A 56,313-nucleotide genomic window follows, 5' to 3' on the forward strand; every position below is an offset into this window, starting at 1 on the left:
GACCCAGTGTTGGCCCGCCCTGGGTCCCCGCATGCGCGGGGATGACGAGGGGGTGATAGGGCGAATTCACTTTGCGCATTTGCGTGAACCCAATTCACTTTGTTGCCACCCGCCGCACCGGAACCGGAATGTTGCACACATCCGCCCCGCCCGCAGGCCGGATGAAGAAGGCATCGCGGCGGTTGGCGCGGGCGTCGGCGAAGCTCGCGAAGCTCTGGCTTTCGGTGGAGAGGTATTCGTAGGCTGGCAGACCTTGTACCTCGTTACCCAGCCGAATCGAGGTGATCCCGGTCCGCTCGTCGCCCTGCGCCAGATCATAGAACCCCAGCGCGCCATGCCCGCGCGGCAGGCTGGAGAGGTGTTCCATCCCCTCGATCACCCGGCCAACCAGCGCGATGTTGCGATCAAGGTGGCGCGGGGCGTGGCCGATCACGGTGTAGAGCTCGGCCCCGCTGCCGGTGTTGGGAGAAAGGTCGCGGCCGACGCCGACCATGCCGTAGCAGTGGACGGGCCAAAGACGGCCTACCTCACCCAATCCCCGCTTGGGCGGCGTGCCGGCCAAGGGCCATCCCGCCCAGAACCCGACACGGGCTGCGTAATCATCTGCCGCTATGACGGATGGATCGCCAATCGGCGAGTTATTCCATGGCATTTCAACCAGAAACGGTCGCACGGTGTGGCCATGAACGATTGGGTCATCGATCAATTCCTCCCGGACGGCGCTGGTGTAGTCACTCTCCGGCACCTCAGCCAACCCCGCCGGCAGCGCCCTCGCCTTGGTCTTGTCCTCCGCATCCGGATCGCCCCACTGGACAACGTAATTGTCCTGGACCCGGTTGATCGCCGTGCCATCCCACCAGTGCGCTGCCGCCAGCTTACGAATGTTGCCGATCCAGCCTTGCGAAAACGGCGCCGGCATCAGCTGGATCACCACGCGGCGGGGCTTGCCTTTGGCGTCGGGGGTGAGGTCCATGACCAGCAGATCGGACGCAGCAATCGCGGTCCAATCGCCCTTGGGCGCATTGGCGACAATCTCGCTGGGGGCGAGCGGTGAAGGCGTGGTGCGTCCGGCGGCCTGATTGGCAGAAGCCTGAGCCAGCACGGTTGAAGCGGAAGCGAGGAGGAGGGCGGATAGGGCGAGGATTGGTTTGCGCATGGGCAGAGTGTGGCCGGTTTACGGTGCGCTTTCAATCCTTCACTTCAGACGCAGCTTTCGCCGCAGATGTCGCACAGCGCGTGGATGATTGCGCGAATTTGCGGATCGAGCAGGGTGTAATAGCGCGTCTGCGCCTCGCCCCGGGTGGTGACAACGCCTTCGTCGCGCAGTAGTGCCAGGTGCTGGCTGACCGCCGATTGCGAAAGCCCGGTCAGCTCAACCAGCTGGGTCACTGAACATTCGCCCTCGTCCATCCGGCACAGCATCAACAACCGTTCCGGGTGGCTCAGCAGCTTGAGCCGCCCGGCCATCGCGGCGGCGTTGCTTTTCAGCTCGGTCAGATCAGTAGGCTTCATGGCTCAGTGCTTCCTAGGGGAATTCCATCATCCCGCAAGACCACATAGATCGCCGGGATAACCAGCACGGTAAGCGCGGTTGATGAAGCGAGGCCGAACAGCAACGAAATCGCCAGGCCCTGAAAGATCGGATCGGTCAGGATCACCGCAGCGCCGATCATCGCCGCCGCCGCGGTCAGCACAATCGGTTTGAAGCGGATCGTTCCGGCTTCGATCAGGGTTTCACGCAGGCTTTTGTCGGCGCTTTGGCTGTGGCGGATGAAATCGACCAACAGGATCGAATTGCGCACGATTATCCCGGCCAGCGCGATGAACCCGATCATCGATGTGGCGGTAAACGGCGCACCCAGCAGCATATGCCCGGCCACAATTCCCACCAGGGTCAGCGGGATCGGGGTCAGGATTACCAGCGGCACCTTGAAACTGCGAAACTGGCCAACCACCAGCACATAGATGCCCAGCAGCGCCACCATGAAGGCCGCGCCCATATCGCGGAACGTCACCCAGGTGATTTCCCATTCGCCGTCCCACAGCACCGATGGCTTGCTTTCATCAACCGGCTGGCCGTTCAGCAGCACTTCGGGCTTCACCAGCCCCGCCTTGGCCCAATCGAACTGATCGATCGCATCATCCACCGCCAGCAGACCATAGATCGGCGCTTCATAGCGGCCCGCCAGATCGGCCGTAACCATGGTCGCCCCGCGCCCGTCGCGGCGGAACATGGCCTGCCCGCCGGGGACCATTTCGGCCTTTACCAGTTCGCCCAGCGGCACCAGTTGCCCGCCCGGCGCGACTGCCACCGGGGTTGCGGCCAGTGCGCCCGACCAGGTGCGCTGGTTCTGCGCCAGCCCCATTTCAATCGGCAGCGGATCGCGCTCGTCGCCGCCGTTCAAACTGGCGCGCGGGACATAGCCGACGGTCTGGTTGCCAAGCAGCGCACCGATCGAATCGAACAGCTGGCGCTCGGACAAACCATATTGATCAAGTTTGGCGCGGTCTGGCACCAACCGCAGCGTGGGGCGCGGCACGCCAAAGCTGTTGTCGGTATCGACAATATAGGGGACCGAGCGGAATAGCTGTTCGATCTGCTGCGCGGTTTTGCGGCGGGTCAGTTCATCCGGGCCATAGACCTCGGCCAGCAGGGTTGCCAGAACCGGCGGGCCGGGCGGGGTTTCAACCACCTTGATCGAGGCGCCGGGCGGCAAAGCGACTGCCTTTTTCAGCCGCTCTCGCAGGTCTACCGCCAGGTCATGGCTGGCGCGGCTGCGCTCATCCTTCGGGGCCAGGGTAATCATCAGATCGCCCATTTCGGGTTTCGCACGCAGGAAATAGTGCCGCACCAGCCCGTTGAAATTGAACGGCGCGGACGTGCCGGCATAGGCCTCCATCGCGGTCACTTCGGGCAATTGGCGGGCCACCGCGGCGGCCTGTTCCAGCACCCGGCCGGTCATTTCAAGGCTGGTCCCTTCGGGCATATCGACCACCAGCTGAACCTCGCTTTTGTTGTCGAACGGCAGCAGTTTTACCGTTACCGCTTTGAAGTAGAACATCGACATCGCCAGCAAGGTTGCCGCGCCAACCGCGATCAGAAAGCGCCGCGCGCTTTGCCGTGTGGCGATAACCGGCTGGGCAAAGCGGCGATAGAACGCGCCCAATCTGCCGCCGTGCGGATCGTGGCCGTGGGCTAGCGCGTTTTTGGCAAAACGGATCATCAGCCACGGGGCAATGATCACCGCAACGAAGAAGCTGAACACCATTGCCGCGCTGGCGTTGATTGGGATCGGCGCCATATAGGGGCCCATCAGCCCGGAAACGAACAGCATTGGCAGCAACGCTGCAACCACGGTCAGGGTTGCGACGACGGTCGGGTTGCCAACTTCGGCCACCGCCTCAACCGCAGCGTCGATCTGTGACCGGTCATCGTCCATTGCCCAGTGGCGGGCAATATTCTCGATCATCACGATTGCATCATCGACCAGGATTCCGATCGAGAAGATCAGCGCGAACAGGCTGACCCGGTTGATGGTAAAGCCCATCACCTTGCTGGCGAACATGGTCAGCATGATCGTTGTCGGGATCACGATTGCGGTGACGGCGGCCTCGCGCCAGCCGATTGCAAAGCCGATCAGCACCACGATCGAAACGGTTGCCAGCGCCAGGTGAAAGATCAGCTCGTTGGCTTTTTCGTTAGCGCTTTCGCCGTAATTGCGGGTGACGGCCACCGTCACGCTCTCGGGGATCAGCGTGCCCTTCAGCACGCCGAGCCGTTCCACCACGTTTTGCGATACCGTTACCGCATTGGCTCCGGCGCGTTTGGCGATAGCCAGGCTGACCGCCGGGGTCATCACCCAGGCATCCTGTTCATCCTTTGCCCAGCGCCAGGCACGGGCCTGGTCTTCGCTGCTGGCCTGTTCGACCCTTGCCACGTCTTTCAGCAGCACCGGCGCGCCGCTGACCGAACGGACGGTAAGCTGGCCCAGCTCCTCGGCGGTTTTCAGCGTTTGCCCGGCGGTTACGCTGATCGCCTGTCCGCCTTCGCGCAAGCTTCCAACCGGGAATGTGCGGCCCGCCTGGCTAACCGCCTCGATCACATTGCCCAGTGGGACGCGGGCTGCCGCCAGCTTGCCCGGATCGGGCACCACGCGCAGTGCCATCCGCTGGCCGCCGGTGATGAAGCTCAGCCCGACATCGTCAACCTTGGCCATTTCGGTGCGCAGTTTTCCAGCCAGTTCGAACAGCGCCTGATCGTTCCACTGGCCCGGCGCGCCAGGCTTTGGGGTAAGGGTCAGCACCACGATCGGCACATCGCTGATCCCGCGCACGGTTACTTGCGGGGCCGGGATGCCCACCGGGATGCGGTCCTTGTTGGCTTCGATCTTTTCGCCAATCCGGATTGCAGCATCTTCGGGATTGGAGCCGACCAGGAACCGTGCGGTCACCATCACGCCATTGTCTTCGGCCTGGGTATAGACATGCTCAACCCCGGCGACGCTTTTGACGATCGTTTCCAGCGGTTTGGCCACCAGCTCTACCGCTTGCGAAGCGGCCAGTCCCGGGGCCATGATCCGGATATCGACCATCGGCACCGAGATCTGCGGCTCTTCCTCACGCGGGATCGTGATGGTCGCAATCAGCCCGACGATTACCGCCGCCAGCAGAAACAACGGGGTCAGCGGGGATTGGATCGAAGCGCGGGTCAGCTTGCCGGAAATGCCCAGGTTCATCGCGGGGTGGCTCCGATCAGGGTATCACCAGCGATTACGCCAGACAGGATCTCGATCCGGCCCGGCTCGGCCGAAGGGGCGATCTGGACCGGGACCTGCGCGGCACTGCCATCCTTTGCCAGTACGCTGACATAGTCGATCCCAAAGCGGTTGGTGACGAACTGGATCGGCACCAGCAGCGCCTTGCGGGTGCCAGTTTCGATCCGCGCGGCAATCCGCCGTCCGATCAGGGTGTTATCGATTCCCGGCAGTTCGACATCGACGGTCAGCTGCCCGGCGATAACCGACGGATAAATCTTGATTACCCGGCCTTCCACCCCATTCACACCTTCCACCGGCGCGCCGCCGAACCCGGTGGTGGAAACCCGCGATCCGGGGTGGATCAGCAGGGCCAGCGATTCGGGCACGGCCAGCCGCAGGATCGTGGGGCCCGATGTGATCACCGCTACCACTACGCCGGGGGCCACCGGGGCGCCGGCCGGGACATCGGCGCGCAGCACCCGGCCGCTGGCTGGGGCCACAATCGTTCCCTGCCCGGCAACTGCGCCAACGGCGGATTGCTGGGCCTGGGCGGCGCGCACCTGGGCGCGGGCGGTATCGAGGCCGGCCTGCGCCTGTTCAAGCCGGGCCTTGGCATAGACCCCCTTGTCATACAGGTATTTGACCCGCTTCCATTCGGCCTGGGCCTGGGTTACCTGGGCCTGCGCAGCGGCGGCCTGGGCCCCATAGGCACCAGCCTGAAATCCCAGCTGGTTATCCACGATCCGCCCGATAACCTGGCCGGCGCGCACCATATCGCCCTCGCGCACGGTGATCGTGGTCAGGATGCCGGGGATCCGGGCCAGGACCTGCGCCTCCTTCAGCGTGGCAACTTCGGCCGGTACGTCCTGCCATTGCACCGTGTCGCTGGGTTGCAGCACCAGCCGTTCACCAGCTGGCGCAGCCGCGCTTTTGCTGGGGGCTGGCTCAGACCCGCAGGCCCCCAGTGGCAGGGCCAGCAGCAGCGCAGAAGCGGCCAGGATTGATCCGGTCTTGCCCATGGTCAGTCCTTTCAGATTTCGACTGGCAGGCCAGCGGTGCGCCAGGCCCCAAAGCCCCCGGCCAGGTGGGTGTCGATTTCTGCGCGGGCGATGCTGCACCGCTCCAGCGCCATTGCCGAACGGCGCCCCGCAGCGCAGTTCAGCACCATGATCCGCTGGCCGGGATCGGGCAGCTGGCTGGCGCGAAAAGTGGATAGCGGAACGTTGACCGCACCGGGGATGTGTCCGGCCGCGAATTCGTCCACTTCGCGCACATCCACCACCATCGCGCGGCCCTGCTGGAGCATCGAACTGAGTTGGCGAGCCGTAAGCTCGCGGTGTTTCGCCTTGCCAAAACCAAAGGCCATATGCCGATTTCCTGTTGCTAGTGGCCCGTCCGGACCGATGCATATTTACACTTGCTAATATGCATAACTATGAATATTAGTCAATAGCGATATAAGCAATCGAGTCGAACCGGCGCCAGCCAGTCTGGTGGTTCGGCACAGCAGGAGCAGGGACAATGGCGCTGCCGAAAATAGTGATCCTGGGGGCCGGCCTTGGCGGGACGATCGCCGCCTATGAGATCCGCGATGCGGCCAAGGGCAAGGCCGAAGTCATGGTGGTGGGCGATTCCGACGATTACTGGTTTGTGCCTTCGAACCCGTGGGTTGCAGTGCGCTGGCGCGAACCTGATGCGATCAAGGTTCATCTGCCGCCGGTGATGGCGAAGAAGGGGATCGGCTTCACCTCGGTTGGGGCCAAGCGCGTCCACCCGGCCGAAAACCGGATCGAGCTGAGTGATGGATCTTCGCTTGCCTATGATTACCTGGTGATCGCAACCGGCCCCGATCTCGCCTTCGATGAAATCGAAGGTCTGGGCCCCAAGGGGTTCACATCGTCAATCTGCCGCACCGACCACGCCTGCGCTGCGGCAGACGCGTTTGAAGCGCTGGCGGCGGGGCCGGCCCCGGTGGTGATCGGCGCGGCGCAGGGGGCCTCGTGCTATGGCCCGGCCTATGAATTTGCGATGATCGTCGATACCGAGCTGCGCCGCCGCAAGGTGCGTGATCGGGTGCCGATGACCTTCGTTACCGCCGAACCTTATGTTGGCCACCTCGGCCTGGATGGGGTGGGCGATACCAATGGCCTGCTCGAAAGCGAGATGCGTTCACGCCACATCAAATGGATCACCAACGCGCGGATCACCAAGGTTGAAGAAGGGCAGATGCATGTCGAGGAATTGAATTTCGATGGCACGATCAAGCAGAGCCACGATCTGCCGTTCGGCTTCTCGATGATTCTGCCGGCGTTCCGCGGGGTTCCGGCGGTTTATGGGATCGAAGGGCTGACCAACCCGCGCGGGTTTATCCTGGCCGACAAGCACCAGCGCAACCCCACCTTCAAGAATGTCTATTCGCTGGGAGTCTGCGTGGCGATTCCGCCGATCGGGCCAACCCCGGTCCCGGTTGGTGTGCCCAAGACCGGGTTCATGATTGAAAGCATGGTCACCGCGATTGCGATGAACCTCAAGGCAGAGCTGAACGGCAAGGAGCCCGACGAGGAGCCGACCTGGAACGCGGTCTGCCTGGCCGATTTCGGCGACGGCGGCGTGGCCTTTGTGGCCCAGCCGCAGATCCCGCCGCGCAACCTCAACTGGTCGAGTGAGGGCAAATGGGTCCACCTCGCCAAGATCGGGTTCGAGAAATACTTCCTCCACAAGATCCGCCGCGGGACCAGCGAACCGTTTTACGAAAAGCTCGCGCTCCATGCTCTCGGCATCCGCAAGCTGCGTTTCAAATAGGAGACTGCCATGACCCTCGATTCCGCCGTTTTCCGTTTTGCCGGGGTGATGGTGCTGGCCAGCCTGGCGCTGGCGCACTGGGTTCACCCGGCCTGGCTGTGGCTGACCGCCTTTGCCGGGCTCAACCTGCTTCAGGCCAGCTTTACCGGGTTTTGCCCGGCCGCAAGCCTGTTCAAGCGATTGGGCATAAGGCCGGGTGCTTCGTTCAAGTAGAGCGCTTGCGGGGATGTCCCCAAAGGCGCCCCGAAGTGTTACAGGCAAGCCATGACCGATCCGATCCTTTCCTCTGCCACCGCCCAGATCAGAGCGGCCCAGGCTTCAGGCCGCGTTCCCGTTGTCCGGACCTTCTTTGACACGGCGACCTTCACCGCCACCCATGTCGTCCACGATCCCCAAACCCGGCACGCTGCGATCATCGATCCGGTGCTCGATTTCGATCAGGCCTCGGGCCGCACGTCGACCAAATCAGCCCAGGCGATCGCCGACTATGTCCGGGCCGAGGGGCTGAGCACCGATTGGCTGCTGGAAACCCATGCCCATGCCGATCACGTGTCAGCCGCGCCGTTTCTGAAGGATGCACTGGGCGGGCAAATCGTGATCGGGGCGGCAATCACCACGGTCCAGCAAGCCTTTGCCGCCGTGTTCAACGAGCCGGACAGTTTCGCCTGCGACGGATCGCAGTTTGATCAGCTGATGGAAGATGGAAGCAGGTTTGATCTGGGCGAAATAGCGGCAATCGCGCTGCATGTTCCGGGGCATACGCCGGCCTGCCTGGCCTATGTTATCGGCGATGCAGTGTTTGTTGGCGATACGCTGTTCATGCCCGATTATGGCACCGCCCGCTGCGATTTTCCCGGCGGCGATGCCGCCGCGCTTTACCGCTCGATCCGCCGCCTGCTGGCGCTGCCGGATGATGCCCGGCTATTCCTGTGCCACGATTACAAGGCGCCGGGCCGCGCTGACTACGTCTGGGAAAGCACCGTTGCGGGGCAACGCGCCAACAATGTGCATCTGCGCGGCGGGATCGATGAGGCCGCTTTCGTGGCGATGCGTGAAGCCCGCGATGCAACGCTGGCGATGCCGCGGCTGATCCTGCCGTCTGTTCAGATCAACATCCGTGCCGGCCATTTTCCCGAACCCGAAAGCAACGGCGTCAGCTACCTCAAGCTGCCGCTGAATCTGCTGTGATCGACACCGCGCAGCATCTGCTGGCGGCACTGTCGGGCATTGCAGTGGGCTTTACGCTGGGGCTGGTTGGGGGTGGCGGATCGATTCTGGCGGTGCCGCTGATGGTCTATGTGGTTGGAATCAGGGACCCGCATGTTGCAATTGGGACAAGTGCGCTGGCGGTTGCGGTCAATGCCTTGGCGGGCCTTGCCAATCATGCCCGGGCCGGCAATGTTAACTGGCGCTGCGGCGGGGCCTATGCGGTGGCCGGAGTGTTCGGCGCCGTGGCAGGTTCAAGCCTGGGCAAGGCCTTTGATGGAAACAAGTTGCTGTTCCTGTTCGCCCTGTTGATGCTGTTGGTGGCCGGATTGATGTTTCGCGGGCGCGGCGATCCGGGGCAGGAAGGGGTGGTTTGCAATCGCGACAACTTCCCCAAGGTTGCCAGCTTCGGATTTGGCACCGGGGTGCTTTCAGGCTTCTTCGGAATTGGCGGAGGATTTCTGATTGTGCCTGGGCTGATCGCCTCAACCTCGATGACGATCTACCGCGCTGTTGGCACCTCTTTGGTCGCGGTAAGCGCCTTCGGGCTTTCAACCGCGCTCAACTACGCCGCCTCGGGGTTGGTCGAATGGGGGCTGGCGGGCAGCTTCATTGCCGGCGGTGTGGCCGGCAGCGTTGCCGGAACTTCCGCATCGCGGCGCTTGGCTGCGCACAAAGGGCGGCTGAATTCGGTCTTTGCCGGCCTGATCGTGGTGGTTGCGCTCTATATGCTGGCGCGCAGCTGGGCCGCGATCTGAGCGCATTTACGATTTGGCAATCTGCCGGCCCGATAATGCCGCCATGGCCAAGACCATTGCCCTTATCGCCCAGCGCCCCTTTGCCCAGTTTGAAACGCTGCTGCGGCCGGTGCTGGTGATCGGCTGTGCGCTGGCCCTGATCCTGGCCGGCCAGCCCCTGCCGTCAGTTCTGTAGCAGCTTCAACAGCGCCGCCAGCGCGGCCAGACCCAGCACCAGGCCCGTAAAACTGCGCCAGGCGGTGTCGCTGATCTTGCCAAAGGCGAGGGTTCCCAGCCAGTTGCCCAGCAACACTGCCGGGAACAATACCGCTGCGAAGGCCGGTTCGCGCACCGTTGCCACCCCCAGCACAAAGGCAGAGATCACGCCGACCAGCGACGTGATCAGGAAAATCGTCATCATCGAAGCACGGGCCAGCTCGGGCGCAATCTCACGGCGGAGATAAAACGGCACAACCGGCGGGCCAGGCATCCCGGCAAAGCCCGTAAGCACGCCTGAAAGCAGGCCGGTAATCCCGGTTTCGGCAGGCCCCGGGGCATAGTGTGCGGGCTTTTTGGGCAGCAGCACCAGCAAGAACGATCCGAACGCGATCAGCGCAATCAGCAGCCGGGCCAGCGATGGATCTGCGGCGGCCAGCAGCCATACCCCAAGCGGCACTGCAAGCACCGCCATTCCGGCAATCTGGAACGCGGTCTTCTCGCTGGCGTGAAGGATCTTTTTCAGGCCGACCAGCCCGATCAGCAAGCCCAGCCAGTTGGCCACCACCACTGCTTCGCGCGGAGGGATTGCCAGGCCCAGCACCGGCACCAGCAGGATCGCCATGCCAAAGCCCGCAAGGCCCCGCACGAAAGCCGCCCCCAGCGCCGCGAAAATCGCAGCGGCAATCTGGATTTCGGTCAGGCCTAGCACGCGATCAGCGCAAATCCGGCGGTGTGGCTTCGGCCCGCAGCAGCGCGATCGCTTCGACCAGCGGCATCACCTTCTGATGTTCGGCCCCCAGGGTGCGCAGCGCAACTGTGCCCTCTTCGGCTTCGCGCTTGCCCACTACCAGCAGGTGCGGAACCTTTTTGAGCGAATGATCGCGGACCTTGTAGTTGATCTTCTCGTTGCGGATATCGCTTTCCACCCGGATCCCGGCCGCCACGAGCTGCGCTGTGACCTGCGCCGCATAGCCATCGGCATCCGAAACGATCGTTGCGACCACCGCCTGAACCGGCGCCAGCCAGACCGGCAGCTTGCCGGCATAATGCTCAATCATGATCCCGATAAAGCGTTCGAACGTGCCCAGGATCGCGCGGTGCAGCATCACCGGGCGGTGGCGCTCGCCATCTTCGCCGATGTAGCTGGCATCAAGCCGTTCGGGCAGCACGGTATCGGTCTGCAAGGTGCCGCACTGCCAGGTCCGCCCGATCGCGTCGGTCAGGTGAAATTCCAGCTTGGGGGCATAGAACGCACCTTCGCCGGGCAATTCCTCCCAGCCGAATTCCGCCGTGGCGCGGCCAGTGGCGGCAACCGCATCGCGCAGGCTCGCTTCGGACCAATCCCACATTTCGTCGCTGCCAAAGCGCTGTTCGGGGCGCAGGGCGAGCTTGATCGCATAGTCTGCGAACCCAAGATCCTTGTAGACCAGATCGAGCAGATCGCAGAACGCCCGGACCTCTTCCACCAGCTGGTCCGCCCGCACGAAGATATGGGCATCATCCTGGGTAAACTGGCGCACCCGCATGATCCCGTGCAGCGCGCCGTGGGCTTCGTTGCGGTGGCAGCAGCCAAATTCGGCCATCCGCAGCGGCAGATCGCGATAGCTCTTGATCCCCTGGCGATAGATCAGCACGTGCGCCGGGCAGTTCATCGGCTTGAGCGCCATCCAGTCGGCCTCGCCGGAGATCAGCGGGCCCCCAGAACCATCAGCGTCCTCGGTGTTCGGCACCTCATCGGGGATCACGAACATGTTCTCGCGGTACTTGCCCCAGTGGCCGCTTTGCTCCCACTGCTTGGCGTCCATCACCTGCGGGGTCTTGACCTCGACATAGCCGGCGCCATCCAAGCGCCGGCGCATATAGGCCTCCAGCGTCCGCCAGATCAGATAGCCCTTGGGATGCCAGAACACGCTGCCGTGAGCCTCGCTCTGCAGATGGAACAGGTCCATCTCGGCGCCCAGCTTGCGGTGATCGCGTTTGGCGGCTTCTTCCAGCCGGGTCAGGTGTGCATCGAGCTGCTTTTTGTTCAGCCAGCCGGTGCCATAGATCCGCGTCAGCTGCGCATTCTTCTGATCGCCGCGCCAGTAAGCGCCCGCCACCCGCATCAGCTTGAAGGCGGCGGGATCGAGCTTGCCGGTGGAGGGCAGATGCGGCCCGCGGCACATATCGAGCCAATCATCGCCCGACCAATAGACACTCAGTTCCTCGCCTTCGGGAAGTTCCCTGGCCCATTCGGCCTTGAAGCTTTCGCCGTCCCTGGTCCACTTGTCGATCAGCGCCTGGCGGCTCCACACCTCGCGGCGCAGCGGCTTGTCGGCGCGGATGATGCCGCGCATCGCCTCTTCGATCGCGGGCAGATCGTCCATGCTGAATGGCTCGCGGCCAGCGGGCGCCATTACATCGTAATAGAACCCGTCGTCGGTCGAAGGCCCAAAAGTGATCTGGGTGCCGGGGAACAGCGCCTGCACGGCTTCGGCCAGCACGTGGGCAAAATCGTGCCGGGCCAGTTCCAGCGCATCGGCTTCGTCACGGCTGGTCACCAGCGCCAGGCTGGCATCGCCGGTGAACGGCCGGGTCAGATCAACCAGCTCACCATCGATCCGCGCGGCCAGCGCGGCCTTGGCCAGGCCGGGGCCGATTGCCAGGGCGACATCCGCAGGGGTGGAACCGGCGGCCATTTCGCGCGTCGATCCATCGGGCAGGCTGATTGTGTACTGGTCTGACATGCTCACTCTCGTCTCTTGTCGCCCGGCGCTTTGGCACAGGAGTGCGCTGACCGGAAGGGGCGGCGTCTGGTTTCAATGAGGTTCGAGAGGAAACGCCAGCCGCCCGAACCCGGACGGCGGTGCGCTGATCGCGTGCTAGGCGACTGCTACCCGCCCCCGGATCGCCGGGGTGGTAGTAGTAGTCTGCAAGGCGCGGTGCTGCGTCATCGTGGGCGTGGATAGCGGGGAGGGGTTAAGGAAGCAATTGGCTTATGGTCCGGGCCCATTCACTTATGTGATGCGGCGACCGACCTGCTGCGAACGGACTGGTTTGTGAAAGTCCGAAATTTCAAATACAAGCGCCGCATGAAACTAGCTCCATTGCCCGCCGCGTTGCTTGCAATTCTGGCTTGCGCCGCACCTTTGGGCACAATGACGGCCAATGCTCAGGTCGGCAAACCGTCACTCACAGCAGCGCAGCAACGCTTCGTTTCCGTCGTGAAGCAGCTTGAGCGCGCGCCGCTCGATCCCAATCTGAAAGATGATCGGGCGTGGGCGGTAAGATGGCTCGTTGCCGCCCCTGACTTGACGGTATCGGTCTGTGCCGATTCGCTCGGCCGGGTGCTGGAAAGCAAATATGTGCATGCTGACCTGGTCGTCGTCCAGTACATGCTGGCGATGGGCGCATACATTCTGGAAAATCCTGGGAGAGTGAACGACCTCGATGCGCAGCAGCTTGCTGGTGTTGAAAGCGCGCTCAATGCCTATCGTGCGATCCGTGAGGCGCAGTCTGATCAGCAATCGCCTGCTCTGGATAACCTCTTGGCACTTCAAGGCAAAGGCGAACTACCCGCATTCGTAAAGCAAGCCTATCGCCAATGTCTGGCGGAAGGCGGCAAATAGCCGCTTACAGCGAAAACTTCCTTTGCCCCGCCAGCACCGTCATCCGCTTCACCCCTGCCAGCGCCGTGCCCTTTTGCCGCACGCTGGCCATGAAGCGCCATTCGCTGGTGGCGCTCGCCGGGGTCAGTTCCACCGCCATATAACCGCGCTGGGCGGTGTCGCACCATTTGAGCTGCGGGTTTGCTTCGATCATATCGCGCGCCAGTTCATCGGCTTTGAGCCAGCCCAGCGTACCTTCCGCGCCCGGCGAGGTGACCGAATGTCCGGCCATTTCCACCCCCACGCGGCGGCCCTTGTGGTCCAGATCAAATGCCCAGGCATTGTGGCTATCGCCCGATAGCACCACCAGATTGGCCCCGGCCTCCAGCGAGGCCTTGTAAAGCCGGGCCCGCGCGGCAGGGTATCCGCCCCACGAATCCATGTTCCACGGCACCCCGGCGCGGCCAGCGACAATATTGGCCTGCAACCGCACCTTGAGCCAGTCGGCGGTTTCGGTGGGCATCCCGGCGATCACCTTTTCGCTCATCACCTGCTGCCCCATCACGATCTGCTGGCCCAATACCTGCCACGGCTTGCGCGCCTTGACCGAGGCTTTGAGGGCGCTGGCCAGCCAGGCCTCCTGCTTGCCCCCCAGCACGGTCCGATCCTCGGCGCGCCAGACCCCGTCGCGGAATGCGGCATAGGCGGCCTCGGCCTGTCCGGGGGCTGCCTGCTTGAACACGTCAAACAGATCCAGCGGCTTGCCGCGCGCCAGATGCCGGCTATCAACCTTGAACAAGGTGGCCAGATTGCCGATGTCATACTGGGTGTAATCTGCATCACCCACCGGCATCCATTCGCGATAGGCCTTTTCCGCCGCGGCTTTGCGCGCGGCCCAATCGCCTTCGTTCGCCTGGTGGTTTTCGGCCCCGCCCATCCAGGTATCGTTGGCCAGTTCATGATCATCCCACATCGCCACCATCGGCAGCACCTGATGAAGCCGCTGCAGATCGGGATCGCGGCGATAGGTGCGAAACCGATCACGATAGCCTTCCAGTGTCACGGCTTCGTCAATCGGCGATTCGCGGCCCGGCAGCACCACCTTGGCCGATGGATAATCGCTGCGCCGGTATTCGTAGAAATAGTCACCCAGATGCACCGCCAGATCAAATTCACCGCTTTGCGCAGCATGGGCATAGGCGTTGAAGTGACCAAACCCGAAGTTCGAGCAGCTGAACACCGCCATGCGGAACCGCTTGGTCTTGCCATAGGGCAGCGTGCGGGTGCGGCCGGTGGGTGAACGCTCACCGGCCGGGCCGATGAAGCGGTAATAATACCAGCGCCCTTGCAGCAATCCCTTGGCCCAAACCTTGACACAGCAATCGTTGGCCGGCGAGGCGATCCCATCGCCTTGCGAGACGATCCGGGTGAAGCCTTCGTCCTCAGCCACTTCCCAATTGATCACGGTTTCTTGCCCGCTCTGGTAACGGGTCCACAGCAGCACCAGGTTGTGCCTGGGCTCACCGCTGGCCACGCCGTGGGTAAAGCCGGTGGAACCTTGCGCCAGCGCCGGAGCGCCCGCCCCGGCCAGCCCAAGCGCGGCCAGCTTCATCGCGGTGCGGCGGCTGGTGTGGGGGACTGGCGCGGGCGGTGGTGGCAATGGCATCAGGCGGTCATCCTTTTGTGGCTATGCGCGCAGATTAGCGCGGTTTTGTGACGGGGCAATGGCGACCCTCTGACAAGCGCCTTTGTCAAAATGTATATGCTCCTTGACATTCACGACTCGTTGTGACAAGGTAACTTTACGTTATTGCAAGGAAGCTTGACTTATGACCGCTATTTCCAGAAATCTGTGCTGGGCCGGATCGTTCATCGCCCTGGCCGTGGCCAACCGCTTTGGTCTGGTCGCTGATACGAACGCCGCCACGATATTCGTAATCCTTCCGGCGCTGTGGGTCGCCACGGGCGAATTGGGCCGGTGCAGCTGGCGCAAGGCGGCGGTATGACTTCGCCGCTGTTCATGCGCCTGGCCGGGCGCAGCTCGCTGCTGTGGGGCGCGGTGTTTGGCTTGGGCCTTGCGCTTACCGGCTGGCTGGTCCGCAGTGAGCGGATCGCGTGGCCATGGGATGCGGTGCTGATCGCGGTGTTTTCTCTCAGCCTGGTCATGCTGCGCCGGGCCGCGCTCAACCGGGCAGAGGGGTGCGGTACTGCCACAGCGGCGCTGAAGGCCTATAATCGCCGCGCGCTGATCTGGGCGCTTAGCTATATCGGGTTGCTTGGCGCGGCACTGACCGCCCGCGCGACATGGCACCCAAGCGGGCCAGTGTTGTGGCTGCTGGCATTGCTGCCCAGCCTGACTATCGCCTTCCTCGTTTGGGCGATGGCGCGCTATCTGACCGAGGAAGACGATGAATATCAGCGCATGCGCCAGATCAACGCCGCGCTGTTTGCCACCGGTTTCCTGCTGGTAACAGCCAGCCTGTGGGGCTTCCTCGAAACCTTCGGGGTCGCGCCGCATGCTGAAGGCTGGTGGTCAGTCGGCGTCTGGGCGGTGGGACTGGGGCTGGGCAATGCCGCGCAGTCTCTGCGTGACCGGCAGGGCGAAGCGCGATGAACAACCGCCTCAAGGTGCTGCGGGCCGAGCGCAACTGGAGCCAGCAGGATCTGGCCGAGCGGCTGGGCGTTAGCCGGCAGAGCGTGAATGCGATCGAAACCGGCAAATACGATCCCTCGCTGCCGCTGGCTTTCCGTATCGCCGATCTGTTTGAGCTTACCATCGAGGCGATCTTCCAGCGTGACTGAGGTGGGCGCTTGCGGCATGGATCGATCATGACGCAACCGTTGTTTCACGCCCTGCCCGATGGCCGCCGGATCGCTTATCGCCATAACCCCGGTGCTGGCCCGGCAGCGGTGTTCCTGCCCGGCTATATGAGCGACATGGCGGGCGGGAAAGCGACCGCCGTATTCGACTGGGCCGCTGCCCAGGGGCGCGAATGCCTGCTTCTGGACTATTCGGGCTGCGGAAAGAGCGAAGGCCGGTTTGCCGATGGCACGCCCACCCGCTGGGCCGAGGAGGTTGTGGCGCTGGTTGGCCTGCTCAGCGCCGCTTCGGTGGTGCTGATCGGTTCATCAATGGGCGGCTGGTTGATGCTGCTGGCGGCGCTGGAACTGCGCGAAAACGTCCACGCGTTGGTCGGGATCGCCGCCGCGCCGGATTTCACTGACTGGGGCTATTCGGCGCAGGAAAAGGCGGTGATCGCGGCAGAGGGCGTTGTCCGCCGCCCGCTGTCAGAGACATACGCGGGTGATAGCATGCCGATGTGGCAGGGGTTTTGGCAATCGGGGCAGGACAATCTGCTGCTTGGGCAGACCATCGAAATCGATTGCCCGGTGCGGCTGCTGCAAGGGCAGTGCGATGATGATGTGCCTTGGGATACCGCGCCAAGGCTTGCCGAAGCCTTGCGTTCAGCCGATGTGCAGGTCACGCTGGTCAAGGACGGCGACCACCGCCTGTCGCGCGATGCTGATATTGCCCTGCTGCTGCGCACGATCGCCGCGCTGCCATGATTGCCTGGAGTTCTGGATGCCGCTTTCCCTGTTCCTGCCGCTGCTTGCCCAGGTTGGCATTGGCGGCGCCTTGCCGCAGGCCAAACTGCCCATTCCCACCCGCAAGGATCCCCCGGCAATGACCCAGCCAGCCGCGCCAGCGCCGCCCAGCATGCTGCAAAGCTGCCTTCAACTGGCGATGGAGCGGCCGGTTGACGCAATCGAGATGGCTGATGGCTGGTTGGCCAAGGCGGCGAACCAGTTTGAGCGCGCCGGGGCCAAGCAGTGCAAGGCGATGGCGCTGACCCGGATCGAAGGCTGGCCAGAGGCGGCCGGGCTGTTCCTTTCCGCGCGTGACGAGCTGCCGTCGTCCGAAACCGGCGAACGGGCCCGGCTGGGGGCACTGGCCGGCAATGCCTGGATCGTTGCGGGCGATCTGGATCAGGCCATGGCCGCGCTCGATCTGGCCCATAGCGAAGCGGCCAAGGCTGGTGAGGGCAAACTTGATGGGGTGATCCAGATTGACCGGGCCCGCGCGCTGGTTGCGCTGGGGCGCCAGGATGAAGCCGCCGCCGCGCTGGATCAGGCGCGCAAGCTGGTGCCCGATAGCGCGCAGGCCTGGCTGCTTTCCGCCACGCTTTCGCGCCGTATGGGCAGGCTGGCCGATGCCCAGACGCAGATTGAGCGCGCGGCAGACCTGTTTCCGATCGATCCGGAGATTGGCCTTGAGGCGGGCGTTATAGCTGTGCTTTCGGGCCGCGATGAAGCGGCCCGGCAAAGCTGGCTGTCGGTGATAAAGGCCGCGCCCGGCAGCCCGGCGGCAAAAACCGCGCAAGGGTATCTTGACCAGTTGGGGCCACCGCGCGCACAACCCGGTACGTGATCAAGCTTTCCGTCCTAGATCTTGTCACCGTGCGCGAAGGCGGCACGGCCCGTGAAGCAATGGCCGATAGTGCGGCCCTGGCGCAGTGCGCCGAGGCGGCCGGCTATGAACGCTATTGGGTGGCCGAACATCACGCGATGGATGGGGTGGCGGGCGGTGCAACCGCGGTGGTGCTGGCGCATATCGGCCAGGCTACCAGCACCATTCGGATCGGCGCCGGCGGGATCATGCTGCCCAACCATAACCCGTTCGTGATTGCCGAACAATTTGGCACGCTGGATGCGCTGTTTCCCGGGCGGATCGATCTTGGCCTGGGCCGCGCGCCGGGGGCCGATCCCAGGATTGCCCAGGCGTTGCGCCGCGATCTGGCGCGGGCATCGGACTATTTCCCGCAGGACGTGGTTGAACTGCGCGCGCTGTTCACCGGTGAACCCGCGCTGCCGATCCGCGCGACGCCGGGGCTTGGCGCTGATGTCCAGCTGTGGATGCTGGGTTCCAGCCTGTTCGGTGCGCAGTTGGCCGCGGCTTTGGGTATGCCTTATGCTTTTGCCTCGCATTTCGCGCCAGATCACCTGGATCAGGCGCTTGAGGTCTATCGCCGCACGTTCAAACCCTCGCCGTGGCTAGAGCGCCCGCATGTCATGGCAGCGATGACGGTGACCTGCGCAGAAAGCGACGAGGAGGCCGAGTTCCTGGGCTCGTCGATGGACCAGAGCTTTGTGGCGCTGCGCACCGGCACACCCGGCCGGTTCAAGCCGCCGGTCGCTGGATATCGCCAGACCCTGCCGCCCGGCCAGCTCGCCATGCTGGAACACATGCGCCAGGCCAGCGCGGTTGGCTCGGCCCAGACTGTCGCGCGTGAGATCGGCAAATTTGTCGAACGGACCGGCGCGGATGAGATCATCGCGTCGGGCGCGACCTTTGATCCAGCGGCGCGGCGCCGATCGCTCGAATTAACGATAAAAGCACTGGTTTAGGCCCATTTCCCTAGGGGCAAAGTGGTTGCAGCACTGGCCGCTTGGTCCTACAATGCGCAAATATACTTCAGAATGCGGTAATAAAATAACAGGCAGGAACCGGCGGGGCCAGTGCTCGCCTGAGGAGCGTTTGCAATGAGTTCGAAGTCGGTGTTGAGCAAGGCCCTGGCCGGGCAATTGGCGGATTCCATGCTTCCGGGCGATCCGCCGTTTGTTGAAGGCGGGCTGGCGCAGGCCGCAGCATTCGTGCTGGCCGCTGCGCAAAAGCGTGAACCGGGACCGGCTGCGGTGATGATCGAATCGATTTCGGGCACCGCCAGCGAACGCTTTATGCGGCTGGCGCTGATTAACGATGACATGCCGTTTCTGGTTGATTCGATCGCGGCGACGATTTCGGCCCACGGCCTGACCATCGACCGGCTGCTTCACCCGGTAATCGCGGTGCGCCGTGATGGCGAAGGGCGGCTGCTGGAAGTGCTGGATGCCCACGCCGCCGGCGAAAAGCGGGAAAGCGTGATCTATCTTGAGACCGACCGGGCCGATGCGCGCTTGCGCCGCTCGCTTGAAACCGCGCTCAACGCCACTTTGGCCGATGTCCGCGCCGCAGTGGCTGATTGGCCCAGGATGCAGGAAGCGATGGGCGCCGATGCCGATGCCCTGGCCGATGGCGAAGGCGCGGCGCTGCTGCGCTGGTTCAAGGATGGGATGCTGACCCAGCTTGGTCATGTCACCCGTCAGCGCGATGGCAGCCAGACCGAAGCATTGGGGATCTGCAAGAAAAGCGCCAAGGCGGTGCTGGCACCGGCTTCGTTTGACCGGGCCTTCGCCTGGTTCGATGGTGCGGGCAAAGGTGGCGGGCGGGTGCCGCTGATTATCAAGAGCAACCTGATTGCCAATGTCCACCGCCGGGTCCCGCTTGATCTGTTTCTGGTCCCGGTGATTGAGAGCAACAAGGTTACCGCGCTATCGGTCCATGCCGGGGTCTGGACCAGCGCCGCGCTTTCGGCCTCGCCCGATCGAATTCCGCGGATGCGGGCGCAGCTGGCTGAAGTGATGGCCAAATTCGGCTTTGCCCCCAATGGTCACGCCGGCAAGGCGCTGGTTCATGCACTAACCGCATTGCCGCACGATTTGCTGATCGGGTTTTCCGATGCCGATCTGGAACGGATCGCGATGGCAATGATGAGCCTGGTCGATCGCCCGCGCCCGCGGCTGGCACTGGTCCACGCCCCGCTTGAACGCCACCTGTTCGCGTTCGTCTGGTTGCCGCGTGATGCGCTTTCCACCCAGGTCCGCCACGCTATCGCCGATATGTTGAGCCACGCGGCCCAGGCGCCGGTGCTTGACTGGAGCCTGCAAGTTGAGGGCAGCAACCTGGCGATGATCCGGTTTGTGCTGGACGTGCGCGAAGGGGCGGCCGCGCCCGATGAGGCCAAACTTGATCTGCAATTGCAGACGATGGTGCGCGGCTGGACCGATGCGGTTGAGGCTGAAATCGCCGCCAGCGAAGATCCATCCCGCGCCGCTGCCATCGCGGCCCGTTTTGCCGAGGCCTTCCCGCCGGCTTACCGCAGCAACTATGGCCCGGTAGAGGCCGCGATTGATATCACCCGGCTGCGCCGCTTGGCTGATGAGGGCGAGGAAGGCCCCCGCCGCGGCGCGCGGCTGCGCTGTGCCGATGCGGTTGATCCGGGCGAACTGCGGCTGAAGCTGTACCAGCGCAGCGGGGCCATTGCGCTTTCCGATACGGTGCCGGCACTGGAGAACTTTGGCTTCCGGGTGATCGAGGACGTTCCGACCGATCTGGATGAAGGCCGGCTGGGCACGATCCACGATTTCGCGCTGGGGGTGCCCAAGGGGCTTGATTGTATCGATCTGGTTGAACGCGCCGAAGCGCTTGAGGCGGCGGTTGCCGATGTGCTTAATGCCCATGCCGAAGACGATCCGTTCAACCGCCTGATCGTTGCCGTGGGGCTGACCGCCGGTGAAGCCAACTGGCTGCGGGCGTGGTATCGCTATCTGCGTCAGGCCGGGATGACCTATGGCATTCCCACCGTGGTCGATGCGCTGCAACATGCCCCGCAGGTAACCCGCGGGATTATCGCGCTGTTCGTCTGCCGCCACGATCCAGCCTTCAAAGGCGATCGGGCCAAGGCCGAGGCCGGTGCGCAGGATGCAATCCGCGAAGGTTTGGCCAAGGTTTCCGCGATCAACGATGATCGCTTGCTGCGCCAATACCGTGCGGTGGTTGAAGCCATGCTGCGGACCAATGCCTTTGCCCCGGCCGGGGAAGCCGCGCTGGCCTTCAAGCTCGATTCAAGCCTGGTGCCAGGCCTGCCCAAGCCGCTGCCGTGGCGCGAAATCTTTGTCTATTCGCGGCGGGTCGAAGGGATCCACTTGCGTTCGGGCGTGATTGCGCGCGGCGGCCTTAGATGGTCTGACCGGCGCGATGATTTCCGCACCGAAGTGCTTGGGCTGATGAAGGCCCAGCGGGTAAAGAACGCGGTTATCGTGCCAACCGGCGCCAAGGGCGGGTTCTATCCCAAGCAGCTGCCCGATCCTGCGCGCGACCGCGATGGCTGGCTGACCGAAGGCAAGGACAGCTACAAACTGTTCATCCGCACCTTGCTTTCGATCACGGACAATATTGCTGATGGCAAAGTGGCGCACCCCAAAGGTGTGACGATCCGCGACGGCGAGGATCCCTATTTCGTGGTCGCTGCCGATAAAGGCACCGCGACCTTTTCCGATACGGCCAATGCCATCGCAGACGAGCACGATTTCTGGCTGGACGATGCTTTCGCCAGCGGCGGCTCCAAGGGCTATGATCACAAGGCGATGGGCATCACCGCCAAGGGTGCCTGGATGTCGGTCCAGCGCCACTTCCTGGAAATGGGTGTGGACGTGCAGAAAGATCCGGTCCGCGTGGCGGGCTGCGGCGATATGTCGGGCGATGTGTTCGGCAACGGGATGCTGCTTTCGCAGTCAATCCAGGTTGTCGCCGCGTTCGATCATCGCCATATCTTCCTCGATCCCAAACCCGATCCGGCCAAAAGCTGGAAGGAACGCGCGCGGATGTTCGCGCTGCCGCGTTCTAGTTGGGAAGATTATGATCCCAAGCTGATTTCAAAGGGCGGCGGGGTTTTTGCCCGGTCGCTCAAGGAAATCCCGCTTTCACCGGAACAGCGCGAAATGCTGGGGCTGGGCCAGGAAACGATCGACCCCGACAGCCTGATCACCGCGATCCTCAAAGCCGAGATTGATCTGCTGTGGTTTGGCGGGATCGGCACCTATGTAAAGGCGGGGGTGGAAAACAACGTGCAGGTTGGCGATCCGGCCAACGATGCCCTGCGGATCGACGGCGGCGATCTGCGCGCCAAGGTGATCGGCGAAGGCGCCAATCTGGGCTGCACCCAGGCCGGGCGGATCGAATTTGCGCTGAAGGGTGCGGGCGGCACCGGCGGGCGGATCAACACCGATTTCATCGATAATTCGGCCGGTGTCGATTGCAGCGATAACGAAGTCAACATCAAGATCGCACTGGCCGGGGCCAAACGCGCCGGGCGGCTAAGCGAGCCGGCGCGGGTTAAACTGCTGACCGAAATGACCGACGAAGTTGGCCATATCGTGCTGGAAGACAACCGGCTGCAAGCGCTGGCCCTGTCTATCGCCGAGGCCCGCGGCACCGCCGCCACGCCATCGCTGTTGCACCTGATCGAAACGCTGGAAGCAATGGGCCAGCTTGACCGCAAGACCGAAGGGCTGGCCGAATCTGACACGCTGACCCGCCGTGCGGCCGATGGGCATGGCCTCTCGCGGCCCGAGCTGGCGGTGCTGCTGTCCTCGGCCAAGCTGGCTTTGCAGGAAGCGCTGGAAGAATCGGCGCTGCCCGATGATCCCGGCCTGGCCGATGAATTGCTGGACAAGTTTCCCGCTGCGATGCGGACCAGGTTCAAACAGGATATCCTTGAACACCGCCTGCGCCGCGAAATCATCGCGACCAAATTGACCAACCGGATGGTCAACCGGATGGGGCTGATCCATCCTTATGAACTGGCCGAGGAAGAAGGCGCAACGCTGGCGCAGGTTACCGCGGCATTTGTCGCGGCCGAACGGTTGCTGGGCATGCCGGCGATCTGGCAAGCCATCGAAACCACCGCGATGAGCGAGCAGGCCCGGATCCTGCTGTTTGATCGCGCGGCTTCCGCCGTGGCCGATCACATGGCCGATCTGCTGCGGGTTGGCGCGGGCACGCTGGCGCCATCCAAGCTGGTGGCCGAACTGGAAGCGGGGGTGGGCGAGCTGACCCGTGATCTCGATCGGTTGCTATCGGATGAAGCCAGGATCCATTCGGCCCGGATGCTGGCCGATCTGGTTGCGGCAGGCGCCCCAGCAGCAGAGGCCGCCATGACCGCGCGGCTGTTTGATCTTGATGGGGTGATCGGGCTGGCCCGGCTTGCGCTTGAAAGCGCCGTGCCGACCAGATCGCTGACCCTGGCATTCACCGATCTGGGTGCGCGGCTGGGGCTGGATTGGGCCCAGCATACTGCCGCCCGGATGAGCCCGTCTGATCCGTGGGAGCGCTTGCTGGTCAACGGCCTGGCGCGCGATTTCCAGCAGATGCGGCTTGATTTCCTGCGCCGCAATGCCGGCAAGAAGGGCGATGGGGCCAAGGCGGTGGAACGCTGGGCAGAAGAACAGGCCTCTGCCATCCGCCAGTTCCGCACGGTCATCGCGCGGGCGAAAACCACAATGCCGGTCGCGCCCGCAATGCTGGCCCAGATCGCCAGCCAGGCGCGCAACTTGCTGGCGCGTTAAGAGTCTGTTCCACTCACGTGGAAACAACCTCTAGGCGCAAAGCTGCCCTAGTGCCCAGCTGGCGGCTTCGGCCACTACTGGATCGGGATCGTGCAACAAGGCCTGAACCGGCAACAGCAGCGCGCCATCGCCGCTGTTGCCGGCCGCGTAGAGGCAATTGCGGACAAACCGGCCCCGCCCGATCCGCTTGACCGGCGATCCTGAAAACAGCGAGCGGAAGGCACCATCATCCAGCGCCAGCAAGGCCGCCAGGCTGGGTGCTGCCAGTTCGGCGCGGGGCAGAAAGGCCTGCATTGCCTGTGCGCTGCTGGCGAATTTGTTCCACGGGCAAACTGCCAGGCAATCATCGCAACCATAGATCCGGTTGCCGATGGCCCTGCGGAATTCGAGCGGCACCGGCCCTTTGTGCTCGATCGTCAGATAGGAAATACAGCGCCGCGCATCAAGCTGATAGGGGGCGGGAAAAGCATCGGTTGGGCAGGCAATCTGGCACGCGTTGCACGATCCGCAGCGATCCTCGCCCGGCCGATCAGGGTCTAGCGCCAGCGTGGTATAGATCGCACCCAGGAACAGCCAGCTGCCGTGGGCCGGGCTGACCAGATTGGTATGTTTGCCCTGCCAGCCCAGCCCGGCGGCCTGGCCCAGTGGCTTTTCCATCACCGGGGCGGTATCAACAAAGACCTTCACCCCTGCCGCGCCCAGGCCGCGCCGCGCGGCTTCGGCAACCAGCCAGCGGGCCAGCGCCTTGAGCGCCTTTTTGACGGTATCGTGATAGTCCTTGCCTTGCGCATAGACCGAAATGCGGGCGCGATCGGGCACCTGCGCCAATGCCAGCGGATCGCGCGCCGGGGCATAGCTCATCCCCAGGGCGACCACGCTGCGCGCTTCATCCCACAAGCCCTGGGGGCTGCGGCGATGATCCAGCCGGTTTTCCATCCATTCCATCGATCCGTGCCGCCCCTCGCCCAGCCACTGTTCAAGCCGGACGGACATTTGCGGATTTTCAGCAGCGGGCGCGATTCCGCAGGCGGCAAAGCCCAGCCGCGCGGCCTCTGCCGCCAGATCGTGCTTTAACAATGCGATTTCTGCCGCGTTAACCAAACTTCCTGTTGCTCCTGTTCACAAGGCCGCCATTATCGCTCCCAACCATGAAACCGGGGGATTGGCAAATGCATGGCAACGCGGACGAGACAGCGGTTCGTCCGCTGGCGATCGAAGCCCGCGCTCTGGTCAAGCGGTTCGAAGGCTTCACCGCGGTTGACGGGGTGGATCTGAGCGTGCCGGAAGGCTCAATCTACGGGATCCTGGGCCCCAACGGCGCTGGCAAGACCACGACGCTGCGGATGCTGCTGGGGATCATTGATCCCGATTCCGGCACGCGCCGGGTGCTGGGCCATGATCGGCCGCACGAAGTGGCGCATACGATCGGCTATCTGCCAGAAGAGCGCGGGCTCTACCCCTCTATGAAGACATACGAGGCGATTGCTTTTCTGGGCGCACTGCGCGGGCTTCCGCTGGCCGAAGGGCGGCGGCGCGGCAAGGCGCTGCTGGAAGAGCACGGCCTTGGCTATGCGATCGAGCGCCAGATCCGGCAATTGTCCAAAGGCATGGCGCAGCAGGTGCAATTGCTGGGCACTTTGGTCCATGAACCGCGTCTGGTGGTGTTTGACGAGCCGTTTTCGGGCCTTGATGCGATCAATCAGGGCAAGCTTGAAAAGATGATGCGCGGCTTGGCGGAAAAAGGCACCACGGTGATCTTTTCCACCCACGTGATCGCCCATGCCGAGCGGCTTTGCGATGAAGTGGCGATCATCGCCGGGGGCAAGGTTCCGTTTGCCGGGCCGGTCGATCTGGCGCGTGATCGGATCCGTCCGCAAGTGCGGCTGGAAACCCGGGCGCAGGATGGGGCCTGGCGCGCGGCGCTGCCAGCCGATGCCCGCCATGAAGGCAGTTTCTGGTATTTCAACCTGCCTACCAGCGGGATTGAGCCACTGCTGCGCGCCTTGATCGAAGGCGAAGCGGGGATCCTTTCGCTTTCGATCGAACGCGCCGGGCTGCACGATGCATTCGTGGCGATTGCCGGGGAAGCAGCCGCCCGCGCGCTGGAAGCTGACAAGGAAGAGGAGCAGCGGCGATGAGCCAGCACGGACGCCTTTCAACCCTGCAAGCCGCCATGGTGGTGGCGCGGCGTGATTTCATCGCAATCCTGTGGTCGCGCAGTTTCATCTTCTTTCTGCTTGGTCCGCTGTTCACGCTGGGGATCGGGGTTCTGGCGGGCGGAATCGGACAAAGCGTCCAGCAAAGCGCCAGCCGCCCGGTGCTGGGTGTGGCGATGCCGGCCAGTGATACCGATGCGCTGGTAGCCAGCGCCAAGCGATTTGACCGCGAGCTGAGCGGGATGGTTCCCGAACTGGTGGTGATCAAGCGGCTGGCCCCGGGCGAACAATTCGATCCCGCCGCTGCGCTCAAGGCCAACCGGGCCAATATGGCCGCAGTGGTATCGGGCGATCTGCAAAATCCGGTGCTGACCGGATCGGACAGCTGGATCGGGCCATGGCAGAGTCGGGTGGCGCTGCTGGCAGGCGCAGCGGCGGCGAAAGATCCGGCCAGCTATCCTATGGTCAAGCTGGCACCCACATCGGGCGCCGCAGCCGATCAATCGCGCAGCCGGCTGGTTACTGCGCAAATCGGGCAGACCGTGCTGTTCATGCTGATGATGATCCTGGCAGGCATGGTCCTTTCCAATCTGGTTGAGGAAAAGGGCAACAAGATCATCGAAGTGCTGGCCGCGGCAGTCCCGATGGATGCGGTGTTCCTGGGCAAGCTGTTTGCGATGCTGGCGGTTTCGATGGTCGGGATTGCGGTATGGGGCGCGGTTGGCGTGCCGTTGTGGCTGGCATCGGGCAACAGCCTGGCAAACTTTACCGCTCCGGCAGTGGGCTGGCCGGTGTTTCTGGTCCTGGGGATCGTCTATTTCGCGATGGGTTATCTGGTGCTGGGATCACTGTTCCTGACAATCGGTTCGATGGCCAGCACCGTGCGCGAGGTGCAGACCTTGTCGATGCCGGTCACGATGCTGCAGCTGATCAATTTCTTCTTTGCCAACTATGCGATGGCCAAGACCGGCACCTGGATCGAGACTTTGGCGATGGCGATCCCGTTCTCTTCACCCTTCACCATGCTGGCCAAGGCCGCGCAATCGCCCGATTTGTGGCCGCATGGGCTGGCCTTGGTGTGGCAGTTGATGTGGGTTGCGCTGCTGGTGCGGGGCGGGGCCATGCTGTTCAAACGGCGCGTGATGATGAGCGGACCGACCGGCGCAGCCAAACGCCGGTTCTGGCAACGCGCCCCTGCCTGACGCCGCGATCCGGCAGTTCGCCGAGCCGCTATTGACATTTCGGTAAGTCCGGCGAGATAAGTCTTTGTGCGCAACGTATTTGGCAAACACGCTTAGGCGGGAGTGATTGAGACATGGCTACCCAGGCAGCAAGCCCCGAACAGTTCGTCTATCGCACATCGCCCACCGTAACCGACGCGTTCGATGCCTGGCTTAAGGATCATGCGCCGGATATGCCGGTCCACACCGATCCGCGCGATGTATCGCGCTCTGACATTTACGCAGAAGACCGCTGGCAGCCGATTTTCGCCGAGATGCGTGCCAACGCCCCGGTCAACAAGGTTACCGGCACGCCTTATGGCGATTACTGGAATGTCACCACGGTCAAGGCGGTCCAGCACGTCGAATCGTTTCCGGAACTCTATTCCTCGTCGTGGGACAAGGGCGGGATCACGATTGGCGATCCGCCAGCCGATATCGATCCGGCCCGGCTGGAAGAGCGCCGCCTGCCAATGTTCATCGCGATGGACCGGCCCGATCACACCGGCCAGCGCCGCACTGTTGCCCCGGCCTTTACCCCGGCCGAGATTGCCCACCTGACCGCCGAAGTTCGGATGCGCACCGCGGCCACGCTGGATAGCCTGCCGTGGGGTGAACAATTTGATTGGGTGGACAAGGTTTCGATCGAGCTGACCACCGGCATGCTGGCGATCCTGTTCGGCTTCCCCTGGGAAGACCGCCGCTTGCTGACCTTCTGGTCAGACTGGGCCGGCGGCACCGAACTGGCTTTTGCCAAGGAGCTGCACGATACCCGCTGGGAAGTGTTTGGCGAAATGGCGCAGTACTTCAAGACGCTGTGGATCGACCGGATGGGCAAGCCGCCCCAGCGCGATCTGATTTCGATGATGATCCATTCGGATGCGATGAAGGATATGAGCCCGCAGGAATTCATGGGCAACCTGATCCTGCTGATCGTGGGCGGCAACGATACCACCCGTAACACCATGTCTGGCATCATCCACGGGCTTGACAGCTTTCCCGATCAGCGTGCGCGGTTTGAAAGCGATCCTTCGATCATCCCCAATGCCGTTCAGGAATGCATCCGGTTCCAGACCCCGCTGGCGCACATGCGGCGCACGGCTACGGCCGATGCCGAACTGTTTGGCAACCAGATCAAAAAGGGTGACAAGGTTGTCCTGTGGTACATTTCGGCCAACCGCGATGAAGAGGTGTTCCCGGATGCCGACAAGCTGATTCTGGACCGGGAAAATGCGCGGCGCCATGTGGCATTTGGCTATGGCATCCACCGCTGCGTTGGCGCGCGACTGGCCGAACTGCAATTGAAGATCCTGATGGAAGAAATGCATGCCCGCCGGATGCGGGTGAAAGTCACAGGCAAGGTTGAACGGGTCCGGGCCAATTTCGTCCACGGTTTCCGCACACTGGAAACCACAATCGAAAAATTCTGATCGCGGCGCTGCAACTTTTTGCCAGCTGCCAGCGAACCTGCCAGCGGAGGTAGCCATGACTACAGATAGCGTATTGAACCGGCGTGCGATGTTATCCTGGCTGGGCGCAGGCACTGCGGCCGCTGCGCTGGCGGCGTGCGGGACATCGGCTGAAGCCAAAAGCTATCCGGTGCAGTTCAGCGATGCTGATTGGAAAAAGCGGCTGACCGGCAGGCAATATCATATCCTGCGCGGGCGCGGCACTGAACGGCCTTTCTCTTCGGCGTTGCTGAAGGAGCACCGCAAGGGCACCTTTGTTTGCGCCGCCGATGGTAACCCGCTGTTTTCCAGCGATACCAAGTATGACAGCGGCACCGGTTGGCCCAGCTTCTGGCGACCGTTGTCAGGGGCGATTGGCACTTCGCTTGATTGGGAAACCGGCACACCGCGGACCGAAGTTCACTGTTCGCGCTGCGGCGGGCATCTGGGCCATGTCTTCAGCGATGGGCCAAAGCCAACCGGCAAACGCTATTGCATGAACGGCGATGCGCTGGCTTTCAGGGCTGGTTGATCACCCGGTAGATCCTGAAGCCTTTGGGCTGGCCCAGATCGATCGGAACCAGCCAATCAGGAACCCGCCCGGCCAGAAGATCGGCCATCAATCCGCCCGGGGCATGGTGGGCATAGGTGTTCGGCTCGGCCGCGCTGGCACACAGCACCAGTAGGCTCGCACCGTGGCGGGCCGCGATGGCGCGGGCCTTGTCCGGGTTATCAATGAACGCAGATATTACATCGCGGATCGCCAGATTGGCGCGGTGGTGGCTGCTGGCGACAACCGCGTGGTGGCTTCCGGCCAGGATCGCCGGTCCCAGATCAAGCGGCGCGAATACCGTCTGCGCCGGCAGCTTGCCAAGCCGGGCCACGCTGCGGGGCAGATCGCAGCCTGAGCTGGCTCCGGCCAGTTTGGCCACGGGTGATCGGGCCGCCTGATCGGGGCTGGATGGCCACAGCAGCAATGCCCCCACCAGCAGTATCGCAGCAAACAGCGAAAGATAGCGCAGCGGCAGTGCGCCGCGCCTGTGCGCTGTCGGATCCTGCCGGGCCCATGTCAAAATCCGGTTTAGCAGCCAGCCCAAGCCCAGCGCGCCCAGCGCCCCGGCAAACGCGATTGAGCGCCAGACCAGCAGGCCGGTCAGCAGTGCTGCCCCGAACAGCACCAGATATTCGCCCAGCAACCGGCGGTCGGTGCCATGCGCCTGCCGCCACAGCAGGACCAACGCGGCCAGCGCCAACAGCACCGGCACTCCGGCGGCGGCGGCTTGCCCCGGCGCCTGATGCCACACCGGCATCCCTTCATCGATATTGCGGTACCAGTGCTGATAGACCAGCGGATCCATCTGCCCCATGGGAGCGCCAATGCAGCCCGGCGCCAGCGTGTAAAACAGCGCCGCCCCGGCGGCTGCGCTGATGGCCAAAGCTGCCAATGCAAAGCCGCGCCGGGCCGGGGCAAAGGCGGCGGTCAGGCCGGTTACCGCCGCAACAGTCAGCAGAAAAGCAATATGAGCGGGCGCAATCGCATCGCACCATGGCTGCAAAGCCGCCGGGCCGCGGGTGCCCGCAAACAGCACGGCCAGCCCGCCCGCCAGTGCGGCCATGTACCAGCCCAATCGGCGATCGGTAGCGGGAGAGGCCAGCCAACCCCAGGCCAGAACCGCCCCGATAGCTGCAGCAAGCGGCAGTCCCTCAATCGAGATCGTCAGCCCCAGCGCCATCGCCAGCCCGGCCAGTGCGGCGGCATGATTGGCGCTGCGGACCAGCATCGGGCTGGCCGCCGCCAGCATCACGCATGCAATCTGCCAGCCGTGATGATCGATCCGCAGCGGGGTCAGCTGGGCCAGGGTTGCCGGTACCAGAACCGCACAAAGCCCGGCCAGAACCGAAACCTCCTGATCGAAGAAGCGGGCCGCTATCCGCATCGCCAAGGCCATTACACAGCCCAGCGTAACCAGCGGAATGGCAACCAGCGCAGCGGTTTCCGCCCCGTACTGGCCCAGTAGCGGGGTCAGTGCCGCGATCACCAGCGCCAGCGGCAGATCAACCAGCCGCGACCAGTGCATCGGCGTGCCGCCGGGCGGATCAATCCGGTGCTGGGCAAGATCGTACCAGCCCTGTCCAGCCAGCAGATCGCGGACCTGCACCAGCCGCAAGGCATCATCGGGATCAAAGAATTCGCGCGCCGCGATCCGGCCAAGGTAGGCCAGCGCCAGCACGGCAGAGACACCGATCCAGCTATAGGCAAAAGCGCGCCAGGGGATTGGTGACAGTCTGGCGAAGCTGGCCCCGCTTGCAGTGTGATCCCGCCCGGTCACCCGATCAGGCCACTTTGCGGTGGGCGGTAAAGACCAGATGCTTGCGCGCGAAATAATTGAACGCAAAGCTGAAGATCACGGCCAGACCCTTGAACAGGCGGACATCGGCCTGGATCAGATCGGCGGCGGAAACGATTGCGGTGGTCAAGGCCAGGCCGCCCCATGATGATACCAGGAACAGTGCCTTTTGCTGGGTACGGGCGGGCCCGCTGCCATGGGTGCCATCGGTAAAAACCGCGCGGCTTAGCAAAACCCAGATCGCCACGATCCCCAATGAATAGGCTATCGCCGCGCTCAGCCCGGGGGCAAGCGGGGTTTTCAGCAGCAGGAAAAAGCTTCCCAAATCGATCGCCAGCGCGATGCAGGATGCGGCAAAATAGCGCAAAAAACGGGAATCGCGCAGCTTTTCAAGCAGATTGGCCATTGCCCTCGCCATTGCCCTCGCCATTGCCTTCGCCACTTCCCCGGTTCCCGATCAGGCCGCTTTGCGGTTCTTGGCGATCCGGGCCGGAACATCGCGAAGCGATGCCAGCGCGGCGGCTTGATCTTCGCTCAGCGCGGCGTTGGCCGGGGCGGCGATCACCGTTTCGGCGCCTTCAGCGCCGGCTTCATGGTATTCGGCGTCCTCGTTAACGCACCAGATGTCATAGACCCGGGCACCGGCCTTGATATTCTCGGCCGTCAGCATCGCGGTCATCATCGCGTGATCCTGATTGTTATAGCGGTGCATGCCATTGCGGCCAACCAGGTGCAGCGTGGCATACTTGCCTTCCAGCTCGGCGCGCATGGCTGCAACGTGGTGGGCATAGTCTTCATCGTAAACCGGATAGGCTTTTTCCTGACGGACGACTGCGCCGCCGATCACCTGTTCGGCTGAAACCAGGCCAAGCGTGGCCATTTCGCGGGCGGCCAATGCGATCAGATCGTCATCGCTCATCGACCACAGCGCGCCGCCTTCGAAGCAGAAATATTCAAGGCCAACGCAGGCCACCCCTTCATCAGGCACCATTTCGGGCGACCACGAGCGGAAGTTCTGGATCCGGCCGACTTTGACCTTGCTGTCGTGGATGTAGATCCAGTTATCGGGGAACATGTCCTCATCGGCCCGGATCTTGAGCGCAACGGTCAGGAAATCGCGATACCGCAGGGCCTGCGCGTTGAGTGTTGTCTGGGGCAGCGGATGCAGCCGCGCGGCCAGCTCGCGCATCGGTGCAGAACTGATCACATGGCGCGCAGCAATCATCGTATCGCCGCCGCTATGGCTGGCAGTCATGCGCCAGCCGTCCTGGCCATCGCCAGTGTTTGTTGGGGCAAGCTGCTTGAGCGAATGGCCCATCAGCACTTCACCTTTGCCGGTCGCCACAATCTTGTCGCGCGCGGCGTCCCACATCATGCCCGGCCCCTGGCGCGGATAGCGGAAAGTTTCGAGCAGGGTCTTCACTTCCTGGCCGTCATTGGGCCGCTTGTTGAGGCCAAGGCTGCGTTTCAGCCCATCGATCACCGCGCTCCACAGCGAAAGCCCCTTGATTCGCTGGGCGGCCCAATCGGCGCTCATTTCATCGCAGGGCATGCCCCAGACCTTCTCGGTATAGGTCTTGAAGAAGATCGAATAGAGTTTCCAGCCGAACTGGTTGACGGTCCAGTCTTCAAAGCTTTTGACGTTTTTGTTCGGGAAAGCCTGCGCCTTGGCAAAGCTTAGCATGCACAGCGTAGAGCGCACGATGCCAAGGTTCCACAGCGCCTCGAAGGCGCGCAACGGATAGGAGTAGAATTTGCCTTCGTAATAGATCCGGCTCATCCGCGGGCGCTGGATGAAATCATCCGGCAGAATTTCGTTCCACAGATCGACCACCGCGGCGCTTTTGGAAAAGAACCGGTGCCCGCCGATATCAAACCGGTAGCCTTCATGCTCAACCGTCCGGCTGATCCCGCCGACATAGGTTTCGTCCTTTTCGATGATCGCTACCGAAAGGCCTTCCTTGGTCAGGAGATAGCCCGCAGTCAGGCCAGCCGGCCCGGCGCCGATGATCGCAACGTCAACATTGACAACCTTGGACCGCGCTTTGTCCGATCCGATCACAGTCTGGCTCATGAATTGTCCCGTTTGAAGTGCGCAGCCAGAAGTGAAGGAAATTGCCTAATCACTGGTTAACAGGCGGCCACTTCTGCTGGTTCGGGGCTGATTGCGGCCAAGCCCTGCAATCGCGCGGTCAGCCGGGCCAGTTCGTCCAGCCGAAAGCTCTGCTGAAACACCAGCCCGAACCTGGTGCCGCGCCGCCAGCGGACGCGGGCCTTGATCGTGCCAAGCTGATCGGCGCAGATTTCGGCCAACTGACCGACCGGCAGGCATTCTGTGCAGGCCAGCGCCGCGCCGTGCTGCGAAATATCGTGCAGCGCGGCGTCAAACGCCAGGCCGCCGGCGTGCAGCACGGCCGGCAGCGGGCGGGGCAAGTGGATCCGGATCGAGCGTTTGGGGAACGGTCCGGCCTCTTCCAGCAGCTTAGGGATATCAACCGGGCCACCGGCAAAGCGCAGGCCGGCGTGGGCGCCATCCTGCCAGGCAGGCGCAAGATCATAGCGCTCGCCGCCGGCCAGCTCAATCTGGCACGGGGCAGACAGATCAAGCGCGTGGAACAGGCGCACTTTCAGCCCGCCGCTGGAAACATCGCGCAATATGCACAGGAATTCGCCCTGGGCGGTCACCAGTTTTCCGGCGCGCAGGATCAGGGTAAAGCGCTGGGCTTCGCGCTGATCGTGCGGCGGGGCAATTTCCGGGGCTTTGGCGGCTTTCCTGCGGGCCATTGGATCCTTTCGCGCCGCACCAGAAAAGGGCGTAGCGCCAGGATCGGAGCTAGCCGGACGCGGCGAAATTCCGGTCAACCGCTGCCTAGGGGAATCTGCGTGGGGAGCGGGCCGGCGTTGCGCCCGCGATAGCGAAGCCCACTTCAAGATATTGGTGCGGACGGTGGGACTCGAACCCACACGAGCAAGGCTCAGGGGATTTTAAGTCCCCGGCGTCTACCATTCCGCCACGTCCGCTTCAGGCACGGCCTTACGGCAGTGCAGCGGGGGTATCCAGCCCTGGTTTGAAAGGTTTGCTGTCTGGATGCGCTATTAGCGTCTGCGCGATTGGCTTTGCACCACCGGCACGCTCCCCCTCCCGGCCACCCAATCCTAGGGTTATCCTATGGGTGGCCGGGTGGGGGAGCGGGCCGGTGGTGCAAGGACGGACGGATGCCCGTCCGCACCGCCATCAGGCGGACAAAAACTAGTCGCTGTTCAGGCGCGCGCGCATTTCCTTGCCGGGTTTGAAATATGGTACTTTCTTACCGGGAACCGAAACCGTTTCACCGGTCCGCGGGTTGCGGCCGGTGCGGGCATCGCGGGCGCGGGTGGAAAATGCGCCAAAGCCGCGCAGTTCAACCCGGCCGCCACTGGCCAGCCGGGCGGACATTTCATCAAAGAAAGTCCCGACGATTTTTTCGATTTCTTCCAGACGCAGCCCGGGATTTTCACGGGCCAGCGCTGCCAGCAGTTCGGATCGGATCATTGCACGCCTTCCACCGGATGCGCCCGCAAGGGCCATCCGTTTTGATTGGTAAAAGAGCGCGGCGCAGCTTCCGACCCGGTGCAAGCAGCACTGCACAGCAAGGATACTGCCATCACTGTCAGCAGGAAGCAATCGCGATTTTAATCTGAGGTTAACAAGTATTAACCCTGCGCCGCGATCAGGCCAGGCGATCAGGCCTGCTCAGCCAACAGCGCAGCCGGGCTGATCCCCAGCCGTTCAATCCGCCGCCGCAGCGTGGGCCATTCCCGCAGCAGGAAGGCATCACGCTCACTCTGCAGCAGTTTTGCCGCCGCGCCGCGGGCGACGAACATGCCAACCCCGCGCTGCACCTCAACCAGGCCATCCAGCTGGAACTGCTGATAGGCCTTGGCCACGGTTAGCGGATTGGCACCTTGTTGCGCCGCGAAAGCCCGCACCGAAGGCAGCATCGCGCCTTCATCATAGGTGCCATCAATAATCGCAGAAGCGATCAGATCGCGCAGCTTGAGATATACGGGTTTGCTGGATTCGGGCATGGTGCATCAGTGCCATAATACAGCGGGTCAGGCAAGCGATTTGGGCTGGTTTGCGCAATGCGCAACAAAGCAACAACGCTGACACATTTCGCTTCACACGCGCGAAATCACGGCTAGTCTCCCGGCCCATGCAGCGGCTGCATCGATCGGCCGCACAATGGGACAATTCGGGGAGCTTTTCATGAAAGATATGGGCCTGTGGAGCGAGGCGGATTGGATCGCGGCGATCGCGGTTGCCGTACTCGGCGTTTTCCTGGCAATCGGCGCTAAGGTTGCCACGCAAAGCGAGCCGGAATTTGCAGGCCACCCCAAGGGCCTGTATATGCTGTTCTTCGCCGAAATGTGGGAGCGATTTTCCTATTACGGCATGCGTGCGCTGCTGATTTTCTACCTGACCAAGCACTGGCTGTTCGCCGATGGCAAGGCCAACCTGATCTATGGGGCCTATACCAGCCTGGTCTATATCACCCCGGTGCTGGGCGGCTATCTGGCGGATCGCTACCTTGGCCAGCGCAAGGCCGTGCTGTTCGGCGGATTGCTGCTGGCCGCCGGGCACAGCCTGATGGCGGTTGAAGGGGTTGGCGGGCAAAGCGATCCGACGATCAATGTGTTCTGGCTGGCGCTTGCGTTCATCATCGTCGGCTCAGGCTTCTTGAAGGCCAATATCTCGGTGATGGTCGGCCAGCTCTACAAGCTTACCGACGTGCGCCGCGATGGGGCCTACACAATCTTTTACATGGGCATCAATCTGGGCGCGGCGATCGGCACGATCATGGTCGGCTACCTTGGGGAAACGATTGGCTGGGGCTATGGCTTTGGTCTGGCAGGCATCGGCATGCTGGCCGGGCTGGTGGTGTTCGTGCTGGGCAAAGGCGCGCTTAATGGCGTTGGCGAAGCACCCATGCCGCTCAGCAAATCCAAGGAAATGCTGCTCTATGCGGTTGGCCTGGCGTCGGTCGCGGTCATTTGGGCCTTGGTCCAGTACCAGGATGTTATCCAAAGCCTGCTGATTGTCTCAGGCGTCGGCTTGCTGGGCTACGTGCTTTATGAAACCTTCAAGCTGCCCAAGGAACCGCGCGAACGGATGTTTGCCGTGCTGTTCCTGATCAGCCTCAATCCGCTGTTCTGGGGCCTGTTCGAACAAGCTGGCGGATCGATGAGCCTGTTTACCGATCGCTTCGTTGATCGCGGCGGGGTTCCGGCTTCGCTGTTCCAGTCGATCAATCCGATCATCATCATCCTGGTTGCCCCGCTGTTTGCGGCGTTGTGGATGTGGCTTGGCAAGCGCGGCAAGGATCCTTCGGCTCCGGCCAAATTTGGCCTGGCGCTGGTGCAGATGGGGCTGGCCAATCTTGTGCTGGTCTGGGGCGCAGAAGCCTATGGCGCCGCTGCGATGACCCCGGTTTTCCTGGTCTTCGCCTATTACTTCCTGGCGACCACCGCAGAGCTCTGCCTGTCTCCGGTTGGCCTTTCGGCGATGAACCGGCTGGCGCCAAGCTTCATGGCATCGCTGATCATGGGGGCCTGGTTCTATATGACGGCGGTTGGCAATTTCGTGGCTGGAAAAATCGGTGAAGCCACCGGCGGAGAAGGCGGCGCGATGACCAAGCAAGGGCTGCTCGATATTTACGAGCTGTTTGGCTGGATCAGCATCGGCGTGGCAATTGCGGTCCTGCTACTCAGCCCGATCGTCAAACGCTGGATGCACCTCGATACGCTTGAAGATCGCGTAGAACCCAAAGCGGAGTAAGACAGGATGATCATGTGCAAAGTGGCTCTGCTCGCCGCCGCCGCTCTGGCTTTGGTGCTGGGCGGAACCGGGGCAGGGGTTGCCAAGGACAAGAAGGAAGATAGCCCCGCGGTAAAGGCGGCGCGCGATTTCAACGCCAATCCTTATCCGTCCACGTACAAGCCCTATGCCGGGCGGCCCACTTTGATCACCGGGGCAACCGTGTTTGATGGCCGCGGCGGGCGGATTGAACAGGGCGTGGTCCTGATCCGCGATGGCAAGATCGCGGCCGTGGCGGGCAGTCTGGCGGATCTGGATGTGCCGGCCGATGCACTGCGGATCGATGGCACCGGCAAGTTCGTGACACCGGGCGTGATCGATGTTCACAGCCACCTGGGGGTCTATCCCAGTCCTTCGGTAGATGCCCATAGCGATGGCAACGAAATGACCGATCCCACCACCCCGCAGGTCTGGGCCGAACATTCGGTCTGGCCGCAGGATCCGGGATTTTCGCGGGCCATCGCCAATGGCGGGGTGACCAGCCTGCAAGTGTTGCCCGGATCGGGAAACCTGATGGGCGGGCGCTCGGTCGTGCTCAAGAATGTCTATGCCCGCACCGTTCAGGCGATGAAATTTCCCGGCGCGCCTTATGGCATGAAGATGGCCTGCGGTGAAAATCCCAAACGGGTTTACGGGGCCAAGGGCCGAACGCCATCGACCCGGATGGGCAATTTTGCGGTCAACCGCGAAACCTGGATCAAGGCGCAGGAATATCGTGCCAAGCGCGATGCCGGAAAGCTGGAAAGCCGCGATCTGGCAATGGAGACGCTGGCCGGGGTGCTGGCCGGCGATATCCTGATCCAGAACCATTGCTACCGCGCCGATGAAATGGCCCAGGTGCTCGATATGGCGCGCGAATTTGGCTATAAGGTTACCGCATTCCACCACGCGGTCGAAGCTTACAAGATCGGCGATCTGCTGAAGGCCGCGGGCACTTGCAGCGCGGTTTGGGCCGATTGGTGGGGCTTCAAGATGGAAGCCTATGACGGGATCCCGGAAAACGCCGGAATCCTGTGGAAGGCCGGGGCCTGCGTGGTGATCCATTCAGACGATGAAAACGGCATCCAGCGGCTAAATCAGGAAGCCGCCAAGGCGCAGGGCGATGCCCGGCGGGCCGGGATCAACATTCCCGATGCCGATGTGATCGGCTGGTTCACCTACAACGCCGCCAAAGCGGTTGGGGTTGAAAAGATGACCGGCAGCCTGGCCGCTGGGATGATGGGCGATGTGGTGCTGTGGAACGGCAATCCGCTGTCCACCTATACCCGTCCTGAAAAGGTCTGGATCGATGGCGCACTGTTGTTTGATGCACAGGATCGCAAACGCCGCCCGGTGGCCGATTTTGAACTTGGCCAACCCGGCGAAGGAGACGTGAAATGAAACGGCTCTTGCTTGGCGCGGCGGCGCTGATTGCGCTGTCTGCTTCGCCCGCACTGGCGCAGGATGTGGCGATCACCCATGCCCGGCTGGTGATCGGCGATGGCAGTGAACCGATCGCGGATGGCACCGTGCTGGTCCAGGGCGGCAAAGTGATTGCCGCAGGGGCCGCCGTGGTGGTGCCAGCCGGTGTGCGCACCATCGATGCGCAGGGCCGCTGGGTTACGCCGGGGCTGGTCGTCGCGGTAACCGATCTGGGGCTGATCGATGTTGGCGCGGTGGATGAAAGCAACGATAGCGATGCTGATAAATCGCCGTTCAGTGCGGCGCTGGATGTCTCGGTCGCGATCAATCCCAATGACCAACCGATCCAGGTCAGCCGGGGCGGCGGGGTTACGCGCGCCGCGGTGGCGCCGATCGGCACAGGATCGATTTTTGGCGGGCAAGGCGCGGTGATCGATCTGGGGGCAGATAGCGATGCCGTAAACCGGCCGCGCGCATTCCAGTATGTCGATCTGGGGGAAACCGGCGCGCGCCGGGCTGGCGGCAGCCGGGCGGCGACCTATGCGGTGCTGCGCGGCGCATTGGGCGAAGCACGCGAACTGGCGGGGGCTCCGGGTGGGCCGCGCCGCCTCGATGCCCTGCTGACCCGCGCCGATGCTGCCGCGCTGATCCCGGTGGTAACCGGCCAGCAGCCGCTCTACGTCCATGTTGAACGGGCCGCCGATATCCGCATGGTATTGGGCCTGAAGCGCGAATTTCCGGCGCTCAAGATTGTGATCGTCGGAGCGGCGGAAGGCTGGATGGTTGCCCCGGAACTGGCCCGGGCTGGTGTGCCGGTGTTGGCCACACCGCTGACCAACCTGCCGAATTCGTTTGAGCAGATCGGGGCAACCCAATCCAACGTCGGACGGATGAAAGCTGCCGGGGTCAATGTTGCGCTGGGGGCGTTTGGCGATCAGCCGCGCTATGCCCCGCAATATGCCGGCAATCTTGTCGCGCTGACCAGGCTGCCGGGGGCCACTGGGCTCAGCTGGGGCCAGGCCTTTGCCGCGATCAGTTCTGGCCCGGCTGAGATCATGGGCATGGGTGACAAGATCGGATCGCTGCGCCCGGGCCGGGCCGGCGATGTGGTGATCTGGGATGGTGATCCGCTGGAAGCCGGCTCAGGCGTGCTTGCGGTCTATATCGACGGGGTCGAGCAACCGCTCACCAACCGGCAGACCCGGCTGCGCGATCGCTATCTGACGCCAACCGAGGGCGATTTGCCCAAGGCATATGACTGGTAAAGGGCCGCTGCCATGAACGATCAGCTGACGGTCCTGATTGCCGCTTCACTCAGCTTTATCGGCACCCATTTTGCTTTGTCGCACCCCTTGCGCAAGCCGCTGGTGGCGCGGCTGGGTGAAGGCGGTTTCGTGGGGCTTTATTCGGCTGTGGCGCTGGCAACGTTCGTTTGGATGATTTTTGCCTTCCGCGCGGTGCCGGCCGGCGATCTGCCGCTGTGGAACGGGCAACAGGATCTGGCCTGGGGGATTGCCAGCGCGATCATGCTGGCGGCCTCGGTGCTGTTGATCGGATCCTTCCAGGGCAACCCGGCGATGCCGGGGCCGCGCGCTGCACAGCTGGCCCGCCAGAAGCCCAAAGGGATCTATGCCGTTACGCGCCATCCGATGATGTGGAGCTTTGCACTGTGGAGCCTGGCCCACGTTCTGGTCAGCCCGGTTCCGCGGGTGATCGTGCTATCGCTGGCGATCGGGCTGCTCGCGCTGCTTGGCGCGCTGATGCAGGATAACAAGAAGATGCGGCTGGTGGGGGAAAGCTGGGCAATGTGGGAACGGCGCACACCGTTCATCCCCCGGCTGGCCGGGCTGCCTGCCGCCGGGCTGATAGCCTGGCTGGGCGGAACGGCGCTTTGGCTTGGCGCAACCTGGCTGCACGGCTGGCTGATCGGAATTCCGGCCGGGCTGTGGCGCTGGCTCTAGCGACCTAGCCACATCGGCTATCGACTCATTCATAGACCTAGGGCAAGAATTTCGGCGATGAAAACGATACCAATCCAAGCACCCACGCGCTTCTTGAGCGACCAGGCTTGAGCCAGATGCAATCCCTGTCGGGTCTCAGGATCGGCCTTTTGACCTCGTCGGCCTCGCGATTGGGCGGAGGTGTGGCTGAGGCTGTCATTGCCCAAGCAGAGATTATTCGCGCGAATGGCGGCGAGGCGGTTGTCTTCGCGCTGGAGGACGAACACAGCGCTGAAGACGCCTTGCGCTATGCCCCCAGCCAGGTCCATTTCAGTCGGATTGTAGGTCCAACTCAGATCGGCTTTGCCCCCGATCTGTTGAAAAAGCTGCTGGCCGCGAGGCTCGATTGCCTGCACCAACAGGGAATCTGGATGTATCCAACCCGAGCAGGTGAGCTCTGGGCGCGGCGTACAGGAAAGCCGCTGGTCATCACCCCGCAGGGCATGCTCGATCCATGGATTACCGCACGCGGCCGCTGGAAAAAAGCGCTGGCCCGGATCGGCTACGAACGCGCGGCTTGGCGCCGCGCCGCCTTCTTCCACGCGCTGACTGGCCGCGAGGCGCGGGCGATCGAGCATGAGGCTGGGCGCAGTGATAGCCTGGTCCTGCCCAATGTAGGACCGCCAGTGATTTCCGCGCCGACCAGGATTCGCGAAGCCAAGATCACCTTCATCGGCCGGATTCATCCCAAGAAGAATATCCTTGCGCTGGTTGCTGCTTGGAAGCTGCTCAACCCCGCAGGTGCGCAGTTGGTCATTGCCGGCTGGGGCGCAGACGAGGATGTTGCCGAACTCAAGGCTGCGCTGATCGGCGCGCCTGCCTCTGCCCAATTCGTTGGGCCGATCTTTGGCGAAGCCAAGCAACAGCTGCTTGAGAGATCGCGCTTCACCATCTTGCCTTCGCACAGCGAGGGCCTGCCATTGTCGATCCTCGAAAGCTGGGCCGCTGCAACCCCCTCGATTATGACAGACGAGTGCAATATTCCCGAAGGTTTCGAAATGGGCGGCGCAATCGAGTGCGGTTACGTTCCGCTCGCAATCGCAGAAGCCATCGCTGGAGCTCTGGAGTTGAACGAACCGCAGTGGCTTGAAATGGCTGCGGCGGCGCATCGCCTGGCGGCGGGACCGTTTTCGCTCGAAACCGTCGGTAGGCGCTGGGCCAATGCCTATCTGGCGGCGATTGCGGGTAAGAAATCCTAGCCTCTCGGCAGTTTCTGCAAGGCGGCCCAAGCGTCTTTGACGATCATCGGCAAGTCCGAGTGCGTCGGGATGAAACCGAGAGCGGTCTGTGCCCGGTTCGCATCGGCGACCAGCAGCGGCGGATCACCCGCGCGGGCTGCAACCATGCGCTGGGGGATCGGACGGTCGACACATGCCTCGCAAGCCCGAATCACGTCGCGGACCGAACTGCCCTGCCCGGTTCCAAGATTGAGCGTGAGCGAATCGCCCGTTCTGAGCAAGTGCGTGAGCGCGAGGACGTGGCCGTGCGCTAGGTCGGTGACATGGATGTAATCGCGGATGCAAGTGCCGTCAGGAGTCGGGAACGTGTCACCGAAGACCTGGATCTCGTCGCGCAGCCCCAGCGCGGCCATCAGCACCGACGGAATCAGGTGGGTTTCGGGTTTATGGTGCTCTATCAACTCGCCTTCGGGATCGGCCCCGGCGGCATTGAAATAGCGCAGGATCGCATAGCACAGGCCATGCGCGTATGCCGTATCGCGGACCATTTCTTCGCAGATCAGCTTGGTCCGGCCATAGGGATTGATCGGGCGCTGCGGCGTGTCTTCATCGATCGGTGAATGTACAGGCTCGCCATAGGTCGCGCAAGAACTGGAAAAGACTAGGGTTTTGAGCCTAGTCGCGGACATGGCATCGAGCAGGCTGGACATCCCGACGACGTTGTTGCGGTAGTATTTCTGCGGATCACTCACCGATTCGCCCACATATGCCGAAGCCGCGAAGTGCATCACCGCCTGAGCCTGGCTCTCACGGAGCACCGCTGTTAGACGATCAGTATCGAGCACGTCGCCCCGATGCAACGGCCCCCATTTGACTGCTTCGATGTGGCCGGTGCTAAGGTTGTCATAGCTCACCGCCAGGTAGTTCGCCGCTGCCAGTGCTTTGCAGGCATGGCTGCCGATAAAGCCCGCCCCGCCGGTGACCAGCACTACAGGTTTCGTATTGGCCATCGGATCATCCTGATTTGTCGTTGGAATCGAGCGGATCTAACGTTCTCTGCCAGCGCTAGTCTAAACCGGCGGAGAACGAAAGGGGGTCATGCCAACATTTGCGCTTGATTGACGTTTTGGACTGGCAACCAGCAGGCGAGCACCCTAATCTTGCCCATTCAATCTTTGGGAGAAAGACGCGATCGAACCGCTCGATGCCGCTCAAACCCGCCCGCTCGAAGGCGGAGCCAGTTTTACGCTGGGCAACCGGCTGTTCCGGGTGTTCTGGATGCTCGGCTGGCTGGTTTTTGCGCGCTTTACGCCGCCGCCACTGCATGCCTGGCGGCGGCTGGTCTTGCTGGCATTCGGGGCAAAAGTGGCTCGCGGCGCGCGGGTTCATGCCAGCGTGCTGATCTGGCACCCGGCCAATCTGGATCTGGGCGAGCTGGCACTGATTGGCCCAGGCGTGCGGCTATACAATCAAGGCCGGATCACGATCGGCGCGCGCACAGTGGTCTCGCAGCGGGCGCATATTTGTGCCAGCACGCACGATGTAAACGACCCGCACTTTCAGCTGCAATTGCGCCCGATCATGATCGGCGATCACTGCTGGGTTGCCGCCGAAGCATTTGTCGGCCCAGGGGTGACGATGCATGATCGATCGGTATTGGCGGCGCGCGGCGCGCTGTTCGGCGATGCCGATGCGGACGGGATCTATTCAGGAAATCCGGCCACGCTGCTCAAACGCCGTGCGCTCAGGGTATTGGATCCAGACTAACGTCTTCCAGCCAAACACTTCCTGCACCCGCAGCCAAGGCAAAGCTCAGCCGCTGTTCCGGACAGTCCGCCGGGACTACAGTGGTTGCAAACCAGCGCCCGCTGGCACGGTCAAGCTGCGGCTCAAGCCAGATTTCGGCCTGACCCTTGCAGCTTAGTGCAGCGCGGATTTTATCGCTTGGTTTACCGTCATTTTTGCCGGCCAGCCAGGACAGTTGATAGCGCCCAGAGGCTAGCAGCAACAGCTTTGCAAGGAAACGCCGCATGACTGGAGGCGTTCCATCGATGGCCAGCCGCTGGCCGTTGCCCGCCGCAAGCGGCACCGCGCTCAACAATACATCGCCGTTGCCAACAATCTGCCAGCCGAACGGATTGCGGGCCCCCTGCAGGTTTAGCGCGGCAAAACCTTCATCGCCCAACAGCGCGTTGCCGGCTTCGGGGCATTGCGCCGCCCAAAGCTCGCGGGCTTCCTGGTAGAGCCGTTTATGGATCATTGCCGCCGCCAGATTGGCACTGGCATCGCAGCCCACCTCAAACCCGGCCCTGGCCGCATCAACCAGCACCCAGCCGCGCTGGCGCAGCACTTCGGGCGGCAGATCGAACACTTCGTTGAGGTATTTCCCTAGCCAGGCCGTTTCCAGATCAAGCCGCTCCACCAATGCAGCGCGGGCTTCGGGGTTGCGTTCAACCGGATCGATCAGGGCCTGCTGGCCAACCAGTGTCGGCTGTTGGCGAAGCAGCGCATCAAGCCGCATTGCCGCCGCATCATAATCGCGCGCTTCCAGTGCCTGATTGAGCCAATAGGCCTGGGTAATCGGCACACGCCAACCCATCCGCCCGGCTAGCCGAAAGGCCCGCTGGGCCAGCGGAGTATTGCCGCCGCCCAGATTGCCGGCCGCAAACAGCGCCACGGCTTCGGCATTAACCGGGGAGCGGTCGATCGCGTGCCAGCCATATGCAGCCGCATCGGCGCTGCGCCGGGCGGCCAGGGCCTGCCCGCCCAAAGTGCGCAGCGCGGCACTGGCAAATCGGGTGGGCACCTGCGCAGCAATTGCGGGATCGGTCCGGGCCATCCGGTCCAGCCCGCTCACCGCACTCAGCCCGCCCAAGGCCAGGCCTGACAGCAGGATCAAGGCCCCCCGCAACATGGTTCAGCCTTTCTCTGCCCGGCTTTCATACTGGTAATAGTGATAGCCGTAGTATTCCGAGTAGCGGTTGCCGGATTTGAGCGGATCGAACTTGGTCAGCAGTGCTCCAAGAATGACCGGACGCATCGCCCGCAGTCGGCGCAGCGCGGTCTTCAGCGCGCCGCGCCGGCTTCGATCGGCTTCGACCACGAACACCACGCCATCGGCCAGCGCAGCCAGCATCGGCGCATCGGCCAGGCCCAGGATCGGCGGACTATCGACCACTATCACATCAAACTGGCCAGCTGCTTCTTGCAGGATTTCCTCAATCCGGGCGGTCGATAACAGCTCGGTCGGGCTGGGGGGAACCGGCCCGGCGATCAGCACCGCAAGCTTCGACCCTTCGGCCTTGACGAGCGCCGACGACAGAGGATCATGCGAGGTCAGCAGCGTGGAAAGGCCGTGCTCTCCAATCAGGCCAAGGCGGCGGTGCAGCGATGGGCGGCGCATATCGGCATCGACCAACAGCACGCTTTTGCCCATCCGGGCAAAGCCTTGCGCGATTGCGATCGCAGTCGTTGTCTTGCCTTCAGCGGCCTGGGCAGAGGTGACCAGCATGATTTGCGGCAAGCCTTCTGGCGTCGAATACATCAACGACCCACGCAGCGAATTGTAGGCCTCTGAGACCGGCGATTTGGGGTCACGCATCGCGTTATCGGGATCATCATCGCGGGTTTGCGGAACAACTCCCAACAGCGCCAGGTTAAGCTTTGCCTCGATATCTTCAGGAACGCGGATCGCGTCGTCAAACTGATCCTTGAAGAACACCACCAGTGCGGCCAGGCCCAGCCCGATCACCAGCCCGGCCAGAAGATTGTTGAACAAATTGGGCGAGCTTGGGCCGCGCGGCACTTCGGCGGCGTCGATCATCGAAACGTTGCTGAGGCTGACCCCGGCAATGGCGTTGAGGGTCTTGAAGCGTTCGAGCAGCCCATCGTACAGTTGGCGGTTGGTATCGACTTCGCGCGAGAGCAAGTTGTACTGCACCGAACGGTCCTGTTCGGACATGGTTTCGCCCTTGAGCCGGCTAACCTGAGCCTGCAGCTGGCGCTCGGTTGCCAGCGCAGCATCGTATTCAGAACGGACCGAAGCGCGGACATTGTTGGCCGCTACTTGCAGTTGGCGATTGATCACATCGAGCTGCGATTGTTTGGCCCGGACGCTGGGATAGTCTTCAAGATGGCGCGAGCGATCCTGGGCCAGATCGGCCTCTACCGATGCCTTCTGGTTGAGCAGCGAAACCACCGTCGGGTTTGCAAGCACAGCCGGGGCTGACATCAGCGATCCGCCCGAAACGGCGCGCCAGCGGCCTTCGGCCTGGATCCTGGCCGCCGTGGCTTCATTGGCAGCATTGTTGAGCTGCTGCAGACTGGCCCCGATCACCGATCCATTGCCGCCTGATTTGCCATCCGGGCCTTCACTGGTGGCGATCCGGATGATCCCGGCGGAACGGGCATAGTCGTTGAGGTCGCGCTCGCTTTTTTCAAGCTTGGTCTTGGCCTCTGTCAGCTGCTCACCCAGAAAGTTGCGGGCATAAGCCGACGAATCAAATTTGCGATCCAGGTTCGAATCGATGAATTCGCTGGCATAGGCGTTGGCCACTTGTGCACTGAAGGCGGGATTGGTTGAATTGTAGCTGATCTTCACGATCCGCGAATCGCGCGGGAGTTTTACCGAAAGGTGACCCGCCAAAAGCCCGGCTGCCTGCATTTTCAGGTTTTCTGCCGATGTGCCGGCTGCTGGTGGCTGCAGGCCCTGGGCCTGATACAGCACCGGATTGCCAAGCAGGCTCAGCTTTTGCGCCACCCGAAGTGCCATTCCACGGCTGGAGATAATTTCGGTTTGGGTTTTCAGAAACCGGTCAATGTCCCATCCGGCTTCGTTCATTTCGTCTGGCTGGTCTTCCTTGGAACCCAGAACCCGTCCGCTTGAATCGTTGATCTGGATCGAAACCACCGCATCATACCGCTTGGTCTGCATCCATGTGGCAACCAGTGCGACTGCCAGTGCCGCTGCGACGATCGCCGCGATCAACCACAGATTGGCGCGGATTGCCGCCACGATATAGCGAAAATCGAAGGCCGAACGCGCCTGACCCAGCCGTTCGACTTCATCATGCAGATCATGATCGCCGAGGCCGTGGGAAGCGCGATGCGGGGCAGGGAGCGTGGTGGACAAGGACAGTTCCTAGCGGAAAATGTAGAACAGGTTGAAGACCGGGGCGGCCTGCAGGAATTGCCGCCAGGCATCCTTCAGCGCCGAACGGCCCACCACGATGGTATCACCAGCCAGCACCGCCGGATCAGGGGCGCGGCCTTTGCGAATATCGTCAAGATTGAAGCGCGCACCCAGCCGCTGGCCGCTGACCACCCGAAAGATCATCACTTCGTCAAGCTTCGCGCTGTCGGTCGGGCTTTTGGCCTGGGCGATCGCGCTAAGCAGCGTGGTATTGGGCAGGGCTTCGAACACACCGGGTTCGCGCACATCGCCTTCAACCGTGTAATTGGTGCGTTTGCGGTCGGTGACAATAACGGCAACCTGCGGATCGCGGATATACCGCGCGCCGAGCCGGCGGGTCAGATCATCGCGCAATTCCCCGGGATGCCGCCCGGCGGCGATCACTTCGCCGGCCAGGGGAACCTGAATGTTCCCTCGTGAATCAACTACGTAGGCATCCGAAGTAAGCTCCGGCTCGCCCAGGACCCGGACCGAAAGCCGGTCTCCAACGCGGATCACATCCTCATCGGGCCAGTTTTCAGTATTGGGGAAAACGGCATAGGCGGCCGGCCCCACAGGCAGCGGATTGGGCGATTGGCGCAGGCCGCAGCCGGCCAGAACCAGCACCGCCAGCATAATCGCAACCAGCCGAACTGGTTGGCGCATCGGCATCACTCATGATCCTTTTCGTTCGATCTGTCGAAGGCTGGAATTGGGTTGGCCAGCAGCATCGCAGCACACAGTGCGCCAATAGCCGCTAATGCCATGGATCGAAATGGATAATCAACCATCGAATGGAGCGCGAGCACGGCCAGCACGGTGCCTGCAAACATTGCCTCGGCCCGTGCAGACCGGTTGGCCCTGAGCCGGGCCTGCAAGGCCGCGCGGGCGATCAGCGCAATTACCGCCGCCCAGGCAATCAAGCCGAACAGTCCGGCTTCGACCGACAGCTCGACATATTCATTATGAGCCCGGTTGGGCATGGCCGGACGAACCACCTCAAGCCGCTCTTCCGCCACCAGCGCCGGCACGAAATTGCCCATGCCAACCCCCACTGGATAGTGTTTGCGCGCGGTGTAAAGTCCATCCTTCCACAGTTCGACCCGCAGTTCCTTGTCAAAGCTGAAGCGCTGGCCAATCCTGGCCATTGCCGGGTTGAGCTGAAGCAGTGCTACCAGCGCAATTGCCAGCACAGCGGCCAAAGCCAGGGCGCCCAGCGCAGTCTTGCGGCTAAGCTGCGGCATCCAGCTTTTCAGCAGCGCCAGCGCTGCCAGGATTGCCAGCGGCAACAGGCCAATCCCCATCCGCGATGTGGTGAAGAACACGCCGAACGAAAAAAGCGCGATGCCCAGCGCCGAAAGCCCCAGAACCGGCCCGGCACGGTTCGGCAGATATCCACGAATCGCCGCGATTCGGATGGCCAGAACCCAGCCGATCAATGCCGCCAGCAAGAGGTCGGCAGTTGCGTTGTGATTGGCTTGGAAGCCGCGCAGAGTTGGGGTGGTCACGCCGTAAAACTGCACCAGGCTATCGGGGCTGGCGGTCAGCTGGATGGTCCCCACGGTCAGGCTGGCAAGGCCTGCAAGCACCACGGCCAGCGCCAGCACCAGCCGGGTTCGCAGCGGCAAGGTTGAAACCACCACCAGCAGCACCAGCGGCGGCAGCAGTGAAAGCAGCGAAGCCAAGGTCCGGTCAGCCGCCATGGTCAAAGGACGCCAGGTATCCTGCCGGCCGATCAGCGAAAGCGCTTCAATCTCTGCTTCGCGGCCCGGCAGGGCGTGCCACAGGGCGGGCGGCAGCGGCACCAGTTGAACGATCGGGACCGCCGCTGCGAACAGACAAACCAGCCATGCCGCACCCGGCACCTTGCGCCATGCATCGCGCGTGGCGGGCAGCAAAAACCAGGCCGCGGCGACCGCCAGCGCCAGCCATTCAAGCAGCAGTTCGGGAAGCGGCGCAGGCGATCCCCCGCCGCCCAGCACCAGCGCGCAGGCCAGCAGCAGTCCGGCGCCGATCGCGCCTGACAGCGGCAGTGCCGGATCGGCCGCAATGTGAGGTGTCAAAACGGGCAAGTGCGACTCGCGAAATTACGGATGCCGGGGGAAGGGCACTCATGATACGCATTTGATCCGAGGGCAACCGGCGAATCTGGCGCAGGAAGCCTTCAGGCCTGTCACCAGGGATTGGCATGCAGCGGGTTGCTGTGTTCGGCTTTGACAGCAGCGCATCCGCGCGCGAAAAGCGGCCAATGACTGATGAAGAAGAAAAGCGGCTCCACCGCCGCCGGTTCTATCCTGCCGAACAGGAAGCCGAATTCGTCGAAGCGCACGTGGTTTCGACCCCGCAGACCCAGAGCGAGGCCTACAAGCTGGCCTACCGCGATACCGATTTTCTGCTGCGCGAGGAGCTGCGCCCGGTGCGCTTTCAGCTGGAATTGCTGAAGTGCGAAATGTTGCTGGAAGAGGCAAAGATCGGATCTACGCTGGTCTGCTATGGATCGGCCCGGATCCCCTCACCCGAGGAGGCCGCCGACCTGATCGCCAAGGCCGCGCCAGAAAAAAAGGCGGTGGCGCAAAGGCTCGCCGCCAAGGCCAAGTATTACGAGGAGGCCCGCAAGCTGGGTGAGATCGCCGCGAAATGCGCGATCATCGAGAAGGGCATGCGCCAGTTCGTGGTCTGCTCGGGCGGGGGACCATCGATCATGGAAGCGGCCAATCGCGGCGCTGCTGAAGCCGGGGCGGAAACCATCGGGCTCAACATCGTGCTGCCGCATGAACAGGCCCCCAACAAATATGTGACGCCCGATCTGGCGTTCCAGTTCCACTATTTCGCGCTGCGCAAGATGCACTTTCTGCTGCGCGCCCGCGCGGTGGCGGTGTTTCCGGGTGGATACGGCACGCTTGATGAATTCATGGAGCTTTTGACCCTGATCCAGACCGGCAAGATGAAACCGATCCCGATCCTGCTGTTTGGCCGGGAATTCTGGAACCGGGTGGTTAATTTTGAGGCGTTGGCCGATGAAGGCGTGATCAACCACGAGGATCTGAAACTGTTCGAATGGGTTGAGACGGCCGAGGAAGCCTGGGCGAAAGTGGTGGCGTTCTACGATTTGTAGTGGCCGGCCAGACTATTGGTTCAGCCCGATAGCCTGGCCAGCAACAACCCTGCCGCTAAAACCGGCCGATCGGAATATCCGCACCCACTTTGCAAGCCAGCATCGCCGCGCCGGTCTGGAGCAGGACTTCGCCGTCCTCAACCGATCCGGCCACACGGACCAGATCGCCTACGGTCAGGCGCCGTTCGCCGCCAAAATCATGCGCGGCGCGGGCCAGGCGGTTGACCTGCCCGGTGCTGAGGTGCCCGCGCAGAAATTCGGCCGCGCAGCCTGCCTGATTGGAATTGAGGCCATAACGCTCCAGCGCGTTGGAGATCTGATAACGATTGGCCATGCAGCCCGAAAGGGCCAGGGCAATCATGGGAACATATACGAACGGACGCATGGGCGACTCCGGCAAATTGGTTTACTTGAGGCCTGCCGTAGCCCGGCCTTGCTGAACCTTGGCTTGCCGATTGCACGGCGCAGCGCGCCGTGCGAACAGTTCGCCGAACGCAAGGGGGAACAATGCCGGACAGCCAAACAGGCCTGACGCGCAGCCAGACTGGGGCCTTTGCGCTTGTGGTGCTGGCCGCGCTGGTGCTGCGCGCGCTGGCCTATGCCCCGTTCGATATCAGCCACGCCGATGAGATCATGCAATACCTTGAACAGGCCAAGCGGATCGCAACCGGCGCCGGGATTGTTCCATGGGAATACCGTTTCGGAGCCAGGAACAGCCTGATCCCGCAGCTTTTGGCGCTGCCGTATTGGCTGGGGCATGCGCTTGCACCCGGCTCATTGGCGGGGATGCATGCCGCGCGGATCACGGGAATCGCGCTGACGTTGCTGGTGCTGCCAGCGGCCTGGCGGCTGGGCGCGCTTACTTCGGCGGCACATGGTCTCGCGGCGCTGTTTGTCGCGGCAGTGTGGTATGAAAGCGTGCTGTTCTCAACCCTGCTGCTGTCAGAGGTTATTGCCGCCGGGCCGCTGCTGCTGGGTGCTGCGCTGATGCTTGGGCCGGGCCGCAGTGCCAAGGCGCTGCGCTGGGCCGGGCTGGCGCTGGGCCTGGGGGTGGTGCTGCGGTTGCAATATGCACCCTTCGCCGCCGTGCTGGCCATCGCCTGCCTGAAGCTTGATCGGCGGGCCTGGTGGCTGCTGATCCAAGGCGGATTGTGCGCTTTGGCGCTCTGTGCGCTAAGCGATCTGATCGCCGGGCAAGTGCCGCTGCGCTGGATCTGGATCAACTTTCAATTCAATATGATCGAAGGCCGCGCGGCGCGCTTTGGCCGCGAACCGGCACTGGCCTATCTTGGCATGCTGCTGGTGCATCTGGGCCCGCTGGCGGTGTTCATTGCGGCCGGAGCGGTTTTCTCTCCCGGGCGCTATCGCCCGCTAGTCTATGCGCTGGCGGTCAATTTGCTGTTCCACAGCATGATCGCGCACAAGGAATACCGCTTCATCTGGATCAGCGTGCTCGCGGCGCTGATCCTTGCTGCCATAACATCGGTCAATTTGGCACGGCGTTCGGCGGCGGCGCGCGGGATGCGGCTGGGCTGGGGCGGGATGGTCGTTCTCGCCGTAGTCTGGCTGATCGTTGGCCTTTCCGCGAATGCCCGTTCGGGCGGGGCATATTCATTGCGCGGCGGCGCACCGATACCGCTGGCCGCACAGGCCGGGGTTGGGCAAGGCAAGGCCTGCGGGATCGCGCTGCCCGATCAGTGGCGCGCGCATCTGGTGCCTGCGCTGCTTCCGCGCGAGGTGCCGCTTTATGTTGCGCCAGAAGCAGTGAAGGCCGCGATCGAGCCGCTGCCGCCGGGCATTGCCGCATCCGCCAATGTGCTGGTATTCCCCGATCTTCCGCGCGGGACTACGGGGTATGTCGAACAAGGCTGCTATACCAACGGCGTGATCCGGGCCTGCACCTATGTCAGGCCGGGCGCTTGTAGTGCCGATCCGTACTGGACCTATCAGGCCGTCCTGGAGCGCGAAACGCTCTAACGCACCAAATGCGCATGGGCGATTGCCACCGCCAGCGCATCGGCGGCATCGGCCCCGGCCAGCTTGACGCCGGGCAGCAGCACCCCCAGCATCGCCTGGATCTGCGCTTTTTCTGCCCCGCCGGTGCCCACAATCGCCTTCTTGACCAGCCGCGTGGCATATTCTGCCACTGGCAGGCCGGCACGCGCCGCCGCCAGCAGGCAAACTCCGCGGGCCTGCCCCAGCTTTAGCGTCGATTGCGGGTTCTTGTTGACGAACACTTCTTCCACCGCGGCGCAATCAGGCCGGTGCCGAGCGATCACATCGGCCAGTTCGGCATCAAGCGCAACCAGCCGCTCTGGCAACGACTGTTTGGGGTCGGTCTTGACCTGACCATTGGCAATATGGCTCAGCCGGTTGCCTTGCTTGGCCACAATCCCCCAGCCGGTGCAAGTCAGCGAAGGATCAATACCCAGGATCAGCATGTCAGACCCGGATCCCCAGCCTGGGCCCGAAATGGGTCATCAGCAGATACAGCGCGATTGTCAGCGCACAACCGGCGAGCAGTGCCAGCCAAAACCCGTAACCTTGCCGCAGCATCCACGGCAACAAGAGGAACATCGGCAGGCTGGGGAGCACGTACCAAAAGGTCGCTTCGGCATGGACGGCCATGTTCTCGGGATCGGGTCTGGTGTTCCACAGCAGGATCATACCCAGCACGGAAACCAGCGGCAGCGAAGCAATTAGCGCGGCGAATGTGGGCAATCGCTTGCCGATTTCGGCAATGGCCACGATCAGCGCGCCAGAAAGCAGCGCTTTCGCGGCCAATTGCAGCATCAGCCCAGCTTTTCCATCACTTCGTCGGAGATTTCATAGTTGCCCCAGACGGTCTGGACGTCGTCATCATCGTCAAGCACATCGATCAGCTTGAGCAGGGTGGCGGCTTCGCTTTCGCCAACTTCGGCCTTTAGGCTGGGCTTCCACGCCAGCTTGACGCCGACGGCCTCACCCAGAGCTTTTTCCAGTTCGCGTGCGACGGGGTGGAGGTTTTCAACCGCGACCCAGATCGCGTGGCCGTCTTCATCGCTTTCAACGTCATCGGCCCCGGCCTCAAGCGCGGCTTCAAAGACCGTGTCGGCATTGCCGACGCTGCCGGGATATTCGATCAGCCCAAGCCGTTCGAACCCGTGGCTCACCGCGCCCGAGGCACCCAGATTTCCGCCGTTCTTGGCAAAGGCAGTGCGGACATTGGTAGCGGTGCGGTTGCGGTTGTCGGTCAGGGCCTCAACGATCAGGGCAACTCCGCCCGGGCCGTAACCTTCATAGCGCACTTCTTCGTAGTTATCGCCGTCGCCTTTGCTGGCCTTGTCGATCGCACGCTGGATATTGTCCTTCGGAACCGATTGGGCCTTGGCTGCATTAACCGCAGCGCGCAGCCGCGGGTTAAAATCCGGATCGGGCATGCCCATCTTGGCCGCAACGGTAATTTCGCGGGAAAGCTTGGAAAACAGCCCCGCGCGTTTTTTGTCCTGGGCACCTTTGCGGTGCATGATGTTCTTGAATTTGGAATGGCCGGCCATGGGAACCTGTTGCAGCTGAAGTTTTTTGGTTGCTGCGGCCCTTACACCGGGCAATGCGGACGAAGCAACCATGCCGAAAGTTTGGTAGTGTCTCAGTTTGAATTTTCATCGCCGCGCTTCTTGTAAGGCCCGCGAGCCTTGGGAGCCGGTGCCAGCTCGTCAATCTTGGCAATCACATCCTCAAGCGACCACAGCCGATCAGTGATGCCCGCTGCCATAGCAGGTGACATGCGCAGCGTCTTGTGAATGCGGGTGAAGTTGTAGAACACAAAATAAAGCGCCAGCGCGTGAATATGGTTGTCCAGCTTCTTGGAGAAGCCGTTGGTCAGCCGGGTGAATCGACGCATGGACATACGCATGGTGAGGTTCTGGCGCTCGACATAGCTTGTCGAAACGTGGGCAATGTCTGGATTGCCTTCCCGGCGAATTCTCTTGATGCCAGTGCATTCTGCCGGGCTGTAGCGGCCCGGTGCAGTGATCGTGGGGCCGTAGAGCTTCACAAGCTGGGCAAAGTCCACATCACTGCCGAACGCGCCTTCCACGGCCTCAAGGTAGGCCTTGTGACCATCGGTTGTAAGCTGGACGCGGTTGGCAAGGCGGGCCTGTAGATCGTCCATCAGCACCATTGCGCTTTCGCCCGAACGGTCACCGACAAAGTAGGACACGATCAGCTTGGTATCGGCGTCAATCGCGGTCCATGTCCAAACGTCGCCAGCGCCTTCCGGTGCGGCCTTGGCCGTAGCCACGTTCTTTGCTTTGGCATGGCAGAACGACCAGATTTCATCGCACTGGATGCGGCTCGCTTTGACGTTGCGCACGGTTTCGTCATGCAGGATCAGGCAGGCCTCGCCAGCTTCAACAAGCAGCTTGGAAACCGTGTTGATCGACACATCAGCAACGCGGCTGATCGAGCGCATGGATGAACCCTCGCACAGCATGGCGAGGATTTGGACGCGCTTGGAGAGGGGCAATTTATTCATGTGCATTATATAAATTGACAACAACGTGAAGTCAATTTATATTTATACAAACGACGAAAGGTTTTTATATATGCCCCTCTATCAGGTTCCCGTTCTCACGCCAGATGACATCGCAGTAGTCGAAATGATAAACGATCTCCGTCAGAGACTTAGGCACTACATTCAAAGTAACCCACAGCGTTGGAGCGGGATGCTTCGTCGCAGCACAATGGCGCGCGCCATCCAAGGTTCAAACAGCATCGAAGGTTACCATGCTACAATGGACGATGCGATTGCGGCAGTAGATGATGAGGAGCCGATGGATGCTAACGAGGAAACTTGGCGTGAAATAATCGGATATCGTAACGCAATGACCTATATCCTTCAGCTATCTGAGGACGGTCAATTTGAATACCATCCGCAGTTGATTCGAAGCCTGCATTTCATGATGCTTCAGCACAGCTTGAAAAAGATGCCAGGCCGATGGCGACCGGGGGACATTTATGTCGTGAATGAAGCGACAGAGGAGCGGGTATATGAAGGTCCTGATGCTCTAGCGGTTCCAAGGCTTATTGATGAATTGATGGACTATCTAAATGCCTCAACCGACTGCCCCGTGGTCGTGAAGGCGGCAATGGCTCACCTTAATTTCACCATGATCCATCCTTTCAAAGATGGGAACGGACGCATGGCCCGAGCCTTGCAAACTCTGGTTCTCTCTCGGGATGGCATAATAAGTCCAATCTTCTCATCTATCGAAGAATGGCTCGGGCGTAACACACCGGCATACTATGAGATTCTGGCTCAAGTCGGAAAGGGCGCATGGCATCCTGAAAATGATGCCCTTGCTTGGGTCCAGTTTTGCCTGCGCGCACATTTTCAACAGGCTCAAACCATTGAAAAGAGAAATGAATGGTTTGGGAAGATTTACAATGAAATAAGCCGGATTGCGACTGTCAATCACCTCAATGAAAGGATGAATATCGCCCTTATGGATGGAGCGCTCGGCCATCGGGTGCGCGCAGGGCAATATCGTGTCGAGAACGAACTGTCTGACGTAGTGGCAAGCCGCGACCTTAAAAAACTATGCGACGCAGAATTGCTCATACCTCATGGCGAACGGCGTGGTCGTTTTTACACCGGGTCGAAGAGCCTCCAAGAAATCGCTCAAAGAACAAAAATCAGCGGTCGTGCGGACGATCCTTACGAACTGCTCCGCGAACGGCAGGAGGGTGAGGCTTCGCCTCAACTTCCTCTGTAATCTCGCCAGTGGCGATCTTGCCGATCATCACGGCAAGGCCGATAGCGTCGGCTGGGCGCTTCTCTCCGCGTGGGCCTTTAGGCATCAGGCCGCCCCCAAGTGTTTTGCCAGTTCAACGGCCGCTTGCAAATCATCTGATCTCATATCGAGGTTCACCGGTGCCGATCCACCACGCATTAGGCCGCCTAGATTCCAAGCCTCCCGCGTTTTGCCTTTGCCGGGAGTCGTGATATCTCCGATCAAGCAATCGTGCGATGTGGGATCAATGCCGATGATCTCCACTGGATACGAGCCGACAGACTGAGTGCTGACGGGTTCGATTAGGATCGCTGCCATATTACCTCCATGCTTTGCGCTAAGCATATAGGCGCTGCGGCTGGAATGCGATAGCCGATCCATCAAAATTCAAACTGAGACACTACCGAAAGTTTTGCAAGGTATGACCCCCATCATGACTGATACCGATTTGACGCCGCGCACTGTGTTGAAAGACTTTACCGGATTTCTGCGCCGCCCGCAGGTTATGGCTGGCGGCGGTTTGCGCAGCACTGGCAATTGGCGGCGTTGGACCTGGCTTACGGCGCTGATGGTGGCCGTTCTGCTGGGCGCGATCCTGCCGCTTTTGCGCCTGTGGCAATATGCCTTCAGCCTGCCTGATCCGGTCGCCTTTGAACAATTCCCCAAGGAATGGCTGGTGCCGACCGTAGTGATTCTGGCCCCCGTGAGCGAGGAGTTGCTGTTTCGCGGCTGGCAAAGCGGCAGCCGCACGGCGCTGTGGCTGCTGGTTTGCGCAGCTGCGGGGATCGGTGCTTTTGTGCTGGCGCTTTCACCGCAATGGGCGATGCAGGCGTTGGTCTTGCTGCTGGCGGCTGTGGCGGGGGCCTTGGCCGGTTGGCTGATCTTGCGCAAGAAGCCGGGCCCGCTGGGCTGGTTCGCGCGGTTCTATCCGGCCATTTTCTATTGCGCCGCAGCGCTGTTCGCACTGGTCCATCTGGGCAATTATGGCACCGCCAGCCTGATCGCGGTGCCGCTTGTTTTGCCCCAGTTCTGGGCCGGACTGGTGCTGGGCCATATACGCCAGCAAATCGGCCTATGGGCAGCAATTGCCGCGCATGCGGTGGCCAATGGCGTT

General features: G+C 62.4%; 53 protein-coding genes and 1 tRNA gene (1 of these 54 only partly in view). 27 read left to right on the forward strand and 27 right to left on the reverse strand.

Going from position 1 to position 56,313, the window contains the following annotated elements; translation table 11 throughout:
• Positions 1-94 precede the first annotated feature (94 nt).
• The 5 genes from ABL914_RS02225 to ABL914_RS02245 are packed head-to-tail and all read right to left on the reverse strand — an operon-like array spanning position 95 to position 6,123.
• A complete protein-coding gene (locus ABL914_RS02225) occupies positions 95-1,156 on the reverse strand; it encodes a peptidylprolyl isomerase (RefSeq protein ID WP_391561519.1) in 1,062 nt (353 codons plus the stop codon).
• Positions 1,157-1,200: 44 nt separating this feature from the next.
• On the reverse strand, positions 1,201-1,512 hold the full coding sequence (locus tag ABL914_RS02230) for an ArsR/SmtB family transcription factor (protein ID WP_391561520.1): 312 nt from the start codon (positions 1,510-1,512) through the stop codon (positions 1,201-1,203).
• Positions 1,509-4,736 carry an efflux RND transporter permease subunit gene (locus tag ABL914_RS02235; RefSeq protein ID WP_391561521.1) on the reverse strand — a complete coding sequence of 1,076 codons (3,228 nt, stop codon included), beginning with the start codon at positions 4,734-4,736 and terminating at the stop codon, positions 1,509-1,511. The genes ABL914_RS02230 and ABL914_RS02235 overlap by 4 nt, the downstream gene beginning before the upstream one ends.
• A complete protein-coding gene (locus ABL914_RS02240; RefSeq protein ID WP_391561522.1) occupies positions 4,733-5,776 on the reverse strand; it encodes an efflux RND transporter periplasmic adaptor subunit in 1,044 nt (347 codons plus the stop codon). Before ABL914_RS02240 ends, ABL914_RS02235 begins: the two co-directional genes overlap by 4 nt.
• Before the next feature lie 11 nt (positions 5,777-5,787).
• Positions 5,788-6,123 (reverse strand): rhodanese-like domain-containing protein, encoded by a 336-nt coding sequence (locus ABL914_RS02245; protein ID WP_391561523.1) that lies wholly within the window; start codon positions 6,121-6,123, stop codon positions 5,788-5,790.
• A gap of 155 nt (positions 6,124-6,278) precedes the next feature.
• On the opposite strand from ABL914_RS02245, the gene ABL914_RS02250 reads away from it, so the two are divergent.
• Genes ABL914_RS02250 through ABL914_RS02270 form a run of 5 tightly spaced genes read left to right on the forward strand, consistent with a single transcriptional unit; the run spans position 6,279 to position 9,698 of the window.
• A complete protein-coding gene (locus ABL914_RS02250; RefSeq protein WP_391561524.1) occupies positions 6,279-7,559 on the forward strand; it encodes an NAD(P)/FAD-dependent oxidoreductase in 1,281 nt (426 codons plus the stop codon).
• Between the two features lie 9 nt (positions 7,560-7,568).
• Complete coding sequence (locus tag ABL914_RS02255; protein ID WP_391561525.1) at positions 7,569-7,772, forward strand: DUF2892 domain-containing protein; 204 nt, start codon at positions 7,569-7,571, stop codon at positions 7,770-7,772.
• 51 nt (positions 7,773-7,823) lie between these two features.
• Positions 7,824-8,747, forward strand: a complete 924-nt coding sequence (locus tag ABL914_RS02260) for an MBL fold metallo-hydrolase (protein WP_391561526.1) — start codon at positions 7,824-7,826, stop codon at positions 8,745-8,747.
• On the forward strand, positions 8,744-9,523 hold the full coding sequence (locus tag ABL914_RS02265) for a sulfite exporter TauE/SafE family protein (protein ID WP_391561527.1): 780 nt from the start codon (positions 8,744-8,746) through the stop codon (positions 9,521-9,523). The genes ABL914_RS02260 and ABL914_RS02265 overlap by 4 nt, the downstream gene beginning before the upstream one ends.
• A gap of 43 nt (positions 9,524-9,566) precedes the next feature.
• Positions 9,567-9,698: a hypothetical protein gene (locus ABL914_RS02270; RefSeq protein ID WP_391561528.1), complete on the forward strand. Its 132-nt coding sequence runs from the start codon at positions 9,567-9,569 to the stop codon at positions 9,696-9,698.
• On the opposite strand, the gene ABL914_RS02275 is transcribed toward ABL914_RS02270, so the two are convergent.
• Both ABL914_RS02275 and thrS read right to left on the reverse strand, forming a co-directional pair.
• On the reverse strand, positions 9,687-10,430 hold the full coding sequence (locus tag ABL914_RS02275; RefSeq protein ID WP_391561529.1) for a sulfite exporter TauE/SafE family protein: 744 nt from the start codon (positions 10,428-10,430) through the stop codon (positions 9,687-9,689). The genes ABL914_RS02270 and ABL914_RS02275 overlap by 12 nt on opposite strands.
• Positions 10,431-10,434: 4 nt before the next feature.
• Complete coding sequence (gene thrS, locus ABL914_RS02280) at positions 10,435-12,447, reverse strand: threonine--tRNA ligase (protein ID WP_391561619.1); 2,013 nt, start codon at positions 12,445-12,447, stop codon at positions 10,435-10,437.
• Between the two features lie 411 nt (positions 12,448-12,858).
• Here thrS and ABL914_RS02285 point away from each other — a divergent pair, with 411 nt between their 5' ends.
• Positions 12,859-13,329 carry a hypothetical protein gene (locus ABL914_RS02285; RefSeq protein ID WP_391561530.1) on the forward strand — a complete coding sequence of 157 codons (471 nt, stop codon included), beginning with the start codon at positions 12,859-12,861 and terminating at the stop codon, positions 13,327-13,329.
• A gap of 4 nt (positions 13,330-13,333) precedes the next feature.
• On the opposite strand, the gene ABL914_RS02290 is transcribed toward ABL914_RS02285, so the two are convergent.
• Positions 13,334-14,974: an alkaline phosphatase D family protein gene (locus tag ABL914_RS02290; RefSeq protein WP_391561531.1), complete on the reverse strand. Its 1,641-nt coding sequence runs from the start codon at positions 14,972-14,974 to the stop codon at positions 13,334-13,336.
• Positions 14,975-15,137: 163 nt separating this feature from the next.
• On the opposite strand from ABL914_RS02290, the gene ABL914_RS02295 reads away from it, so the two are divergent.
• From ABL914_RS02295 to ABL914_RS02325, 7 genes are all read left to right on the forward strand, one after another.
• Entirely contained in the window at positions 15,138-15,314 is a 177-nt protein-coding gene (locus tag ABL914_RS02295) for a hypothetical protein (RefSeq protein ID WP_391561532.1), read from the forward strand.
• Entirely contained in the window at positions 15,311-15,922 is a 612-nt protein-coding gene (locus tag ABL914_RS02300; RefSeq protein WP_391561533.1) for a hypothetical protein, read from the forward strand. The genes ABL914_RS02295 and ABL914_RS02300 overlap by 4 nt, the downstream gene beginning before the upstream one ends.
• Complete coding sequence (locus ABL914_RS02305; protein ID WP_391561534.1) at positions 15,919-16,110, forward strand: helix-turn-helix transcriptional regulator; 192 nt, start codon at positions 15,919-15,921, stop codon at positions 16,108-16,110. Before ABL914_RS02300 ends, ABL914_RS02305 begins: the two co-directional genes overlap by 4 nt.
• Positions 16,111-16,137: 27 nt before the next feature.
• The gene (locus ABL914_RS02310) at positions 16,138-16,875 is read left to right on the forward strand and encodes an alpha/beta hydrolase (protein ID WP_391561535.1); all 738 of its coding nucleotides are present in this window, start codon (positions 16,138-16,140) and stop codon (positions 16,873-16,875) included.
• Between the two features lie 16 nt (positions 16,876-16,891).
• Positions 16,892-17,737 carry a tetratricopeptide repeat protein gene (locus ABL914_RS02315; protein ID WP_391561536.1) on the forward strand — a complete coding sequence of 282 codons (846 nt, stop codon included), beginning with the start codon at positions 16,892-16,894 and terminating at the stop codon, positions 17,735-17,737.
• Positions 17,734-18,714 (forward strand): LLM class flavin-dependent oxidoreductase, encoded by a 981-nt coding sequence (locus ABL914_RS02320; RefSeq protein WP_391561537.1) that lies wholly within the window; start codon positions 17,734-17,736, stop codon positions 18,712-18,714. Before ABL914_RS02315 ends, ABL914_RS02320 begins: the two co-directional genes overlap by 4 nt.
• Before the next feature lie 135 nt (positions 18,715-18,849).
• Positions 18,850-23,532 (forward strand): NAD-glutamate dehydrogenase domain-containing protein, encoded by a 4,683-nt coding sequence (locus tag ABL914_RS02325; protein ID WP_391561538.1) that lies wholly within the window; start codon positions 18,850-18,852, stop codon positions 23,530-23,532.
• Positions 23,533-23,562: 30 nt separating this feature from the next.
• Here ABL914_RS02325 and queG read toward each other — a convergent pair whose 3' ends face one another.
• A complete protein-coding gene (queG, locus tag ABL914_RS02330; RefSeq protein WP_391561539.1) occupies positions 23,563-24,633 on the reverse strand; it encodes a tRNA epoxyqueuosine(34) reductase QueG in 1,071 nt (356 codons plus the stop codon).
• 68 nt (positions 24,634-24,701) lie between these two features.
• Between queG and ABL914_RS02335 the strand changes: the two genes are divergently transcribed.
• From ABL914_RS02335 to msrB, 4 genes are all read left to right on the forward strand, one after another.
• Entirely contained in the window at positions 24,702-25,670 is a 969-nt protein-coding gene (locus ABL914_RS02335; RefSeq protein ID WP_391561540.1) for an ABC transporter ATP-binding protein, read from the forward strand.
• Positions 25,667-26,890 carry an ABC transporter permease gene (locus tag ABL914_RS02340; RefSeq protein WP_391561541.1) on the forward strand — a complete coding sequence of 408 codons (1,224 nt, stop codon included), beginning with the start codon at positions 25,667-25,669 and terminating at the stop codon, positions 26,888-26,890. The genes ABL914_RS02335 and ABL914_RS02340 overlap by 4 nt, the downstream gene beginning before the upstream one ends.
• Positions 26,891-27,003: 113 nt before the next feature.
• On the forward strand, positions 27,004-28,338 hold the full coding sequence (locus ABL914_RS02345) for a cytochrome P450 (RefSeq protein WP_391561542.1): 1,335 nt from the start codon (positions 27,004-27,006) through the stop codon (positions 28,336-28,338).
• Between the two features lie 55 nt (positions 28,339-28,393).
• Positions 28,394-28,888: a peptide-methionine (R)-S-oxide reductase MsrB gene (msrB, locus tag ABL914_RS02350; protein WP_391561543.1), complete on the forward strand. Its 495-nt coding sequence runs from the start codon at positions 28,394-28,396 to the stop codon at positions 28,886-28,888.
• Here msrB and ABL914_RS02355 read toward each other — a convergent pair.
• The 7 genes from ABL914_RS02355 to ABL914_RS02385 all read right to left on the reverse strand — a co-directional run bounded on the left by ABL914_RS02355 (position 28,875) and on the right by ABL914_RS02385 (position 34,772).
• Positions 28,875-30,686 carry a hypothetical protein gene (locus tag ABL914_RS02355; protein WP_391561544.1) on the reverse strand — a complete coding sequence of 604 codons (1,812 nt, stop codon included), beginning with the start codon at positions 30,684-30,686 and terminating at the stop codon, positions 28,875-28,877. The genes msrB and ABL914_RS02355 overlap by 14 nt on opposite strands.
• A gap of 4 nt (positions 30,687-30,690) precedes the next feature.
• Positions 30,691-31,110, reverse strand: a complete 420-nt coding sequence (locus tag ABL914_RS02360) for a GtrA family protein (protein WP_391561545.1) — start codon at positions 31,108-31,110, stop codon at positions 30,691-30,693.
• A gap of 51 nt (positions 31,111-31,161) precedes the next feature.
• Complete coding sequence (locus tag ABL914_RS02365; RefSeq protein ID WP_391561546.1) at positions 31,162-32,778, reverse strand: NAD(P)/FAD-dependent oxidoreductase; 1,617 nt, start codon at positions 32,776-32,778, stop codon at positions 31,162-31,164.
• A gap of 56 nt (positions 32,779-32,834) precedes the next feature.
• Positions 32,835-33,488 carry a PilZ domain-containing protein gene (locus ABL914_RS02370; protein ID WP_391561547.1) on the reverse strand — a complete coding sequence of 218 codons (654 nt, stop codon included), beginning with the start codon at positions 33,486-33,488 and terminating at the stop codon, positions 32,835-32,837.
• Positions 33,489-33,640: 152 nt separating this feature from the next.
• A tRNA-Leu gene (locus tag ABL914_RS02375) sits at positions 33,641-33,725 on the reverse strand.
• Between the two features lie 229 nt (positions 33,726-33,954).
• Positions 33,955-34,236: an integration host factor subunit beta gene (locus ABL914_RS02380; RefSeq protein WP_391561548.1), complete on the reverse strand. Its 282-nt coding sequence runs from the start codon at positions 34,234-34,236 to the stop codon at positions 33,955-33,957.
• Positions 34,237-34,427: 191 nt separating this feature from the next.
• The gene (locus ABL914_RS02385) at positions 34,428-34,772 is read right to left on the reverse strand and encodes a GntR family transcriptional regulator (protein ID WP_391561549.1); all 345 of its coding nucleotides are present in this window, start codon (positions 34,770-34,772) and stop codon (positions 34,428-34,430) included.
• Positions 34,773-34,953: 181 nt separating this feature from the next.
• Between ABL914_RS02385 and ABL914_RS02390 the strand changes: the two genes are divergently transcribed.
• The 5 genes from ABL914_RS02390 to ABL914_RS02410 all read left to right on the forward strand — a co-directional run bounded on the left by ABL914_RS02390 (position 34,954) and on the right by ABL914_RS02410 (position 41,161).
• The gene (locus tag ABL914_RS02390; protein ID WP_391561550.1) at positions 34,954-36,522 is read left to right on the forward strand and encodes a peptide MFS transporter; all 1,569 of its coding nucleotides are present in this window, start codon (positions 34,954-34,956) and stop codon (positions 36,520-36,522) included.
• A gap of 12 nt (positions 36,523-36,534) precedes the next feature.
• Entirely contained in the window at positions 36,535-37,941 is a 1,407-nt protein-coding gene (locus ABL914_RS02395) for an amidohydrolase (RefSeq protein WP_391561620.1), read from the forward strand.
• Positions 37,938-39,227, forward strand: a complete 1,290-nt coding sequence (locus ABL914_RS02400; RefSeq protein WP_391561551.1) for an amidohydrolase family protein — start codon at positions 37,938-37,940, stop codon at positions 39,225-39,227. The genes ABL914_RS02395 and ABL914_RS02400 overlap by 4 nt, the downstream gene beginning before the upstream one ends.
• 12 nt (positions 39,228-39,239) lie before the next feature.
• On the forward strand, positions 39,240-39,923 hold the full coding sequence (locus ABL914_RS02405) for an NnrU family protein (protein ID WP_391561552.1): 684 nt from the start codon (positions 39,240-39,242) through the stop codon (positions 39,921-39,923).
• A gap of 182 nt (positions 39,924-40,105) precedes the next feature.
• A complete protein-coding gene (locus ABL914_RS02410) occupies positions 40,106-41,161 on the forward strand; it encodes a glycosyltransferase (protein ID WP_391561553.1) in 1,056 nt (351 codons plus the stop codon).
• Here the strand turns inward: ABL914_RS02410 and galE are convergent.
• Positions 41,158-42,150 (reverse strand): UDP-glucose 4-epimerase GalE, encoded by a 993-nt coding sequence (gene galE / locus ABL914_RS02415; RefSeq protein WP_391561554.1) that lies wholly within the window; start codon positions 42,148-42,150, stop codon positions 41,158-41,160. The two genes, ABL914_RS02410 and galE, sit on opposite strands and share 4 nt — an antisense overlap.
• A gap of 268 nt (positions 42,151-42,418) precedes the next feature.
• Here galE and ABL914_RS02420 point away from each other — a divergent pair, with 268 nt between their 5' ends.
• On the forward strand, positions 42,419-42,907 hold the full coding sequence (locus ABL914_RS02420; RefSeq protein ID WP_391561555.1) for a putative colanic acid biosynthesis acetyltransferase: 489 nt from the start codon (positions 42,419-42,421) through the stop codon (positions 42,905-42,907).
• Here the strand turns inward: ABL914_RS02420 and ABL914_RS02425 are convergent.
• From ABL914_RS02425 to ABL914_RS02440, 4 genes are read right to left on the reverse strand one after another with little or no spacing between them, the layout of a single operon-like run.
• Positions 42,885-44,054 carry a hypothetical protein gene (locus ABL914_RS02425; protein ID WP_391561556.1) on the reverse strand — a complete coding sequence of 390 codons (1,170 nt, stop codon included), beginning with the start codon at positions 44,052-44,054 and terminating at the stop codon, positions 42,885-42,887. The genes ABL914_RS02420 and ABL914_RS02425 overlap by 23 nt on opposite strands.
• Before the next feature lie 3 nt (positions 44,055-44,057).
• Entirely contained in the window at positions 44,058-46,271 is a 2,214-nt protein-coding gene (locus ABL914_RS02430) for a GumC family protein (protein WP_391561557.1), read from the reverse strand.
• Positions 46,272-46,280: 9 nt separating this feature from the next.
• Entirely contained in the window at positions 46,281-46,982 is a 702-nt protein-coding gene (locus ABL914_RS02435) for a polysaccharide biosynthesis/export family protein (RefSeq protein WP_391561558.1), read from the reverse strand.
• A complete protein-coding gene (locus ABL914_RS02440) occupies positions 46,982-48,373 on the reverse strand; it encodes an O-antigen ligase family protein (protein WP_391561559.1) in 1,392 nt (463 codons plus the stop codon). The genes ABL914_RS02435 and ABL914_RS02440 overlap by 1 nt, the downstream gene beginning before the upstream one ends.
• A gap of 185 nt (positions 48,374-48,558) precedes the next feature.
• Here ABL914_RS02440 and ABL914_RS02445 point away from each other — a divergent pair, with 185 nt between their 5' ends.
• The gene (locus ABL914_RS02445) at positions 48,559-49,425 is read left to right on the forward strand and encodes a TIGR00730 family Rossman fold protein (RefSeq protein WP_391561560.1); all 867 of its coding nucleotides are present in this window, start codon (positions 48,559-48,561) and stop codon (positions 49,423-49,425) included.
• Between the two features lie 55 nt (positions 49,426-49,480).
• Here the strand turns inward: ABL914_RS02445 and ABL914_RS02450 are convergent, their stop codons facing one another.
• Positions 49,481-49,810, reverse strand: coding sequence for a hypothetical protein (locus ABL914_RS02450; RefSeq protein ID WP_391561561.1), 330 nt, complete (start codon positions 49,808-49,810; stop codon positions 49,481-49,483).
• Positions 49,811-49,932: 122 nt separating this feature from the next.
• Between ABL914_RS02450 and ABL914_RS02455 the strand changes: the two genes are divergently transcribed.
• Positions 49,933-51,402: a hypothetical protein gene (locus tag ABL914_RS02455; protein ID WP_391561562.1), complete on the forward strand. Its 1,470-nt coding sequence runs from the start codon at positions 49,933-49,935 to the stop codon at positions 51,400-51,402.
• Here the strand turns inward: ABL914_RS02455 and ruvC are convergent.
• The 4 genes from ruvC to ABL914_RS02475 all read right to left on the reverse strand — a co-directional run bounded on the left by ruvC (position 51,399) and on the right by ABL914_RS02475 (position 53,941).
• Positions 51,399-51,866: a crossover junction endodeoxyribonuclease RuvC gene (ruvC, locus tag ABL914_RS02460; protein ID WP_391561563.1), complete on the reverse strand. Its 468-nt coding sequence runs from the start codon at positions 51,864-51,866 to the stop codon at positions 51,399-51,401. The genes ABL914_RS02455 and ruvC overlap by 4 nt on opposite strands.
• A gap of 1 nt (position 51,867) precedes the next feature.
• Positions 51,868-52,218, reverse strand: coding sequence for a DUF3147 family protein (locus tag ABL914_RS02465; RefSeq protein ID WP_391561564.1), 351 nt, complete (start codon positions 52,216-52,218; stop codon positions 51,868-51,870).
• On the reverse strand, positions 52,218-52,961 hold the full coding sequence (locus ABL914_RS02470) for a YebC/PmpR family DNA-binding transcriptional regulator (RefSeq protein ID WP_391561621.1): 744 nt from the start codon (positions 52,959-52,961) through the stop codon (positions 52,218-52,220). Before ABL914_RS02470 ends, ABL914_RS02465 begins: the two co-directional genes overlap by 1 nt.
• 92 nt (positions 52,962-53,053) lie before the next feature.
• On the reverse strand, positions 53,054-53,941 hold the full coding sequence (locus ABL914_RS02475) for an IS1 family transposase (protein WP_391561565.1): 888 nt from the start codon (positions 53,939-53,941) through the stop codon (positions 53,054-53,056).
• Positions 53,942-53,966: 25 nt separating this feature from the next.
• Between ABL914_RS02475 and ABL914_RS02480 the strand changes: the two genes are divergently transcribed.
• A complete protein-coding gene (locus ABL914_RS02480; protein ID WP_391561566.1) occupies positions 53,967-55,181 on the forward strand; it encodes a Fic family protein in 1,215 nt (404 codons plus the stop codon).
• Between the two features lie 84 nt (positions 55,182-55,265).
• On the opposite strand, the gene ABL914_RS02485 is transcribed toward ABL914_RS02480, so the two are convergent.
• Complete coding sequence (locus ABL914_RS02485) at positions 55,266-55,580, reverse strand: hypothetical protein (RefSeq protein ID WP_391561567.1); 315 nt, start codon at positions 55,578-55,580, stop codon at positions 55,266-55,268.
• Positions 55,581-55,632: 52 nt separating this feature from the next.
• On the opposite strand from ABL914_RS02485, the gene ABL914_RS02490 reads away from it, so the two are divergent.
• On the forward strand, positions 55,633-56,313 hold the 5' portion of the coding sequence (locus ABL914_RS02490) for a type II CAAX prenyl endopeptidase Rce1 family protein (RefSeq protein ID WP_391561568.1). 30 nt of this gene lie beyond the right edge of the window; 681 of the gene's 711 nt are visible here — the first part of the coding sequence; it begins with the start codon at positions 55,633-55,635; the stop codon falls past the right edge of the window.

Source organism: Novosphingobium sp. (assembly GCF_040079535.1).
Classification (GTDB): domain Bacteria; phylum Pseudomonadota; class Alphaproteobacteria; order Sphingomonadales; family Sphingomonadaceae; genus Novosphingobium.

Bases quoted from the DNA above. Each gene is read 5' to 3' on its own strand.
- ABL914_RS02225 (WP_391561519.1), bottom strand. From the start codon at position 1,156: ATGCGCAAACCAATCCTCGCCCTATCCGCCCTCCTCCTCGCTTCCGCT.
- ABL914_RS02230 (WP_391561520.1), bottom strand. From the start codon at position 1,512: ATGAAGCCTACTGATCTGACCGAGCTGAAAAGCAACGCCGCCGCGATG.
- ABL914_RS02235 (WP_391561521.1), bottom strand. From the start codon at position 4,736: ATGAACCTGGGCATTTCCGGCAAGCTGACCCGCGCTTCGATCCAATCC.
- ABL914_RS02240 (WP_391561522.1), bottom strand. From the start codon at position 5,776: ATGGGCAAGACCGGATCAATCCTGGCCGCTTCTGCGCTGCTGCTGGCC.
- ABL914_RS02245 (WP_391561523.1), bottom strand. From the start codon at position 6,123: ATGGCCTTTGGTTTTGGCAAGGCGAAACACCGCGAGCTTACGGCTCGC.
- ABL914_RS02250 (WP_391561524.1), top strand. From the start codon at position 6,279: ATGGCGCTGCCGAAAATAGTGATCCTGGGGGCCGGCCTTGGCGGGACG.
- ABL914_RS02255 (WP_391561525.1), top strand. From the start codon at position 7,569: ATGACCCTCGATTCCGCCGTTTTCCGTTTTGCCGGGGTGATGGTGCTG.
- ABL914_RS02260 (WP_391561526.1), top strand. From the start codon at position 7,824: ATGACCGATCCGATCCTTTCCTCTGCCACCGCCCAGATCAGAGCGGCC.
- ABL914_RS02270 (WP_391561528.1), top strand. From the start codon at position 9,567: ATGGCCAAGACCATTGCCCTTATCGCCCAGCGCCCCTTTGCCCAGTTT.
- thrS (WP_391561619.1), bottom strand. From the start codon at position 12,447: ATGTCAGACCAGTACACAATCAGCCTGCCCGATGGATCGACGCGCGAA.
- ABL914_RS02285 (WP_391561530.1), top strand. From the start codon at position 12,859: ATGACGGCCAATGCTCAGGTCGGCAAACCGTCACTCACAGCAGCGCAG.
- ABL914_RS02290 (WP_391561531.1), bottom strand. From the start codon at position 14,974: ATGCCATTGCCACCACCGCCCGCGCCAGTCCCCCACACCAGCCGCCGC.
- ABL914_RS02295 (WP_391561532.1), top strand. From the start codon at position 15,138: ATGACCGCTATTTCCAGAAATCTGTGCTGGGCCGGATCGTTCATCGCC.
- ABL914_RS02300 (WP_391561533.1), top strand. From the start codon at position 15,311: ATGACTTCGCCGCTGTTCATGCGCCTGGCCGGGCGCAGCTCGCTGCTG.
- ABL914_RS02305 (WP_391561534.1), top strand. From the start codon at position 15,919: ATGAACAACCGCCTCAAGGTGCTGCGGGCCGAGCGCAACTGGAGCCAG.
- ABL914_RS02310 (WP_391561535.1), top strand. From the start codon at position 16,138: ATGACGCAACCGTTGTTTCACGCCCTGCCCGATGGCCGCCGGATCGCT.
- ABL914_RS02315 (WP_391561536.1), top strand. From the start codon at position 16,892: ATGCCGCTTTCCCTGTTCCTGCCGCTGCTTGCCCAGGTTGGCATTGGC.
- ABL914_RS02325 (WP_391561538.1), top strand. From the start codon at position 18,850: ATGAGTTCGAAGTCGGTGTTGAGCAAGGCCCTGGCCGGGCAATTGGCG.
- ABL914_RS02335 (WP_391561540.1), top strand. From the start codon at position 24,702: ATGCATGGCAACGCGGACGAGACAGCGGTTCGTCCGCTGGCGATCGAA.
- ABL914_RS02340 (WP_391561541.1), top strand. From the start codon at position 25,667: ATGAGCCAGCACGGACGCCTTTCAACCCTGCAAGCCGCCATGGTGGTG.
- ABL914_RS02345 (WP_391561542.1), top strand. From the start codon at position 27,004: ATGGCTACCCAGGCAGCAAGCCCCGAACAGTTCGTCTATCGCACATCG.
- msrB (WP_391561543.1), top strand. From the start codon at position 28,394: ATGACTACAGATAGCGTATTGAACCGGCGTGCGATGTTATCCTGGCTG.
- ABL914_RS02360 (WP_391561545.1), bottom strand. From the start codon at position 31,110: ATGGCCAATCTGCTTGAAAAGCTGCGCGATTCCCGTTTTTTGCGCTAT.
- ABL914_RS02365 (WP_391561546.1), bottom strand. From the start codon at position 32,778: ATGAGCCAGACTGTGATCGGATCGGACAAAGCGCGGTCCAAGGTTGTC.
- ABL914_RS02370 (WP_391561547.1), bottom strand. From the start codon at position 33,488: ATGGCCCGCAGGAAAGCCGCCAAAGCCCCGGAAATTGCCCCGCCGCAC.
- ABL914_RS02380 (WP_391561548.1), bottom strand. From the start codon at position 34,236: ATGATCCGATCCGAACTGCTGGCAGCGCTGGCCCGTGAAAATCCCGGG.
- ABL914_RS02385 (WP_391561549.1), bottom strand. From the start codon at position 34,772: ATGCCCGAATCCAGCAAACCCGTATATCTCAAGCTGCGCGATCTGATC.
- ABL914_RS02390 (WP_391561550.1), top strand. From the start codon at position 34,954: ATGAAAGATATGGGCCTGTGGAGCGAGGCGGATTGGATCGCGGCGATC.
- ABL914_RS02395 (WP_391561620.1), top strand. From the start codon at position 36,535: ATGTGCAAAGTGGCTCTGCTCGCCGCCGCCGCTCTGGCTTTGGTGCTG.
- ABL914_RS02400 (WP_391561551.1), top strand. From the start codon at position 37,938: ATGAAACGGCTCTTGCTTGGCGCGGCGGCGCTGATTGCGCTGTCTGCT.
- ABL914_RS02405 (WP_391561552.1), top strand. From the start codon at position 39,240: ATGAACGATCAGCTGACGGTCCTGATTGCCGCTTCACTCAGCTTTATC.
- galE (WP_391561554.1), bottom strand. From the start codon at position 42,150: ATGGCCAATACGAAACCTGTAGTGCTGGTCACCGGCGGGGCGGGCTTT.
- ABL914_RS02420 (WP_391561555.1), top strand. From the start codon at position 42,419: ATGCTCGGCTGGCTGGTTTTTGCGCGCTTTACGCCGCCGCCACTGCAT.
- ABL914_RS02425 (WP_391561556.1), bottom strand. From the start codon at position 44,054: ATGTTGCGGGGGGCCTTGATCCTGCTGTCAGGCCTGGCCTTGGGCGGG.
- ABL914_RS02435 (WP_391561558.1), bottom strand. From the start codon at position 46,982: ATGCCGATGCGCCAACCAGTTCGGCTGGTTGCGATTATGCTGGCGGTG.
- ABL914_RS02445 (WP_391561560.1), top strand. From the start codon at position 48,559: ATGACTGATGAAGAAGAAAAGCGGCTCCACCGCCGCCGGTTCTATCCT.
- ABL914_RS02450 (WP_391561561.1), bottom strand. From the start codon at position 49,810: ATGCGTCCGTTCGTATATGTTCCCATGATTGCCCTGGCCCTTTCGGGC.
- ABL914_RS02455 (WP_391561562.1), top strand. From the start codon at position 49,933: ATGCCGGACAGCCAAACAGGCCTGACGCGCAGCCAGACTGGGGCCTTT.
- ruvC (WP_391561563.1), bottom strand. From the start codon at position 51,866: ATGCTGATCCTGGGTATTGATCCTTCGCTGACTTGCACCGGCTGGGGG.
- ABL914_RS02465 (WP_391561564.1), bottom strand. From the start codon at position 52,218: ATGCTGCAATTGGCCGCGAAAGCGCTGCTTTCTGGCGCGCTGATCGTG.
- ABL914_RS02470 (WP_391561621.1), bottom strand. From the start codon at position 52,961: ATGGCCGGCCATTCCAAATTCAAGAACATCATGCACCGCAAAGGTGCC.
- ABL914_RS02475 (WP_391561565.1), bottom strand. From the start codon at position 53,941: ATGAATAAATTGCCCCTCTCCAAGCGCGTCCAAATCCTCGCCATGCTG.
- ABL914_RS02485 (WP_391561567.1), bottom strand. From the start codon at position 55,580: ATGGATCGGCTATCGCATTCCAGCCGCAGCGCCTATATGCTTAGCGCA.